At 60.7% G+C, this 56,866-nt stretch carries 55 protein-coding genes (1 of these 55 cut by a window edge); 26 read left to right on the plus strand and 29 right to left on the minus strand.

Annotated features, from left to right (window positions below):
- The 6 genes from pqqF to pqqE form a co-directional block, all read left to right on the plus strand.
- A protein-coding gene (gene pqqF, locus JFT63_RS12590; RefSeq protein ID WP_198844078.1) for a pyrroloquinoline quinone biosynthesis protein PqqF crosses the window boundary here: on the plus strand, positions 1-279 show its final stretch. Its footprint begins 2,097 nt before the window's first position; the window shows 279 of its 2,376 coding nt (coding positions 2,098-2,376); its start codon lies off the left edge, out of view; it ends in the stop codon at positions 277-279.
- Between the two features lie 158 nt (positions 280-437).
- On the plus strand, positions 438-512 hold the full coding sequence (gene pqqA, locus JFT63_RS12595; protein ID WP_003194766.1) for a pyrroloquinoline quinone precursor peptide PqqA: 75 nt from the start codon (positions 438-440) through the stop codon (positions 510-512).
- A 71-nt stretch (positions 513-583) separates the two neighbouring features.
- Positions 584-1,495 (plus strand): pyrroloquinoline quinone biosynthesis protein PqqB, encoded by a 912-nt coding sequence (gene pqqB / locus JFT63_RS12600; RefSeq protein WP_198844079.1) that lies wholly within the window; start codon positions 584-586, stop codon positions 1,493-1,495.
- Between the two features lie 11 nt (positions 1,496-1,506).
- Positions 1,507-2,259 carry a pyrroloquinoline-quinone synthase PqqC gene (pqqC, locus tag JFT63_RS12605; RefSeq protein ID WP_017138042.1) on the plus strand — a complete coding sequence of 251 codons (753 nt, stop codon included), beginning with the start codon at positions 1,507-1,509 and terminating at the stop codon, positions 2,257-2,259.
- Positions 2,256-2,531, plus strand: coding sequence for a pyrroloquinoline quinone biosynthesis peptide chaperone PqqD (pqqD, locus tag JFT63_RS12610; RefSeq protein WP_057702242.1), 276 nt, complete (start codon positions 2,256-2,258; stop codon positions 2,529-2,531). The genes pqqC and pqqD overlap by 4 nt, the downstream gene beginning before the upstream one ends.
- Positions 2,524-3,654, plus strand: a complete 1,131-nt coding sequence (gene pqqE, locus JFT63_RS12615) for a pyrroloquinoline quinone biosynthesis protein PqqE (protein WP_189663632.1) — start codon at positions 2,524-2,526, stop codon at positions 3,652-3,654. Before pqqD ends, pqqE begins: the two co-directional genes overlap by 8 nt.
- A gap of 5 nt (positions 3,655-3,659) precedes the next feature.
- On the opposite strand, the gene JFT63_RS12620 is transcribed toward pqqE, so the two are convergent.
- From JFT63_RS12620 to JFT63_RS12635, 4 genes are all read right to left on the minus strand, one after another.
- Positions 3,660-3,818, minus strand: a complete 159-nt coding sequence (locus tag JFT63_RS12620; protein WP_003194776.1) for a YqaE/Pmp3 family membrane protein — start codon at positions 3,816-3,818, stop codon at positions 3,660-3,662.
- Between the two features lie 93 nt (positions 3,819-3,911).
- The gene (locus JFT63_RS12625) at positions 3,912-4,229 is read right to left on the minus strand and encodes a helix-turn-helix domain-containing protein (protein ID WP_198708085.1); all 318 of its coding nucleotides are present in this window, start codon (positions 4,227-4,229) and stop codon (positions 3,912-3,914) included.
- On the minus strand, positions 4,213-4,578 hold the full coding sequence (locus JFT63_RS12630) for a type II toxin-antitoxin system RelE/ParE family toxin (RefSeq protein ID WP_198844080.1): 366 nt from the start codon (positions 4,576-4,578) through the stop codon (positions 4,213-4,215). The genes JFT63_RS12625 and JFT63_RS12630 overlap by 17 nt, the downstream gene beginning before the upstream one ends.
- A gap of 225 nt (positions 4,579-4,803) precedes the next feature.
- On the minus strand, positions 4,804-6,066 hold the full coding sequence (locus JFT63_RS12635) for an aspartate aminotransferase family protein (RefSeq protein ID WP_198844081.1): 1,263 nt from the start codon (positions 6,064-6,066) through the stop codon (positions 4,804-4,806).
- 209 nt (positions 6,067-6,275) lie between these two features.
- Between JFT63_RS12635 and JFT63_RS12640 the strand changes: the two genes are divergently transcribed.
- Positions 6,276-7,175: a LysR family transcriptional regulator gene (locus JFT63_RS12640; protein ID WP_198844082.1), complete on the plus strand. Its 900-nt coding sequence runs from the start codon at positions 6,276-6,278 to the stop codon at positions 7,173-7,175.
- A 226-nt stretch (positions 7,176-7,401) separates the two neighbouring features.
- Here JFT63_RS12640 and JFT63_RS12645 read toward each other — a convergent pair whose 3' ends face one another.
- The 4 genes from JFT63_RS12645 to JFT63_RS12660 form a co-directional block, all read right to left on the minus strand.
- On the minus strand, positions 7,402-9,180 hold the full coding sequence (locus tag JFT63_RS12645; RefSeq protein ID WP_198844083.1) for an acyl-CoA dehydrogenase C-terminal domain-containing protein: 1,779 nt from the start codon (positions 9,178-9,180) through the stop codon (positions 7,402-7,404).
- Between the two features lie 230 nt (positions 9,181-9,410).
- Positions 9,411-11,180 (minus strand): acyl-CoA dehydrogenase C-terminal domain-containing protein, encoded by a 1,770-nt coding sequence (locus JFT63_RS12650; protein ID WP_198844084.1) that lies wholly within the window; start codon positions 11,178-11,180, stop codon positions 9,411-9,413.
- A 90-nt stretch (positions 11,181-11,270) separates the two neighbouring features.
- Positions 11,271-12,560 (minus strand): GGDEF domain-containing protein, encoded by a 1,290-nt coding sequence (locus tag JFT63_RS12655; protein WP_198708091.1) that lies wholly within the window; start codon positions 12,558-12,560, stop codon positions 11,271-11,273.
- A gap of 315 nt (positions 12,561-12,875) precedes the next feature.
- Positions 12,876-14,681, minus strand: coding sequence for a phenylacyl-CoA dehydrogenase (locus JFT63_RS12660; RefSeq protein WP_057702235.1), 1,806 nt, complete (start codon positions 14,679-14,681; stop codon positions 12,876-12,878).
- 52 nt (positions 14,682-14,733) lie between these two features.
- Here JFT63_RS12660 and JFT63_RS12665 point away from each other — a divergent pair, with 52 nt between their 5' ends.
- Positions 14,734-15,009 (plus strand): hypothetical protein, encoded by a 276-nt coding sequence (locus tag JFT63_RS12665; RefSeq protein WP_186560328.1) that lies wholly within the window; start codon positions 14,734-14,736, stop codon positions 15,007-15,009.
- Here the strand turns inward: JFT63_RS12665 and JFT63_RS12670 are convergent.
- The 6 genes from JFT63_RS12670 to bioB all read right to left on the minus strand — a co-directional run bounded on the left by JFT63_RS12670 (position 15,000) and on the right by bioB (position 19,842).
- A complete protein-coding gene (locus JFT63_RS12670) occupies positions 15,000-15,281 on the minus strand; it encodes a hypothetical protein (RefSeq protein ID WP_057702233.1) in 282 nt (93 codons plus the stop codon). The two genes, JFT63_RS12665 and JFT63_RS12670, sit on opposite strands and share 10 nt — an antisense overlap.
- A gap of 106 nt (positions 15,282-15,387) precedes the next feature.
- Complete coding sequence (gene bioD / locus JFT63_RS12675; RefSeq protein ID WP_057702232.1) at positions 15,388-16,068, minus strand: dethiobiotin synthase; 681 nt, start codon at positions 16,066-16,068, stop codon at positions 15,388-15,390.
- Positions 16,065-16,877 carry a malonyl-ACP O-methyltransferase BioC gene (gene bioC, locus JFT63_RS12680; protein ID WP_198844085.1) on the minus strand — a complete coding sequence of 271 codons (813 nt, stop codon included), beginning with the start codon at positions 16,875-16,877 and terminating at the stop codon, positions 16,065-16,067. The genes bioD and bioC overlap by 4 nt, the downstream gene beginning before the upstream one ends.
- Positions 16,870-17,601, minus strand: a complete 732-nt coding sequence (locus JFT63_RS12685; protein WP_057702230.1) for an alpha/beta fold hydrolase — start codon at positions 17,599-17,601, stop codon at positions 16,870-16,872. Before JFT63_RS12685 ends, bioC begins: the two co-directional genes overlap by 8 nt.
- Complete coding sequence (bioF, locus tag JFT63_RS12690; protein ID WP_198844086.1) at positions 17,594-18,775, minus strand: 8-amino-7-oxononanoate synthase; 1,182 nt, start codon at positions 18,773-18,775, stop codon at positions 17,594-17,596. Before bioF ends, JFT63_RS12685 begins: the two co-directional genes overlap by 8 nt.
- Positions 18,776-18,786: 11 nt before the next feature.
- Positions 18,787-19,842 (minus strand): biotin synthase BioB, encoded by a 1,056-nt coding sequence (gene bioB, locus JFT63_RS12695; protein WP_005792092.1) that lies wholly within the window; start codon positions 19,840-19,842, stop codon positions 18,787-18,789.
- Positions 19,843-19,933: 91 nt separating this feature from the next.
- Between bioB and JFT63_RS12700 the strand changes: the two genes are divergently transcribed.
- The 5 genes from JFT63_RS12700 to rarD all read left to right on the plus strand — a co-directional run bounded on the left by JFT63_RS12700 (position 19,934) and on the right by rarD (position 25,664).
- A complete protein-coding gene (locus JFT63_RS12700; protein ID WP_198844087.1) occupies positions 19,934-20,671 on the plus strand; it encodes a ComF family protein in 738 nt (245 codons plus the stop codon).
- 57 nt (positions 20,672-20,728) lie between these two features.
- Positions 20,729-21,493 carry a TOBE domain-containing protein gene (locus JFT63_RS12705; protein WP_198844088.1) on the plus strand — a complete coding sequence of 255 codons (765 nt, stop codon included), beginning with the start codon at positions 20,729-20,731 and terminating at the stop codon, positions 21,491-21,493.
- Positions 21,494-21,563: 70 nt separating this feature from the next.
- Positions 21,564-23,462, plus strand: a complete 1,899-nt coding sequence (locus tag JFT63_RS12710; RefSeq protein ID WP_198844089.1) for a PhoX family protein — start codon at positions 21,564-21,566, stop codon at positions 23,460-23,462.
- A gap of 161 nt (positions 23,463-23,623) precedes the next feature.
- Entirely contained in the window at positions 23,624-24,598 is a 975-nt protein-coding gene (locus JFT63_RS12715; RefSeq protein WP_057702225.1) for a serine/threonine protein kinase, read from the plus strand.
- Between the two features lie 181 nt (positions 24,599-24,779).
- Positions 24,780-25,664 (plus strand): EamA family transporter RarD, encoded by an 885-nt coding sequence (rarD, locus tag JFT63_RS12720; RefSeq protein WP_198844090.1) that lies wholly within the window; start codon positions 24,780-24,782, stop codon positions 25,662-25,664.
- Positions 25,665-25,886: 222 nt separating this feature from the next.
- Here the strand turns inward: rarD and JFT63_RS12725 are convergent, their stop codons facing one another.
- Positions 25,887-26,399 carry a glycine cleavage system protein R gene (locus JFT63_RS12725; RefSeq protein ID WP_198844091.1) on the minus strand — a complete coding sequence of 171 codons (513 nt, stop codon included), beginning with the start codon at positions 26,397-26,399 and terminating at the stop codon, positions 25,887-25,889.
- 362 nt (positions 26,400-26,761) lie between these two features.
- Here JFT63_RS12725 and JFT63_RS12730 point away from each other — a divergent pair, with 362 nt between their 5' ends.
- Positions 26,762-28,939 (plus strand): malate synthase G, encoded by a 2,178-nt coding sequence (locus tag JFT63_RS12730; protein WP_057702223.1) that lies wholly within the window; start codon positions 26,762-26,764, stop codon positions 28,937-28,939.
- A gap of 185 nt (positions 28,940-29,124) precedes the next feature.
- On the opposite strand, the gene JFT63_RS12735 is transcribed toward JFT63_RS12730, so the two are convergent.
- Positions 29,125-29,571 carry a response regulator gene (locus tag JFT63_RS12735; RefSeq protein WP_057702222.1) on the minus strand — a complete coding sequence of 149 codons (447 nt, stop codon included), beginning with the start codon at positions 29,569-29,571 and terminating at the stop codon, positions 29,125-29,127.
- A gap of 245 nt (positions 29,572-29,816) precedes the next feature.
- Here JFT63_RS12735 and JFT63_RS12740 point away from each other — a divergent pair, with 245 nt between their 5' ends.
- The 8 genes from JFT63_RS12740 (at position 29,817) to JFT63_RS12775 (ending at position 38,808) form a co-directional block, all read left to right on the plus strand.
- Positions 29,817-31,739 (plus strand): putative nucleotidyltransferase substrate binding domain-containing protein, encoded by a 1,923-nt coding sequence (locus JFT63_RS12740; protein WP_198844164.1) that lies wholly within the window; start codon positions 29,817-29,819, stop codon positions 31,737-31,739.
- On the plus strand, positions 31,736-32,443 hold the full coding sequence (locus JFT63_RS12745; RefSeq protein ID WP_057702220.1) for a 3'-5' exonuclease: 708 nt from the start codon (positions 31,736-31,738) through the stop codon (positions 32,441-32,443). Before JFT63_RS12740 ends, JFT63_RS12745 begins: the two co-directional genes overlap by 4 nt.
- Positions 32,444-32,543: 100 nt before the next feature.
- Positions 32,544-33,062 (plus strand): RNA polymerase sigma factor, encoded by a 519-nt coding sequence (locus JFT63_RS12750; RefSeq protein WP_005792103.1) that lies wholly within the window; start codon positions 32,544-32,546, stop codon positions 33,060-33,062.
- The gene (locus JFT63_RS12755) at positions 33,059-34,027 is read left to right on the plus strand and encodes a FecR domain-containing protein (RefSeq protein WP_057702219.1); all 969 of its coding nucleotides are present in this window, start codon (positions 33,059-33,061) and stop codon (positions 34,025-34,027) included. Before JFT63_RS12750 ends, JFT63_RS12755 begins: the two co-directional genes overlap by 4 nt.
- Positions 34,028-34,232: 205 nt before the next feature.
- A complete protein-coding gene (locus JFT63_RS12760) occupies positions 34,233-36,671 on the plus strand; it encodes a TonB-dependent siderophore receptor (protein WP_198844092.1) in 2,439 nt (812 codons plus the stop codon).
- A 62-nt stretch (positions 36,672-36,733) separates the two neighbouring features.
- On the plus strand, positions 36,734-37,837 hold the full coding sequence (locus JFT63_RS12765) for a PepSY-associated TM helix domain-containing protein (RefSeq protein ID WP_198844093.1): 1,104 nt from the start codon (positions 36,734-36,736) through the stop codon (positions 37,835-37,837).
- Positions 37,834-38,016 carry a hypothetical protein gene (locus JFT63_RS12770; protein WP_198708098.1) on the plus strand — a complete coding sequence of 61 codons (183 nt, stop codon included), beginning with the start codon at positions 37,834-37,836 and terminating at the stop codon, positions 38,014-38,016. The genes JFT63_RS12765 and JFT63_RS12770 overlap by 4 nt, the downstream gene beginning before the upstream one ends.
- Before the next feature lie 162 nt (positions 38,017-38,178).
- Positions 38,179-38,808, plus strand: a complete 630-nt coding sequence (locus JFT63_RS12775) for a glutathione S-transferase family protein (protein ID WP_186560319.1) — start codon at positions 38,179-38,181, stop codon at positions 38,806-38,808.
- 184 nt (positions 38,809-38,992) lie between these two features.
- Here JFT63_RS12775 and creD read toward each other — a convergent pair whose 3' ends face one another.
- The 4 genes from creD to rloA2 are packed head-to-tail and all read right to left on the minus strand — an operon-like array spanning position 38,993 to position 43,011.
- Positions 38,993-40,342, minus strand: coding sequence for a cell envelope integrity protein CreD (gene creD / locus JFT63_RS12780; protein WP_198844094.1), 1,350 nt, complete (start codon positions 40,340-40,342; stop codon positions 38,993-38,995).
- Between the two features lie 52 nt (positions 40,343-40,394).
- Entirely contained in the window at positions 40,395-41,834 is a 1,440-nt protein-coding gene (gene creC, locus JFT63_RS12785; protein WP_198844095.1) for a two-component system sensor histidine kinase CreC, read from the minus strand.
- Positions 41,834-42,502, minus strand: a complete 669-nt coding sequence (gene creB, locus JFT63_RS12790; protein ID WP_198844096.1) for a two-component system response regulator CreB — start codon at positions 42,500-42,502, stop codon at positions 41,834-41,836. Before creB ends, creC begins: the two co-directional genes overlap by 1 nt.
- 8 nt (positions 42,503-42,510) lie before the next feature.
- Positions 42,511-43,011: a retropepsin-like aspartic peptidase RloA2 gene (gene rloA2, locus JFT63_RS12795; RefSeq protein ID WP_198844097.1), complete on the minus strand. Its 501-nt coding sequence runs from the start codon at positions 43,009-43,011 to the stop codon at positions 42,511-42,513.
- A 171-nt stretch (positions 43,012-43,182) separates the two neighbouring features.
- On the opposite strand from rloA2, the gene JFT63_RS12800 reads away from it, so the two are divergent.
- Positions 43,183-44,067 (plus strand): acyltransferase, encoded by an 885-nt coding sequence (locus JFT63_RS12800; RefSeq protein ID WP_198844098.1) that lies wholly within the window; start codon positions 43,183-43,185, stop codon positions 44,065-44,067.
- Here the strand turns inward: JFT63_RS12800 and JFT63_RS12805 are convergent.
- Complete coding sequence (locus JFT63_RS12805) at positions 44,064-44,636, minus strand: DUF2780 domain-containing protein (RefSeq protein ID WP_198844099.1); 573 nt, start codon at positions 44,634-44,636, stop codon at positions 44,064-44,066. The two genes, JFT63_RS12800 and JFT63_RS12805, sit on opposite strands and share 4 nt — an antisense overlap.
- A 136-nt stretch (positions 44,637-44,772) precedes the next feature.
- Here JFT63_RS12805 and JFT63_RS12810 point away from each other — a divergent pair, with 136 nt between their 5' ends.
- Positions 44,773-45,231 carry an anti-sigma factor domain-containing protein gene (locus JFT63_RS12810; RefSeq protein WP_198844100.1) on the plus strand — a complete coding sequence of 153 codons (459 nt, stop codon included), beginning with the start codon at positions 44,773-44,775 and terminating at the stop codon, positions 45,229-45,231.
- Positions 45,232-45,426: 195 nt separating this feature from the next.
- Here the strand turns inward: JFT63_RS12810 and fdhA are convergent, their stop codons facing one another.
- From fdhA to JFT63_RS12850, 8 genes are all read right to left on the minus strand, one after another.
- Positions 45,427-46,626 (minus strand): formaldehyde dehydrogenase, glutathione-independent, encoded by a 1,200-nt coding sequence (gene fdhA, locus JFT63_RS12815; protein ID WP_014720230.1) that lies wholly within the window; start codon positions 46,624-46,626, stop codon positions 45,427-45,429.
- A 183-nt stretch (positions 46,627-46,809) separates the two neighbouring features.
- The gene (purU, locus tag JFT63_RS12820) at positions 46,810-47,667 is read right to left on the minus strand and encodes a formyltetrahydrofolate deformylase (protein ID WP_057702207.1); all 858 of its coding nucleotides are present in this window, start codon (positions 47,665-47,667) and stop codon (positions 46,810-46,812) included.
- A gap of 89 nt (positions 47,668-47,756) precedes the next feature.
- The gene (locus JFT63_RS12825) at positions 47,757-48,389 is read right to left on the minus strand and encodes a sarcosine oxidase subunit gamma (protein ID WP_198844101.1); all 633 of its coding nucleotides are present in this window, start codon (positions 48,387-48,389) and stop codon (positions 47,757-47,759) included.
- A gap of 122 nt (positions 48,390-48,511) precedes the next feature.
- Positions 48,512-51,529 (minus strand): sarcosine oxidase subunit alpha, encoded by a 3,018-nt coding sequence (locus tag JFT63_RS12830; protein WP_198844102.1) that lies wholly within the window; start codon positions 51,527-51,529, stop codon positions 48,512-48,514.
- The gene (locus tag JFT63_RS12835; RefSeq protein ID WP_003194855.1) at positions 51,526-51,828 is read right to left on the minus strand and encodes a sarcosine oxidase subunit delta; all 303 of its coding nucleotides are present in this window, start codon (positions 51,826-51,828) and stop codon (positions 51,526-51,528) included. The genes JFT63_RS12830 and JFT63_RS12835 overlap by 4 nt, the downstream gene beginning before the upstream one ends.
- Before the next feature lie 15 nt (positions 51,829-51,843).
- Positions 51,844-53,094, minus strand: coding sequence for a sarcosine oxidase subunit beta (locus JFT63_RS12840; RefSeq protein WP_003176546.1), 1,251 nt, complete (start codon positions 53,092-53,094; stop codon positions 51,844-51,846).
- A 22-nt stretch (positions 53,095-53,116) separates the two neighbouring features.
- Positions 53,117-54,370, minus strand: a complete 1,254-nt coding sequence (gene glyA / locus JFT63_RS12845; RefSeq protein WP_057702205.1) for a serine hydroxymethyltransferase — start codon at positions 54,368-54,370, stop codon at positions 53,117-53,119.
- 235 nt (positions 54,371-54,605) lie between these two features.
- Complete coding sequence (locus tag JFT63_RS12850) at positions 54,606-55,334, minus strand: TraX family protein (protein ID WP_198844103.1); 729 nt, start codon at positions 55,332-55,334, stop codon at positions 54,606-54,608.
- A gap of 90 nt (positions 55,335-55,424) precedes the next feature.
- On the opposite strand from JFT63_RS12850, the gene JFT63_RS12855 reads away from it, so the two are divergent.
- Both JFT63_RS12855 and JFT63_RS12860 read left to right on the plus strand, forming a co-directional pair.
- Positions 55,425-56,465: a threonine aldolase family protein gene (locus JFT63_RS12855; RefSeq protein WP_198844104.1), complete on the plus strand. Its 1,041-nt coding sequence runs from the start codon at positions 55,425-55,427 to the stop codon at positions 56,463-56,465.
- A gap of 193 nt (positions 56,466-56,658) precedes the next feature.
- A complete protein-coding gene (locus tag JFT63_RS12860; protein ID WP_057702202.1) occupies positions 56,659-56,859 on the plus strand; it encodes a hypothetical protein in 201 nt (66 codons plus the stop codon).
- Positions 56,860-56,866 lie beyond the last annotated feature (7 nt).

Genomic DNA, 56,866 nt, shown 5'->3' on the forward strand with positions numbered 1-56,866 from the left:
CCGTCTTTGATCGAACGCAGCGCAGACGTGGGCAATCAGCTCCTTGCGCAGCAATTCACGGCCCAGGCACTTCCCGTCAGCCAGGCCGCCGATTTGCTTTGGCACGCGCAGTTGGCGGGGCATTCGTCGAGTTACCTGGATCAACTTCAACACCTGATCCAAAACCGCACACGCGAAGACTTGCAGCACGCAGCCCAACAACTGCTCGGTGCAGCAGGTGGCTGGCGCTGCGTGGCTAACGGCCTGCGTATCAGCGATGACTGGCAAGCAGGACAATGATCGTTGCCGACCCTGCAACAGGCTTTTTCCATCGGGACAGCGCTAACTTGAAAAGAATTGCGTAACATTGCGCAGCAATATCTGAACATCTCCAATGGGAGGTGGACTATATGTATTACTTGGTAGTGAACGTCCCATCCCTTGATAGGAGTAAGAATATGACCTGGTCCAAACCTGCTTACACTGATCTGCGTATCGGTTTCGAAGTCACCATGTACTTCGCCAGCCGTTGATTGGCTGAGTAATACAACGCCTCGGTTCGCCCGGGGCGTTTTTGTTTTGTGCTGTGCTTGATGGAGCGATCATGTTTGTCCAGATTCTAGGTTCCGCCGCCGGCGGTGGCTTCCCGCAGTGGAACTGCAACTGCGTAAACTGCGCAGGCTTTCGCGATGGCAGCCTGCGGGCCCAGGCGCGCACCCAGTCGTCCATCGCGCTCTCCGACGACGGAGTGAATTGGGTCCTGTGCAACGCGTCGCCGGATATCCGCGCGCAACTGCAGGGCTTTGCGCCCATGCAACCCGGGCGCGCCCTGCGCGACACCGGTATCAGCGCAATCATCCTGATGGACAGCCAGATCGACCACACCACCGGCCTGTTGAGCCTGCGCGAGGGCTGCCCACATCAGGTGTGGTGCACTGACATGGTCCATGAAGACCTGAGCACCGGCTTCCCGTTGTTCACCATGCTGACCCACTGGAATGGCGGCCTGGCCTGGAACCGCATCGAACTGGACGCCAGCTTCACCATCCCGGCCTGCCCCAACCTGCGTTTCACCCCGCTGCCGTTGCGCAGCGCAGCGCCGCCCTACTCGCCGCACCGCTTCGACCCGCACCCCGGTGACAACATCGGCCTGATCGTGGAAGACCTGCGCACCGGCGGTAAACTGTTCTACGCCCCGGGCCTGGGCAAGGTCGACGCGCCGCTGCTGGAAATCATGGGCAGCAGCGATTGCCTCTTGGTCGACGGCACGATGTGGGATGACGATGAAATGCAACGCCGCGGCGTCGGCACCCGCACCGGTCGCGAGATGGGCCACCTGGCGCAGAACGGCCCCGGCGGTATGCTTGAAGTGCTGGAGCAGTTGCCCAAGCAACGCAAGGTGCTTATCCACATCAACAACACCAACCCGATCCTCGATGAAGACTCTCCCGAGCGAGCGGAGCTGGTGCGGCGCAATGTCGAAGTGGCTTACGACGGCATGAGCATTGAATTGTAGGAGCGACCGAAATGACTGACACACCGCTGACGACCGCCGAGTTCGAAGCAGCCTTGCGGGCCAAGGGCGCCTTCTACCATATCCATCACCCCTACCATGTGGCGATGTATGAAGGCCGCGCGACCCGCGAGCAAATCCAGGGCTGGGTCGCCAATCGCTTCTATTACCAGGTGAACATTCCCCTGAAAGACGCCGCGATCCTGGCCAACTGCCCGGACCGTGAGATCCGCCGCGAATGGATCCAGCGCTTGCTCGACCACGACGGCGCACCGGGTGAAGACGGCGGTATCGAAGCCTGGCTGCGCCTGGGCCAGGCGGTGGGCCTCGACCCGGACCAACTGCGCTCCCAGGAACTGGTATTGCCCGGTGTACGCTTCGCGGTGGACGCCTATGTCAACTTCGCCCGTCGCGCCAGCTGGCAAGAAGCCGCCAGCAGCTCGCTGACCGAACTGTTCGCACCGCAGATCCACCAGTCGCGCCTCGACAGCTGGCCGCAGCATTACCCGTGGATCGACCCGGCCGGTTACGAATACTTCCGCACCCGCCTGGGCCAGGCCCGTCGCGATGTGGAACACGGCTTGGCGATCACCTTGCAGCACTACACCACCCGCGAGGGTCAGGAGCGCATGCTGGAAATTCTCCAGTTCAAACTGGATATTCTATGGAGCATGCTCGACGCAATGAGCATGGCCTACGAACTCAAACGCCCGCCCTATCACAGCGTGACCGAACAGCGGGTGTGGCATAAAGGGATCACCCTATGAGCTTTGATCGCAGCAAAATACCGACATGGCGCCAGGGCTACCGCTACCAATACGAGCCTGCGCAAAAAGGCCATGTATTGCTCTACCCGGAAGGCATGATCAAGCTCAACGACAGCGCCGCGCTGATTGGCGGCTTGATCGACGGCGAGCGCGATGTGGCAGCCATCATCGCCGAGCTGGACCGGCAATTCCCCGGCGTACCGGAACTCGGTGAAGACATCGAGCAATTCATGGAGGTCGCCCGTGCAGAGCACTGGATCACCCTTGCCTGAAAAACCCGCCATCGGCCTGCCGTTGTGGTTACTGGCCGAGCTGACCTATCGCTGCCCGCTGCAGTGCCCGTACTGCTCCAACCCGCTGGATTTCGCCGAGCAGGGCAAAGAGCTGAGCACCGAGCAATGGATCAAGGTGTTTCGCGAAGCCCGCGAGATGGGCGCCGCGCAGCTGGGGTTTTCCGGGGGTGAGCCGCTGGTGCGACAGGACTTGGCCGAACTGATCGCCGAGGCCCGCCAGCTGGGCTTCTATACCAACCTGATCACCTCGGGTATCGGCCTGACCGAGCAGAAAATCAGCGACTTCAAAAAGGCCGGGCTGGACCATATTCAGATCAGTTTCCAGGCCAGCGACGAGCAGGTGAACAACCTGCTGGCCGGCTCGAAAAAAGCCTTCGCGCAAAAACTGGAAATGGCCCGTGCGGTCAAGGCACACGGCTACCCGATGGTGCTGAACTTCGTCACCCATCGGCACAATATCGATAAGATCGATCGCATCATCGAGCTGTGTATCGCGCTGGAAGCGGATTTTGTCGAACTCGCCACCTGCCAGTTCTACGGCTGGGCGCAGCTCAATCGCGTGGGCTTGTTGCCGACCCGAGATCAGTTGGTGCGCGCCGAACGCGTCACCAACGAATACCGCGCCAAACTGGAAGCTGAAGGCCATCCGTGCAAGCTGATCTTCGTGACACCGGATTATTACGAAGAGCGCCCGAAAGCCTGCATGAACGGCTGGGGCAGCATCTTTCTGACGGTGACACCGGACGGCACCGCCCTGCCCTGTCACGGCGCGAGGCAGATGCCGGTGCAGTTTCCCAATGTGCGCGACCACAGCATGCAGCACATCTGGTACGACTCGTTTGGCTTCAATCGCTTTCGCGGCTATGACTGGATGCCCGAGCCTTGCCGCTCATGCGATGAAAAGGAAAAGGATTTCGGCGGCTGCCGTTGCCAGGCGTTTATGCTCACCGGTGACGCCAGCAATGCCGACCCGGTATGCAGTAAGTCCGAGCAGCACGGCATCATCCTTCAGGCACGGGAAGAAGCCGAACATGCCACCCAGACCATCGAGCAATTGGCCTTTCGCAACGAGCGCAACTCACGGCTCATTGCAAAAGGCTGAGGGCTTCAACGCTTGGCGATAATGTATACCGCGTGGATGATGCCGGGGAAGTAACCGCACAGGGTCAGCAGGATATTCAGCCAGAATGCACCGCCGAAGCCTACTTGCAGGAACACACCCAGTGGCGGCAGCAGAATAGCGATGATGATACGAATAATGTCCATGGGTCAGCTCCAGAAAATCGGCTCGTGTGAGCCGTGTAGCTAATCGACATTGGCGGTTCGTGAGGGTTCAGTGGATTCTGGCATTGGGCCATCTCAGGCCAGAATCTCCAGGCCATGCTTTTGCACGATGCTCAATAACTTGAGCGCCATGCCGCTAGGCCGTTTCTCTCCCGACTCCCATTTTTTGACGGTGGACGCGCTGGTGTTCAGGTAGCGGGCGAACACAGGTTGGCTGACATGGCTGCTTTCACGTAGTTGCTTGATCTGTTCGGCAGGGATTTGGTCTGGCATGGAGAAGCACGCCTCATCATATTCTCGCAGAGTGGTTTTGCTGATGGCGCCGACGGCATGAAGCGCCTTGGCTGACTGGTGAATGGACTCAAACGCCTCGCTTTTATACTTCTTGGTCATGATGTATCTCCACAAACTCCTTGAGATCCAGCATTTGCTGAATCTGCGCTTCGTTTAACCTTTCATAAGTTTTGGCCAGTGATCGAAACCAAACAAGTTCGCTCTGCGTAATGTTGCTTTGATCCTTCTTCGCGAACAGCAACTGATAAACCCAATAGTGCCTACCCTTGGCCAATATGATTGAACGATGTCGATTTTGGTTGAGGCGTTTTTTCCAGACACCACCGCCCAGATTATCTGCCTGCCCCCTCAGCATTTCGCCAAACGCCTCCCTCAACTCCGAATCGCAGATCCAGGCTTTGTTGGCCGCCTCGGCAAATCGCCGTGTTTTGAACAACCTGAGCTTCATGGAGATCCCTTCCCAAAAACATACCACCCAGTGGTATAGATTGAAAGTCGAGCACGTTGTGCCCCATCAGTGGTCCTTGCCGACGCCCGCCAAGAAACCACTGTTCCCAGAAAGGCTCAATAAACGTTTTCACACCAGAAATTACCCAGACAAAAAAACGCCCCCAGCCAAAAGAATCAGGCTGGAGGCGCCGCGTATGCCGCGAGACGGTTCAGGAAACTGGGGTCAAACGGCGATGCCCTTGCGGCATTGCACTTGGGCGGTACGCACCCGAGAAAAGGCGCGGGCAAGCCGCAGCAGCATTTCGTCGATGTGGGTTTTGCTGATGTTCAGCGCTGGGGTAAAGCGCAGGCAGTCAGGTTGCGCGGCGGTGAGAATCAGGCCTTCGTGCAGCGCGGCCTTGACCACTGCTGCGGCGCAATCGTTCGACAATGTCAGCCCCCAAAGCAGCCCGTTGCCGCGCAAGGGCCCATGGCCATAACGGTAGGCCAGGCGGGCAAGGCCTTCTGCCATGTATAGGCCGGATTCACGTAGGTGCTCCAGAAAGCCGTTCGCCAATACAGCGTCAAGTACGGCGATACCCGCAGATGCCATCAAGGCATTGCCATGATGCGTACCGTCCAGCTCGCCCGCTTCGAAGCAGCAGGCCGTGCCACGCGCCAGCAGCGCCGCCAGGGGCACCCCACCGCCCAGGCCTTTGCCCAGAGCAATGATGTCGGCGCGTACGCCGTACTGTTGTTCGGCCAGCAAGCTGCCACAGCGGCCCATGCCGGTTTGCACTTCGTCGAAAATCAGCAGAATCCCCAGCTCACGACACAGGCGTTCGACGCCCTTGAGGTAATGTTCTGTCGCGGGGATGACACTACCGCCGCTTTGTATCGGCTCCAGCATGATGGCGACGGTCTGCGCATCGACCGCTGCGTGCAGGGCCGGCAGATCGTTAAACGGCACCTGGCTGAAACCTGGCAACTGCGGTTCAAAACGGTTTTCGCAAGCCACAGCCGACGCCGACATCGCCCCAAGGCTCCGGCCATGGCAACCATTGCTTACCGTGATGATGTGGTAAGCGCCGCCACGATGCAGCTGGCCCCACTTGCGTGCCAGCTTGATGGCCGCTTCACAGGCTTCGGCACCACTGTTGAGCAAGTAGGCCTGATCGCTGCAGGTGTGATGGCACAGACGGTCGACGAGGTCCAGTTGCGCACGGTTGTGCAAGCCCAGGCCAGGGTTGATCACGGTGTGCATCTGTTCGGCAACAGCGTCGCGAACGCTCGGGGGACAGTGACCCAGGCTATTGGCGCCGCCGCCTTGACTGAAATCCAGATAGGCGCGGTCGTCAGCGTCCGAAAGCCATGAGCCCTGCCCCTGCACAAACACTTGGGGCGGGCGCGCCACAGTGGGCATCAAGCAGTGGCTGGAAACATCTGCACGCGGGGTTTGCACAACCAGGTCATCCAGACTCGGCGCACAGCGACGGAACAAGTTCACACTTCACCCCCGCTGGCAACCTGACCTTGGTCGTTGCGGCCTGCCCATTGCACCTGAAGGTTTTTTGCCTTGCCTATGTAAACGCTATCAACAAAAACGCTATTCATTGCCCGATCCGGCCCTGTAAGCCTTGCGAATAGGCGCTAGACTAGGCCTCTGGGGGGCCAGCGGCCATTTCGATTTTCCAGCTTTTTCGATAAGTAAGCCTTATGGATTTCAAGCAACTGCGTTATTTCGTCGCGGTGTATGAGGAAGGCCACGTAGGACGCGCTGCGGAGCGTCTTTCGATCTCGCAACCGGCCTTGTCGCAACAGATACGCCAACTGGAGCAGAACCTTGATGTAAGTCTGTTCGAACGCAGCAGCAAGCGCCTGCTGCCGACCCTGGCGGCGCACACCTTATACAACCACGCGTTGCCGCTCATTGATGGCATGCAACAAGCCGTCGAAGCGCTACGCAACTTCAAGGGCCAGGCCATGCGGACCCTGGCCATCGGTGTACTGCAAACCGTGCACACCAGCCTGGTGCCGCAGATGCTTGAACGTGTTCGCAAGGCTCAGCCCCATCTGGTGGTGCAGATTTACGAGCTGACGGGGCTGGAGATTGAACGGCGTTTGCTCAACGGCTCGCTCGACATCGGCATCAGCTACCTGCCGCCACGCCAGCCGGGGCTGCACGGCGTGGTGCTGTATGAAGATGAGTTGAAGGTGGTGATTCCCGAAGACCATCCGCTGCGCGAATTCAAGAAAGTCTCGCTCAAACAAGCTGCCGAGTTGCCGATGCTGTTACTGGGGGAAGAGTTTCAAGTCAGGCAGATCTGGCAGGGCCAGTTGGCCAACCTGGGGCGCCGCCCTCAGGTGCAAGCGGAGCTCAACACCATGGTGGGCATACTCGACAGCCTGCCCCACACCAAGCTGGCAACAGTGCTGCCGGGGCGTTCCCAGGACGAACACAACAGCAAGGCGCTGTTATGGAAACCCCTGAGCGAACCGAGGGTGCCGCTGAAGGTGGGGTTGGTGTGCCGCGATGTGCAACGCCAGCAGGCGACGGTCGCGTTGCTGCGCACATTACTGGAGGACGTGATGAACGCCCCGCAGGCCAGCGCCTGACTTTTTCGCAGGCAAAAGAAAACCCCGCCGAAGCGGGGCTTTGCAGACTGTTTCCCTGACATCCATTTCACTCCGCCATCCTGGCAGAATCCTACGTGTCCGTGTTGTTGCTTTGCGCTTCCTGCGCGACGTCCATGTGAAGTAGATTATCCGTGGATCCAATTTGGCGATAGAGGACGATTAGCAGCACGTCATGTAAGAGATTGCTTACACGGCCTCCCAGCCCTTAAAACAGTGCTTCATCCATCAGGAACAGCGATTCGCTACCGGCTTTTACCGACGCACTCAACGAATGAATGCGTGGCAGCAGGCGGGCAAAGTAGAATCGTGCAGTCCCCAGCTTGCTGGCGTAGAAGGCCTCCTCGGACTCCTTGCCCAGCGCGGCCTTGGCCATGCGCGCCCACATGTAGGCGTAGGCCATGTAGCCGAATGCATGCAGGTACTCCACCGACGCTGCGCCGATTTCATTCGGGTTGCTCTTGGCGCGGTCCAATACCCAAGCCGTCAATTCATCCAGGTTATCCACCGCTGCGCTGAGCGGCGTGGTGAACTCGGCCAACTCGGCACCCGATTCGGCGATGAACTGGCGGATCTCATCGGCGAACAGGGTGTAGAACGCACCGCCACTGCCAACGATCTTGCGCCCCATCAAATCCAGTGCCTGAATGCCGTTGGTGCCTTCGTAGATCTGGGTGATGCGCACGTCACGCACCAACTGCTCCTGGCCCCACTCGCGGATGTAGCCGTGGCCACCGAACACTTGCTGGCCGAGCACGGTGGTTTCCAGGCCCAGATCGGTGAGAAACGCCTTGGCCACCGGTGTCAGCAACGCCACCAGGTTATCGGCACGCTCGCGAGCCTGCGCGTCATCGCTGAACTTGGCGATGTCCAACTGCGTCGCCACGTAAGTGGAGAACGCACGGCCACCTTCGTTCGCCGCCTTCATGGTCAGCAGCATACGGCGTACGTCCGGATGCACGATGATCGGGTCTGCCACTTTATCCTTGGCCTGTGCCCCCAGCGGGGAACGGCTCTGCAGGCGGTCGCGGGCGTATTCAATTGCGTTCTGATAGGAACGCTCGCCGGACGCCAGGCCCTGGATACCCACCCCCAGGCGCTCGTAGTTCATCATGGTGAACATCGCCGCCAGGCCACGGTTAGGCTCACCAACCAGGTAACCCACGGCTTCGTCGAAGTTCATCACGCAGGTCGCGGACGCCTGGATCCCCATCTTGTGTTCAATCGAACCGCAGGTCACCGGGTTGCGTGCGCCGAGGCTGCCGTCGGCGTTCACCATGAACTTGGGCACCAGAAACAGGGAGATGCCCTTGGGCCCCGCCGGTGCATCCGGCAGTTTGGCCAGTACCAGGTGGATGATGTTTTCGGTCAGGTCGTGCTCGCCACCGGTGATGAAGATCTTGGTGCCGCTGACCTTGTAGGAACCGTCCGCCTGAGGCTCGGCCTTGGTGCGGATCATGCCCAGGTCGGTACCGGCATGGGCTTCGGTCAAGCACATGGAACCGGCCCACTCACCGGAATACATCTTCGGCAAGTACGCGGCCTTGAGTTCTTCGCTGGCGTGGGTATTGATCGACACACAGGCGCCGGAAGTCAGCATCGGATACAAGCCGAATGCCAGGCTCGACGAGTTGATCATTTCTTCGACCTGCGCCGACACCGCCTTGGGCATCCCCATGCCGCCATAGGTCGGATCGCCGCCCACACCCACCCAGCCGCCTTCGGCGTAGGTCGCATAGGCCTGGGGGAAACCGTCCGGGGTGCTCACCGCACCGTAGGTCCAATGGCAACCTTGCTCATCGCCGCCGCGGCTCAAGGGCGCGATGGATTTGGCGGTGACCTTGCCGGCCTCTTCGAGGATCGCCTCAACGGTTTCGGCGTCAACAGCGTCTGCCAATGCCGGCAATTGGGCCCAAGTCTTGGCGACTTCAAAAACTTCGTTGAGGACGAAGCGCATATCACGCAACGGCGCTTTGTAATCAGCCATGGCAAACCTCGTGAGAACGTAATAAGTAATTCGACAGGAACGGTTTTACAGGCTCCGAGTGTACCCGAACAACTTTTAAGACACATAGGGTCCTTTCGTGACCGCTAAGTACTCACAAGTCACACAAGAAGCTCGCTTGTAGGAGCGAGCTTGCTCGCGAAAAATCCAGGAACGCCCCGCTAAACCAGGCGTGCGCGAATCGTTAAAGTTCTTCGCGAGCAAGCTCGCTCCTACAGGTTGAACGCGTCGGCTGGGAGACTCATCAGGCACTCACTGCCCGCTTCTACCGCCGCACGATGCGTGGCCGTACGCGGCAGCAGGCGCTTGAAATAGAACTCGCAGGTTGCCAGCTTGGCCCGGGCAAACTCGGCATCACCGTGCGCTTGCGCGGCGATCGCCATGCGCAACCACAGGTAGGCGAGGATGATGTAACCGCTGTACATCAGGTAATCCGTGGCCGCCGCGCCCACTTCGTCGGGATTCTTCATTGCTGCCGTCCCCACCTTCAGCGTCAACTCCCCCCATTGCTGGTTCAACTGATTGAGCTGTTCAACATAAGCCTTGAGCTGACCATGCTCGGCATTGGCGGCGCAGAACTTGTGCACGATTTTGGTAAACCCGCGCAGCAACTTGCCCTGGCTGCCCAGCACCTTGCGCCCCAGCAGGTCGAGGGCCTGAATGCCGTTGGTGCCTTCGTAAATCGGCGCGATTCGCGCATCGCGCGCCAATTGCTCCATGCCCCACTCGCGAATATAGCCATGCCCGCCAAACACTTGCATACCGTGGTTGGTCACCTCAAGCCCGGTTTCAGTCATAAAGGCTTTACAGATCGGCGTGAGGAAGGCCAGCAGGTCCTCGGCGTCCTGGCGCTGGTCGGCGTCGCTGCCCAGGTGCGCGGTATCGAGCAGTTGGGCGGTGAAGTAGGTCAGCGCACGATTGCCCTCATTGAAGGCTTTCATGGTCAGCAACATGCGGCGCACATCGGCGTGCACGATGATCGGATCGGCAGCTTTTTCCGGGGCCTTGGCACCGGTCAGCGAGCGCATCTGCAGGCGGTCGTTGGCGTACCTGATCGCACCCTGAAAGCTTGCTTCACCGTTGCACAGGCCCTGCATCCCGGTGCCGAGGCGAGCGTGGTTCATCATGGTGAACATACAGTTCAGGCCTTTGTTCGCCTCGCCGATCAAGAAGCCCTTGGCACCATCGAAGTTCAACACGCAGGTGGCCGAGGCCTTGATGCCCATCTTGTGCTCGATGGAGCCGCAGTGCACCGCATTGCGCTCGCCTGAATCGGCATGGAACTTGGGCACGATAAACAACGATATGCCTTTGGTGCCCGCCGGCGCATCCGGCAGTTTGGCCAGCACCAGGTGGATGATATTGGCGCTCATGTCGTGCTCACCGGCGGAGATGAAGATCTTGCTGCCGGTGACCGCGTAGCTGCCATCCGCCTGAGGCACGGCGCGGGTCTTGATCAAGCCCAGGTCGGTGCCGCAGTGGGCTTCGGTCAAGCACATGGTGCCGGTCCATTCGCCGGCAGTGAGTTTGCTCAGGTACGTGGTTTTTTGCTCCTCGGTGCCGTGGGCGTGGATCGCCGACATGGCACCGTGGGTCAGGCCCGGGTACATGCCCCACGAGGTATTGCTGGAGCCGATCATCTCGCTCAGCACCAGGCCCAGGGAATGCGGCAGGCCTTGGCCACCGTAGGCCGGGTCTGCCGCCACGCCGTGCCAGCCGCCTTCCACGTATTGGGCAAAGGCTTGCTTGAAGCCCTTGGGCGTAGTGACCACGCCATTGTCGAAATGACAGCCTTCTTCATCGCCGCTGCGATTGAGCGGCGCGAGCACGTTTTCGCAGAACCGGGCGCCCTCTTCAAGGATTGCATTGACCATGTCCGGGCTGGCATCCGTTGCGCCCAGAGTGGCGTAGTGGCCGTGAAAATCGAATACGTTATCGATCAGAAAGCGCATGTCGCGCAGAGGAGCTTTGTACTCAGGCATGGCAATGTCTCCGGCAGCAGATGGTTTGACCCTACTGCCGGTACCGCCGACGGACAATCACTGTAGCGCTGCTGAATACAGCACCATTACTCAACCGGCAGCACTTTCCATGCGCACCGCGCCACGGCGGTTCTGCCCGGCCGCGATCACGCAGTTACGCCCGGCCCCCTTGGCCGCGTAAAGCGCCTGGTCGGCGGACTTGAGCACCTCTTCAGGATTACGCTGCTCGGCCTGACGCTCGGCCACGCCAATGCTGACCGTCACCGACACGCTGGAGGCACCACTGCCCGCACGCCGTTGACGGCCTTGATGGTCGTCATGGGGCCGGTCCGGGTTGCGCAGTTTGATGTCGTAGCCGGCAATGATCTCGCGGATCTCCTCCAGATGCGGCATGCATTCATCCAGGGTCTTGCCGGCAAACACCACGGCAAATTCTTCACCGCCATAGCGGTAGGCACGCCCGCCACCATTGACCTTGGACAGCTTGCTCGCCACCAGGCGCAGCACTTGGTCGCCCACATCGTGGCCATGGGTGTCGTTGAAACGTTTGAAGTGATCGACGTCGCTCATCGCCAGCACATAGTTGCGCCCCAGCCGTTGCATGCGTTCGTTGAGGGCGCGGCGTCCCGGCAACCCGGTCAGCTCATCGCGAAACGCCATTTGATAGGCTTCGTGGGCCACACCGGCGGCGATCATCAACATCACTTGGCTGCACATGATATTGAGAGTGAACGGCAGGATGAAAGTCTGCGGCAACATCCAGAACAGGCCCAACACCCCCACCAGCTGGGCGGCGTGCAGCGGGCGTGGCTGATACCAATACTGGGCGGCCAGGGTGAGGAAGCCGATCAGGAACATCGGATAGGACAGCTGAATCAGGCTCATCCAGGCGCCATGCAGCACCGGCCAGCGGATCTCCGCCAACCAGCCCAGCAACGCCTGGGGAAAACTCTGTTCCAGGGCCAGTGCCACACTACCTACCGCAAGCAACACCGCGCAGCGGGCGACGAAATCACGGAACAGATGAGTTTTCTCCTGCCACAGCGCGTAGATGCTGAACAGCAGCGGCAACAGCAGGCAACACAGGTGGAACACCACCGCAGCGTCTTCACGTACGCGGCCATTGTCGCGATAGAAGTCGGTCTGGGTATCCAGCAGGAAATAGGCGACGTACACCGTGATCATCAGGAACAGTTCACGCTGGCGCCGATACACCGCGCAGTACGCACCGCCGAGCAGCAGGACCAGGGTCGGCAACACGTTGAACAGCGAGGTGAAGAAAACGTTGAGGTCCTTGACGTACGCAGCCGAAAGCCCGGCCAGCAACAGCAGCAGCGACGGTAAGAAATGGCTGAAACGTACAGCGGACACGCGTGACAAGGGTAAAACTCCGACCCGCAAACAAATAATGGCACTGTGCCTCTAGCGGTCAGTTAAGCACAATCGACCTGCATGTATCACATTGCCATCACTGTAACGGCAGCGGGTTGCAATCCCTGAGCGCATTACTGCGGTTTTTTATGCACGCCCTCTGTAGGAGCGAGCTTGCTCGCGAAGATCCCACCGGCACCGCGCTTATCCAGAATGCCCGCGTTATCGTTAGCGACCTTCGCGAGCAAGCGCGCTCCTAAAGGAGGGCAAAAAAACCGCCGCGTCCCGAAGGAGGCGGCGGTTTTTAGCAGAACCCGGAAAGGCTTAGTAAGCCAGGCCGAAATCTTCTTCTTTCATGTCCATCAGGTTGCTTGCGCCCGACAGCATGGTCGCCACGTGGGTGCGAGTACGCGGCAGGATGCGCTGGAAGTAGAAGCGCGCGGTCTGCAACTTGGCGGTGTAGAACGCCTCTTCGGTAGTGCCCGCAGCCAGTTTTTCAGCCGCCAGGCGCGCCATGTCGGCCCAGAAGTAAGCCAGGCACGCGTAGCCGGAGTACATCAGGTAATCCACCGAAGCGGCGCCGACTTCTTCACGGTCTTTCATCGCGGCCATGCCGACCTTCATGGTCAACTCGCCCCACTCTTTGTTCAGTGCCGCCAGCGGTGCAACGAACTCTTTGACCGCTTCGTTGCCTTCGTTGGCCTGGCAGAACTTGTGCACGATCTTGGTGAAGCCCTTGAGCGCTTCGCCTTGGGTCATCAGCACTTTACGGCCAAGCAAGTCCAGGGCCTGAATACCGGTGGTGCCTTCGTACAGCATCGAAATACGGCTGTCGCGAACGTTCTGTTCCATGCCCCACTCGGCGATGAAACCGTGACCACCGTAGATCTGTACGCCGTGGTTGGCCGACTCAAAGCCGACTTCGGTCATGAACGCCTTGGCGATCGGGGTCATGAAGGCCAGCAGGGCATCCGCCTGTTTCTTGGCTTCGTCGTCGGTGCCGTACTTGACGATGTCCACTTGCTTGGCGGTGAAGTACACCATCGCACGGTTGCCTTCGGCGAAGGCTTTCATGGTCAACAGCATACGGCGCACGTCAGGGTGCACGATGATCGGGTCCGCGGCTTTGTCCGGCGCTTTCGGGCCCGTCAGGGAACGCATTTGCAGGCGGTCGCGGGCATATTTCAGGCCACCCTGAAAGCCAATCTCGGCGTGGGACAGGCCTTGCAGCGCAGTACCCAGGCGAGCGGTGTTCATAAAGGTGAACATGCAGTTCAAACCTTTGTTCGCCGGGCCGATCAGGAAACCGGTGGCCGCGTCGAAGTTCATCACGCAAGTGGCGTTGCCGTGGATGCCCATCTTGTGTTCCAGGGAACCACAGGTCACCGCGTTGCGCTCGCCAATTGTGCCATCGGCATTGGGGAGGAACTTCGGCACGATAAACAGCGAGATACCCTTGGTGCCGGCCGGTGCATCCGGCAGGCGCGCCAGTACGATGTGGACGATGTTGTCGGCCATGTCGTGTTCACCGGCCGAGATGAAGATCTTGGTACCGGAGACTTTGTAGGAACCATCAGCCTGAGGTTCGGCCTTGGTACGCAGCATACCCAGGTCGGTACCGCAGTGTGGCTCGGTCAGGCACATGGTGCCGGTCCATTCACCCGACACCAGCTTGGTCAGGTAAGCCTCTTGCTGCTCGGGGGTGCCGTGCTCGGAAATGGTGTTCATCGCACCGTGGGACAGGCCCGGGTACATGCCCCACGACCAGTTGGCGGCGCCAACCATTTCGCTGACTGCCAGGCCCAGAGATTCCGGCAGGCCCTGGCCACCGTGCTCAACGTCATGGGCCAGGCTTGGCCAGCCGCCTTCGACGAATTGCTTGTAGGCTTCTTTGAAACCGGTAGGGGTCTTAACGCCTGACTCACTCCAGGTACACCCTTCGATGTCGCCCACGCGGTTCAGCGGTGCCAGAACTTGCTCACAGAACTTGGCGCCTTCTTCGAGGATGGCGTCGACCATGTCCGGGGTAGCGTCCTGGCAAGCCGGCAGGCTCTGATAGTGCGCTTCATAGCCGAGCAGTTCGTCACGAACGAAGCGAATATCACGCAAGGGGGCCTTGTAGTCAGGCATAGCGATAAACCTCTGCTGATGTATCTGGGATGAACAACCGCGTGGATTTGTTATGGCGGTCAAACAGGTGTTTGAAACATACGTTTACGACCCAGGGTTGTCAAGCGTCGGCCAGATGCCGTTTGTCTTGATGCAGGTCATCGCCGGGCACGGCAAGGCCTGCGGCGGGATGCCACACAGAATTTTCAGGAAAGATGAAGTTTTATGTAGGAGCGAGCTTGCTCGCGAAGGACATCAGCACACCGCGCCAGTTCAGGCGGCACGCGTTATCGTTGGCGTTTTTCGCGAGCAAGCTCGCTCCTACAGGGTGGGACGGGATCAGGCGTAGGTATCGATCAACGTACCGAGCATTTCATCCGAAGCCTTGGCGACTTTCGCTCCCAGCTCGACTTGAAACTTGCCTTGGGCCATTTCCACCATATTGCTCGCCGAATTAGACGCTTGGGCGCGGTCATTGGCTTGCAGACGGTCGCTTTGCGCGGCCGATGGCTGGGACGTTGCGGCGCTGGCGATCTTGCCGGCTGCCTGGTCGACACGGTTCTGCCCGGTCTGAATACTGCTCAGGCCCGAATAAAACGCGCTGCTTCCAGAGATTTCCATGGCGTAAGCCTGCCTTTAGAGAATCGTGAAGGTAGATTGAAGCAGACATCCTGGCAAAAGACCCGTCAAAAACACTAATGGCATATTGCCTTGCCGATAGCCAAAATCAGTCAAGCAGGTCCAACTCCAGGTACTCGGCCACGGCGGCGGCGCCCGCATCCTTGAGCTTCGGCACCCGCCCCAGGCAGGGCGCGGGCAAACGCTCGGCCAGGGTGGCGAGGTTTTCTTCCAGACGAGAGGTCTTGGGATCGATGATATTCGCCACCCAGCCAGCCAGCGGCAAGCCGTCCCGTGCGATGGCTTCGGCGGTAAGCAACGCGTGGCTGATGCAGCCCAGTCGCACGCCCACCACCAGGATCACTGGCAATTTGAGCGCCATGGCCAGGTCCGACAGGTTGGCTTGATCGGCCAGGGGCACGCGCCAGCCGCCCGCCCCTTCGATCAAGGTGAAGTCAGCTCCACGGGCCAGGATCTGTTGCATCGGCTTGAGCAACGATTGCACCGTCAGCCCCACGCCTGCCTCGCGCGCAGCCAAATGGGGCGCGATAGCCGGCTCGAATGCAACCGGGTTGACCTCGGCATAACTGAGCGGCAATGAGCACTCAGCCAGCAATGCCAGGGCATCGGCATTGCGCAAACCCTGGGCAGTCAATCGGCAACCCGAGGCCACCGGTTTTCCGGCGGCCGTGCTTTTGCCCGCGAGCCTGGCGGCGTGCAACAGGCCGGCCGCGATGGTGGTCTTGCCCACATCGGTGTCAGTGCCGGTGATGAAGTAAGCGACGCTCATAGCGGTTTCTCCAGTACGGCGTAAACCACCTGGTACGTGGCGGGCAGGCCCTGGGCCTGACGGAACTGCTCGTAAGCCTCTACCAGTGCAACAATCCGCGCGCGCCCCGTCAAGCCGCCGGGGCGGCCGGGGTTGAGGTTATGGGCGCCCAACGCTTTGAGTTCGTGGGTCAGGCTGCGCACATCCGGGTAATGCAGCACATGGGGTTGTCGCGCAAGGCTTACCACCCGCAAGCCGCTGGCCGCACATAGTTGCTGATAAGCCTCGAAAGTGCGAAAGCGATTGACGTGAACCAGGCCATCGACCGCTCGCCAGCTTTCGCGCAACTCATCCAGGGTACCCACGCACAGACTCGCGAACGCCAACACACCGCCAGGTCGCAACACACGCTGAGCTTCGCTGAGCACGGCATCGAAGTTGGCACACCATTGCACCGCCAGGCTGGAGAACAGCAACTCGAAGCTGCCGGCCTTCAGCGGCAGGCGTTCCGCATCACCGGCAATGAAATGTCGCGCACCGCCTAAAGGCCGCGCGTGGTTGAGCATGCCTTCGGCGATATCCAGCGCCACGCCCTCGCTCGCAGGCAAACGCTCACCCAGTACTCGGCTGAAATACCCCGTGCCGCAGCCCATATCCAGCCAGCGTGGTGGCGAAAGGTCAGCTGGCAAACGGCTGAGCAACTCATGCCCTACCGCGCGCTGCAACTCGGCCACGCTGTCGTAGCTGGCCGCTGCACGAGAAAACGAGGCGGCAACCTGGCGCTTGTCCGGCAAGGCGCCCGGCAGGCAAGGGTGGGATAAATCAGTCATCGACACACTCATGCAAAAAAGCCTGGATGGCCCCCGCGACACCGTGGGGGTCTTCCAGAAGAAACGCGTGACCGGCCTGTTCAATCAAGCCGACTTCTACATCGGGTAACAACGTCAGCAGGTCACTGGCGGCTTCGGCAGGCACCAACCCATCCAGGCCGGCAAACAGATGCAACTGCGGCCCGCGAAACGCCTGCAAGGCCGCCCGGGTATCCAGTTGCGCCAGCAGCTCCAGGCCGGGCATCAACACACTGGGGGCGGTATGTGGCGCACCGCTGACCAGCAAACGCGAGAGCCCGCGCGGATCTTGCGCCCCCTTGGCACACAACAGGCCGAAGCGCTTGAGGGTCACCTGGGAGTCGGCGTGGCAACCCGCCAAAAACGCATCGAAGGTCTCGGCGGGCATCCCGTGGGGCCAGCCGTCATGGGCGACGAAACACGGGTTGCTCGCCAGGGTCAGCAAACCGCAGCAACGTTCACCACGGCGCGCCGCCAACTCCGAAGCGAGCATCCCGCCCAGGGACCAGCCCCCGAGCCAGACGTTGTCCGCCAGCGTCGCATCGAGCTCGTCGAGCCACTCACTCAAATCACTGGAATCCAGCGCCGGCAAGGGCTCGATCTGTACCCGCAGGTGCTCGTTGAGGCCCTGCAGCGCCGCGGCCAACGGCTCCAGGGGCGACACACCGAGGCCCCAGCCGGGCAGCAGTATCAGGCGATCACGCATGGTCGGGCTCCGCTGCGTTCAATAACCGGAAACAGTCCTCTAACCCGTTTAACAATAGCTGCACCTGCGCTTCGCTGTGCGCCGCCGTCAATGTCACGCGCAACCTTGCACTACCGGCCGGAACAGTCGGCGGGCGGATTGCAGTCACCATCAGCCCACGCTCGCGCAGCATCTGTGACAGACGCAACGCTCGGGCGCTGTCGCCAATCAGGATCGGCTGGATTGGCGTAAAGCTGTCCATCAATGCCAGGCCCAACTGCTCGGCGCCGCGACGGAACTGACGGATCAACCCGTTGAGGTGCTTGCGCCGCCAGTGCTCGCTGCGCAGTAGCTCCAGGCTTTTGAGGGTGGCGCAGGCCAATGCCGGTGGTTGGCTGGTGGTGTAGATATACGGGCGGGCAAACTGGATCAGGCTTTCGATCAACGCTTCACTGCCTGCCACAAATGCCCCGGCGGTGCCGAAGGCTTTGCCCAGGGTACCCACCAGTACCGGTACATCGTCCTGGCTCAAGCCAAAATGCTCGACGATACCGCCGCCATTGGCGCCCAGCGGGCCAAAGCCATGGGCATCATCCACCATCAGCCAGGCACCTTTGGCCTTGGCTTCACGGGCCAGCGTCGGCAGGTCGGCCAGATCGCCGTCCATGCTGAACACCCCGTCGGTGACCACCAGCGTATTGCCGGTAGCCTTTTCCAAACGCTTGGCCAGGCTGGCGGCATCGTTATGCAGGTAGCGGTTGAACCGCGCCCCAGAGAGCAGACCCGCATCCAGCAATGAGGCGTGGTTGAGGCGGTCTTCCAGCACCGTATCGCCCTGCCCCACCAGCGCCGTGACCGCGCCCAGGTTGGCCATATAGCCGGTGGTAAACAGCAATGCACGCGGGCGCCCAGTCAGGTCAGCCAGGGCCTCTTCCAACTCATGGTGCGGCGTGGCGTGGCCCACTACCAGATGCGAAGCGCCGCCGCCCACGCCCCAACGGGCCGCTCCGGCGCGCCAGGCTTCGATCACCTGCGGGTGATTGGCCAGGCCCAGGTAATCGTTGTTGCAGAACGCCAGCAATGGCTGGCCATCCACCACCACTTCGGGCCCTTGAGGGCTCTGCAGCAACGGGCGTTGACGGTATAGATGTTCAGCACGGCGGGCAGCGAGGCGCGCAGCAAGATCAAAAGACATGCTGGCCTCGATTAAACAGCGGCGTTGTAGAACTGCTCGCTGCTCTTTTGCTCCACCAGCGCCTGCTCGATCGCGGCCTGGTGCACTTCATCGGCATGCTCTTCGCGGGCTTCGGGCAGGATGCCCAGGCGGGCGAACAGCTGCATGTCCTTGTCAGCCTGAGGGTTGGCGGTGGTCAGCAATTTATCGCCGTAGAAGATCGAGTTGGCACCGGCAAAAAACGCCAGGGCCTGCATCTGCTCGTTCATGGCTTCGCGGCCGGCGGACAGGCGCACGTGGGACTGCGGCATCAGGATGCGCGCCACCGCCAGCATACGGATGAAGTCGAAGGGGTCGATGTCCTCGGCATTTTCCAACGGTGTACCGGCCACCTTCACCAGCATGTTGATCGGCACCGACTCTGGATGCTCCGGCAGGTTGGCCAGTTGGATCAGCAGGTTGGCACGGTCGTCGAGGGACTCGCCCATGCCGAGGATACCGCCCGAGCAGATCTTCATCCCCGAATCACGCACATACGCCAGGGTTTGCAGGCGCTCGCTATAGGTGCGTGTGGTGATGATCGAGCCGTAGAACTCAGGCGATGTGTCGAGGTTATGGTTGTAGTAATCCAGGCCGGCCTGGGCCAGGGCTTCGGTCTGGTCCTGGTCGAGACGACCCAGGGTCATGCAGGTTTCCAGGCCCATGGCTTTCACGCCTTTGACCATCTCCAGCACGTAGGGCATGTCTTTGGCCGACGGGTGTTTCCACGCCGCGCCCATGCAGAAGCGTGTCGAGCCGATGGCCTTGGCGCGGGCGGCCTCTTCGAGGACCTTCTGCACCTCCATCAGCTTCTCTTTTTCCAGGCCGGTGTTGTAGTGACCCGACTGCGGACAATATTTGCAATCTTCCGGGCAGGCACCGGTCTTGATCGACAGCAGGGTCGATACCTGTACGCGGTTGGCGTCGAAATGCGCGCGGTGCACGGTCTGCGCCTGGAACAGCAGGTCATTGAACGGCTGCACGAACAGGGCTTTGACTTCGGCCAAAGACCAGTCGTGACGCAGGGTGGCAGAGGTGCTGGCGCTCATGGGCGATTCCTTGATTATGCTTTGGCTAACGCTGCGGGATGGCAATACCCACAGGCACGACACGGATGCTCGGCATATTTAAGGAAGATTCATGCACTGTCAACCTGAGCACAAACACCAAGTTTACATCTGGTTGGAAAACGTACAAACCTGCCTGATCTGCGACGAATGCACAGACTCCGGCGAAAATGTGTGCAACGCCTGCGAAACCGAACTGCCCTGGCTGCTGGAGCACTGTGAACGCTGCGCCCTGCCTTTGCCGATGGACGGGTTGATCTGCGGCCAGTGCCAAAAACACCCACCGGCCTTCAACCAGGTGATCGCACCCTGGACCTACAGCTTCCCCATCGACACCCTGGTCAGCCGCTTCAAGCACCAGGCGCGCTGGCCGCTGGGCCACATGCTGGCACGCCTGCTGGGGCAGCACCTGCAACATCGCTTCGATAATGCCGAACTCAACCGCCCCGACGCTCTGCTGCCGGTCCCCATGGCCCGCAAGCGCCTGCGCCAGCGCGGCTTTAACCAGGCGCTGATGGTGGCTCGCTGGCTCGGTAGCGCGCTTAACATTCCCCTCAATGAACGCGCCCTGCTGCGCCCGCATGAAACCGTGGCGCAGCAAGACCTCGACGCCAAGACCCGCAAACGCAACCTGCTCAACGCCTTTGCCCTGGCCCCCGGCGCTCAAATCGCAGGGCAACACCTGGCGCTGGTGGACGATGTACTCACCACCGGCGCCACCGCCCATAGCCTGGCGCGGTTATTGATGGACGCTGGTGCACGCCAGGTCGATGTCTATTGCCTGGCGCGCACTCCCAAACCCGGCCTCTGACTTGACTCCCCCGCGTCAGGGCGGCAACGTCGGTTTATCTCATCCAAGCGTATGCCCATGTCTCTGCCCAGCCCACTCAGCCAGCACATCATCCGTCGCCCCCAACGCATTGCCTTGTTGGGGCATATCGCCGAGCAAGGCTCTATCACCCGTGCCGCCAAAAGTGCTGGATTGAGTTACAAGGCTGCCTGGGACGCTATCGATGAACTGAACAATCTCGCGCAAAAACCGCTGGTGGAACGCAACGTCGGTGGCAAAGGCGGTGGCGGCGCCAGGCTGACGCAAGAGGGTGAACGGGTGCTGCGCCTTTACCAGCGCCTGCAGGTGCTGCAGGCCGAGCTGCTCGGTTCGGACGAAGCGGCCAGTGACTTCAACCTGCTCGGCCGCTTGATGTTGCGTACCAGCGCGCGCAACCAATTGCACGGCCAGGTCATCGCCATCGACAGCCAGGGCCGCAACGACAGGGTTCGCCTGCGGCTGGCCGGCGATCTGCACCTGGACGCACAGATCACCCATGAAAGCACTCAACGACTGGAGCTGCAGACCGGCGTGGAAGTGGTCGCCCTGATCAAGGCGGGATGGCTGGAATTGCGGGCGATCGGGCATCCGGAAACACCTGGACACAACTGTATGAACGGTGTGATTGAGACGATTCTCGGCGCCGAGGATGGCCCCAGCGAGGTGCGTATCTGCTTGCCCAACGGCCAGGTCTTATGCGCGCTGGCACCGCCCGCTGCACTCCTGGAACTCAACGCTGCCGAGGGCCAGCCGATCCAGGTGCAATTCGCCCCCAGCAATGTGCTGCTCGGGACCCCGGTGTAACGTCTTCAGGCTGCAACAATTTGGTCACAACCGCTCTTTAAGGTATCTGCAAAAATCGCGGGAGCCTGAGATGAGCCTATTAGAAGAAAACCAAGCCACTGACCTTGAACAGATGGTCGGCCTGACCCGCCGTCGCTTTATCGGTGCGGGCGCCCTGTGCGGCGCCGCGATGTTCCTGGGCGGTAACCTGTTGAGCCGCAGCGCCCTGGCGGTGAATGCGGCCTCTGCCAGCCCGCTGCTGGGTTTCGCCAGCATCGCCGCCGCCACCAGCGACACCATCACCCTGCCCCCGGGTTACAGCGCTTCGGTGCTGATCAGCTGGGGCCAGCCACTGCACAAGAACGCCCCGGCTTTCGACCCGTCGGGCAATGGCACGGCCAAGGCCCAGGAGCAGCAATTTGGCGACAACAACGACGGGATGAGCCTGTTTCCGTTCCCGGGCGACAACAACCGCGCCTTGATGGCGATCAACAACGAATACACCAATTACCGCTACCTCTACGCCCACGGCGGCGCGCCGCAATCGGCCGAGGAGGTGCGCAAGGCCCTGGCCAGCGAAGGCGTGTCGGTGATCGAAGTTCGGCGCAAGGGCGATACCTGGCAGTTCGTCCAGGACTCACGCTACAACCGGCGCATCCATGGCAATTCACCGATCCGCTTGAGCGGTCCCGCTGCCGGCCATGACTGGTTGAAAACCGCGACTGACAAAACCGGCAAGAAAGTCCTCGGCACGTTCCAGAATTGCGCCAACGGCATGACCCCGTGGGGCACCTACCTGACCTGCGAAGAGAATTTCACCGATTGCTTCGGCAGCAGCAACCCGCAGCAAACATTCGACGCCGGGCAGAAACGCTATGGCGTGGTAGCCGCCAGCAAAGACATCAACTGGCACCAGCACGACCCGCGCTTCGACCTGGCCAAGAACCCCAACGAACTCAACCGCCATGGCTGGGTGGTGGAGATCGATCCGTTCGACCCGCAATCCACCCCGGTCAAGCGCACGGCCCTGGGCCGCTTCAAACATGAAAATGCGGCCCTGGCCGAAACACGCGACGGCCGCGCCGTGGTGTACATGGGCGATGACGAGCGTGGCGAGTTCATCTACAAGTTCGTCAGCCGCGATCAGATCAACCACAACAACCCGAAAGCCAACAAAGACCTGCTCGACCACGGCACCTTGTACGTGGCCATCTTCGATGCGGGCGACGGCAACACCGACCATCCCAAGGGCAAAGGCCAGTGGGTTGAACTCACCCATGGCAAAAACGGCATCGACGCCAGCAGCGGTTTCGCCAACCAGGCCGAGGTGCTGATTCATGCGCGCCTGGCCGCCAGCGTGGTGAAAGCCACACGCATGGACCGCCCGGAATGGATCGTGGTCAGCCCCTCCGACGGCCAGGTCTATTGCACCCTGACCAACAACGCCAAGCGCGGCGAAGAAGGCCAGCCGGTGGGCGGCCCCAACCCACGGGAGAAAAACGTCTACGGCCAGATCCTGCGCTGGAAAGCCGACGCCGATAACCACGGTGCCACGGACTTTACCTGGGACTTGTTCGTGGTGGCCGGCAACCCGGGCGTGCACGGCGGTACGGCAAAGGGGGGCTCGTCCAATATCAACCCACAGAACATGTTCAACAGCCCCGATGGCCTGGGCTTCGACAAAGCCGGGCGCCTGTGGATCCTCACCGACGGCGACTACAGCAATGCGGGCGACTTTGCCGGCATGGGCAACAACCAGATGCTGTGTGCCGACCCGAGCACCGGGGAAATCCGCCGCTTCATGGTCGGGCCGGTGGCGTGTGAAGTCACCGGGATCAGCTTTGCACCGGATCAGAAAACCCTCTTTGTGGGCATTCAGCATCCGGGTGAAACCGGTGGTTCGACCTGGCCGCAGCATTTGCCGAACGGCAAGCCGCGCTCGTCGGTGATGGCGATTCGGCGGGATGATGGCGGGATCGTAGGCGCCTGATAGGCCGCTATCGCAGGCAAGCCAGCTCCCACATTTCGATGTGTAAATACATGCCAGTGTGGGAGCTGGCTTGCCTGCGAAGGCGTCCGCACAGTCACCGGCTATCTATGCTGTTACCATACCCGGCCGGACGCGGCGCCCTGCTGCGCGCAGGAGTTCGCATGGCCCACCCGTTTGAAACACTCACCCCTGATCTGGTCCTCGATGCCGTCGAAAGCATCGGTTTTCTCAGCGATGCCCGCGTATTGGCGCTCAACAGCTACGAAAACCGCGTGTATCAAGTGGGTATCGAAGACGCCGAACCACTGATCGCCAAGTTCTACCGGCCCCAACGCTGGACCAATGAGGCGATCCTCGAAGAGCACCGTTTTACCTTCGAACTGGCCGAGTGCGACGTACCGGTGGTTGCCCCGCTGATTCACAACGGCGAGAGCCTGTTCGAACACGCAGGTTTTCGCTTTACCCTGTTTCCCCGCCGTGGTGGCCGCGCGCCGGAGCCGGGCAACCTCGATCAGCTTTACCGACTTGGGCAACTGCTCGGGCGTTTGCACGCGGTGGGCTCCACCCGCCCGTTCGAACACCGCGAAGCCCTGGGGGTGAAGAATTTCGGTCACGACTCCCTCACCACCTTGCTTGAAGGCAACTTCATTCCCAAAAGCCTGTTGCCGGCCTACGAGTCCGTGGCCCGCGACCTGCTCAAGCGTGTGGAAGAGGTTTACAAGGCCACGCCGCACAAGAACATCCGTATGCACGGTGACTGCCACCCCGGCAACATGATGTGCCGCGACGAGATGTTCCATATCGTCGACCTGGATGACTGCCGCATGGGCCCGGCGGTGCAAGACCTGTGGATGATGCTCGCCGGCGACCGCCAGGAATGCCTGGGCCAGCTGTCGGAACTGATGGACGGCTACCAGGAGTTCCACGACTTCGACCCTCGCGAACTGGCCCTGATCGAGCCGCTGCGCGCCTTGCGCCTGATGCACTACAGCGCCTGGCTGGCACGGCGCTGGGATGATCCGGCGTTTCCCCACAGCTTCCCGTGGTTTGGCACCGAGCGCTATTGGGGCGACCAGGTGCTGGCATTGCGTGAGCAACTGTCGGCGCTCAATGAAGAACCGCTGAAACTCTTCTGACCAACACCACGCTCTCCTGTAGGAGCGAGCTTGCTCGCGAAAAACCCGAGAGCGCCTTTGGGTATCGCGTTATCGTTAACGATCTTCGCGAGCAAGCTCGCTCCTACAGTAAGCAGATCCCATTGTCTGACAAATATCCTTACAATCGCGCTTTGTTAGCTGCCTAAGCAAGGACTCTGCAATGCAAGCCGCCAACCCTCGCAAGGGGTACATCCTGGGCCTGAGTGCCTACGTTATCTGGGGTCTGTTCCCGCTCTATTTCAAAGCCATCGCCAGCGTGCCCGCCGCCGAGATCATCGTGCACCGTGTGCTCTGGTCAGCGCTGTTCGGTGGTTTGCTGTTGATGGTGTGGAAACACCCTGGCTGGTTTCGCGAACTGCGTGACAACCCCAAGCGCCTGGCGATCCTGGCACTCAGCGGTTCGCTGATCGCGGCCAACTGGCTGACCTATGTGTGGTCGGTGAACAGCGGGCGCATGCTTGAAGCCAGCCTGGGTTACTACATCAACCCGCTGGTGAATGTGCTGCTGGGTATGTTGATCCTCGGTGAACGCCTGCGCCGCCTGCAATGGGTGGCGGTGGGGTTGGCGGCGATCGGTGTGGCGCAACAGGTGTGGCAGGTGGGTAGCTTGCCGTGGGTGTCACTGGCGCTGGCGCTGACGTTCGGTTTTTACGGCTTGATCCGTAAACAGGCCCCGGTCAAGGCGCTGCCGGGGCTGGTGGTGGAAACCTGGATGCTGGTACCGATTGCTGTCGCCTGGTTGCTGTTCAATCCCTCGGCCCACAGTGCCCAATTGGAATTCTGGAGTACATCAGAAGCCTGGTGGTTGGTGGCTGCAGGGCCGGTAACTCTGATTCCATTGGTCTGCTTCAACGCCGCAGCAAGGCATTTGCCTTACACGGCTCTGGGCTTTTTGCAGTATGTGGCGCCGACCCTGGTGCTGCTGGAAGCAGTATTGCTGTTCGGCGAACACCTGGCGCCCGCCACGCTGATTGCCTTCGCCTTCATCTGGGCTGGCCTGGTGATCTACAGCGTGGATGCATGGCTGACGGTGCGCAAACACTGATCAAATAACGTACAAACCTATGCAGGCCACGGCGCGCGTGGCTTGCAGCGTTTCACCCCAAGGTTATCCACAACCTGATCCCCGCCATTTGTGCACAAGCCCTTGAAACTGCTCGTTTTTTGCTCAGCTGACGGAGAGCCCCGGCCCGCGTGGCCTGGCGCCGGGTCTCTACAGGTTATCCACAGGCCCATGCAAGATTTCCATGCATAACCTTGTGGGTGGTTATTCCTCGTTGCGCAGTTCCACCATCAAATCGTCGGCCAAGGTTTCGAGCGACTCCTGCAAACGCTCCAGAGACAGCTTGGACGGCACCTGCAACAAAGCTTCGGCATTGAACAACGGGTCCCCACTCATGGGCGCCGGGCGTACATCGGTACTCAAGCGTTCCACGTTGACCCCCTGCTGGCTCAACAGCGCCGTAATCTCGCGCACAATGCCCGAGCGGTCATTGCCCACCAGCGTCATCACAATCGATTTGGACACGGCCGCCTGCCCTGTGCTGCCCTCACCCACCAGCACGCGTATGCCATGTGTGGATAAGTCTTCCAGCGCGCCCACCAATGCCTGACGTTGCTCCGTCGGCACGCTGACCCGCAGGATCCCGGCGAACTGCCCGGCCATGTGGGCCATGCGGCTTTCCAGCCAGTTACCGCCGTGGGCGGCAATGTTCTGCGCAATGCGTTCAACCAGGCCGGGTTTGTCGGCGGCGATAATTGTGAGTACAAGATGGTCCATGGCGAAATACCTCGGGTGCGTTTCCTGTAGGAGCGAGCTTGCTCGCGAAGGTCGTCAACGATAATGCGAAAAAACTGACACTGCGGTGCTCTCAGGTTTTTCGCGAGCAAGCTCGCTCCTACAAAGTGGACGCGCGGTCGCTTGAAAACAAATCGTGTACCATTTTTATATTTATCTGGAACAATCCAATAGTTTTTTGAGAACATCCGGTTCTCCGCTGTGACCGTACGACCAAAGTGGGTCGCTAAACGACGTATTTAGTCTAATTTTCACAACCGCAAGTCATCATGTAGTATGCCCAACCGTGCACTACATAATGAAAATCTGAAAAAGCGCATAAGCTCCGCAGAGTGAGGCAAGCAATGACTGAACACGTTCAAGTCGGTGGCCTGCAGGTCGCCAAAGTCCTGTTCGACTTCGTGAACAACGAAGCCATTCCCGGTACCGGCATTACTGCCGACCAGTTCTGGGCCGGTGCCGACAAGGTCATCCACGACCTGGCACCGAAGAACAAAGCCCTACTCGCCAAACGCGACGATTTCCAGGTGCGGATCGATACCTGGCACCAGACCCACGCCGGCCAGGCCCACGACCCGGTGGCCTACAAAGCCTTCCTGCAAGACATCGGCTATCTGCTGCCAGAAGCTGCAGACTTTGAGGCCTCGACCCAAAACGTCGACGACGAAATCGCGCGCATGGCCGGCCCACAACTGGTGGTGCCGGTGATGAATGCGCGCTTTGCCCTCAACGCCTCGAATGCGCGCTGGGGCTCGCTGTACGACGCGCTTTACGGCACCGACGCCATCAGCGAAGCCGACGGTGCCGAAAAGGGCAAGGGCTACAACAAGGTGCGTGGCGACAAGGTCATCGCCTTTGCCCGCGCCTTCCTCGACGAAGCCGCACCGCTGAGCGCCGGCAGCCACGTCGATTCCACCGGCTACAAAATCGTTGATGGCAAGCTGATTGTCAGCCTCAAAGGCGGCAGCAACAGCGGCCTGCGAGACGATGCCCAGTTGATCGGTTTCCAGGGCCCCGCGGCCGAGCCGATTGCAATCTTGTTCAAACACAACGGCCTGCACTTCGAGTTGCAGATCGACGCCAGCACCCCGGTCGGCCAGACCGATGCCGCCGGCGTCAAAGACGTGCTGATGGAAGCCGCGCTGACCACCATCATGGACTGCGAAGACTCCGTTGCCGCCGTGGATGCCGATGACAAGGTGGTGATCTACCGCAACTGGCTCGGCCTGATGAAGGGCGACCTGGCCGAAGAAGTGGCCAAGGGCGGCAAGACCTTCACCCGCACCATGAACCCTGATCGCGTGTACACCGGCATCGACGGTAACGACGTGACCCTGCATGGCCGTTCGCTGCTGTTCGTGCGCAACGTTGGCCACCTGATGACCATCGACGCGATCCTCGACAAAAACGGCAACGAAGTGCCCGAAGGCATCCTTGACGGCCTGATTACCAGCCTGGCGGCGATCCACAGCCTCAATGGCAACAACACGCGCAAGAACAGCCGTACCGGTTCGGTGTACATCGTCAAACCGAAGATGCATGGCCCGGAAGAAGCTGCGTTCACCAACGAGCTGTTCGGCCGCATCGAAGAGGTGCTGAACCTGGCGCGCAATACGCTGAAAGTCGGGATCATGGACGAGGAGCGCCGTACCACGGTCAACCTCAAGGCCTGCATCAAGGCCGCCAGCGAGCGCGTGGTGTTTATCAACACCGGTTTCCTCGACCGTACCGGCGACGAAATCCACACCTCCATGGAAGCCGGCGCGATGGTGCGCAAAGCTGCCATGAAGGCGGAAAAATGGATCGGTGCCTACGAAAACTGGAACGTCGATATCGGCTTGAGCACCGGCCTGCAAGGTCGTGCACAAATCGGTAAAGGCATGTGGGCCATGCCCGACCTGATGGCGGCGATGCTTGAGCAGAAAATCGCCCATCCATTGGCCGGTGCCAACACCGCCTGGGTACCGTCGCCGACCGCTGCGGCGCTCCACGCGTTGCATTACCACAAGGTCGACGTATTTGCCCGCCAGGCCGAACTGGCCAAGCGCGAACGCGCCTCGGTGGACGATATCCTCACCATTCCTCTGGCCAGCAACACCGATTGGTCTGACGAAGAGATCCGCAACGAACTGGACAACAACGCCCAGGGCATCCTCGGCTATGTGGTGCGCTGGATCGACCAGGGCGTGGGCTGCTCCAAGGTGCCCGACATCAACGACGTCGGCCTGATGGAAGACCGCGCCACCCTGCGTATCTCCAGCCAGCACATCGCCAACTGGCTGCGCCACGGCATCGTCAACGAAGCTCAAGTGATGGAAAGCCTCAAGCGCATGGCGCCGGTGGTGGACCGTCAGAATGCCGGGGATGCGTTGTATCGCCCACTGGCACCGGATTTCGACAGCAACATCGCGTTCCAGGCAGCGGTGGAGTTGGTGATTGAAGGAACCAGGCAGCCTAACGGTTATACCGAGCCGGTGTTGCACCGCAGGCGTCGGGAGTTCAAGGCCAAGAACGGCCTGTAATGGTAGGAGCGAGCTTGCTCGCACCAACAGATGCAAAAAAGCCCTGATCGAAAGATCGGGGCTTTTTTATCAGTGTCAGTTAGACCGCGTTGCCTGAATCGCAGGCAAGCCAGCTCCCACAGGAGTGCATTTCAAATGTGGGAGCCGGGCTTGCCCGCGAAGAGGCCAGGCCATTCACCCCACACTCAGGGCAGCATCCCCAACTCCCGCTTCACCAACTTCGCCAACTTCACGCTATCAATCGGCTTGAGCAAAAAGTCCACCACACTCAAGTGCATCGCATCGATCACATCCGGCGCTTCCGCGTCCCCCGACATGATGATGATCGGCAGCGCCGCCCGGGTCGACTCACGCACCTGGCGAATCAACTCCAGGCCATTACTCGGTGCCATACGCAGGTCGGTGATCAGCAAGCCGATGGAGCTGCTCGATTTCAACAAATCCCATGCCGCCTCACCACTGTCGGCGGTCAAGCAGCGAATGCCGTCCAGCCCCAGGATTTCCGCCAGCAGTTCACGCGCATCCTTGTCGTCGTCCACGATCAATACGCGTTGGGGCGGTAAATCAGGCTCGAGCATCACGGCGCTCAGCGCCTCGCGCTCGGCATCACTCAAAATATCGTGGTCGGACATACGTTTCTCAGCAGTTCTAAATCAATCTCCCAGCACTCGTCAGACATCTGTGCAAGGTCGAACAATGTGCACTTCGTCGGAAAGTTTGCCTAGTGGGCGTTCTACGGGGTTTGGACGATAGTCATGTAAGGTTTTTCCCTAGTTGTGCAGCGTTTTCACCGACCTAGACTTACGTCCAATGGGCACCCGCGGTGCAGGAGTCGACCATGCAGCACGATAACGACAAAAACACTGCGGTCACTGTTATGAGTAAAGCTGATGCATTCGCACAGGCGGGTAAAACCGCTGTGTTGCAGAACATCCACGGCACCCTGCAATTGCTGCAACGCTTCCCGCCGTTCAACCAGATGGAACAGGCGCACTTGGCCTTCCTGGTGGAGCAGTGCCAACTGCGCTTTTACGGCCAGGGCGACAGCATCCTCAAACCGTCGGGCGGGCCGGTCGAGCATTTCTATATCGTCAAACAGGGCCGGGTGGTCGGCGAGCGGCCAGACTCACCGGATCCCACCTTCGAAATCACCACCGGCGAGTGCTTTCCCCTCGCCGCGTTGTTGGGTGAACGTGCGACCCGCACCGAGCATAAAGCCGCGCAAGACACCTTCTGCCTGCAACTGAACAAGCCGGCGTTTATCAAGCTGTTTGCCCTTTCCAGCCCGTTTCGGGATTTTGCCTTGCGCGGGGTCAGCAGCCTGCTCGACCAGGTCAACCAGCAAGTGCAGCAAAAAGCCGTTGAAACCCTCGGCACCCAATACTCCCTGAATACCCGCCTGGGCGAATTGGCCATGCGCCACCCGGTGACGTGCAGTCCACACACGCCGCTGCGTGAAGCAGTGACGTTGATGCACGAGCAACAGGTCGGCAGCATTGTGATTGTTAACGAGCACAAAGCGCCCCTGGGCATCTTCACCCTGCGCGACCTGCGCCAGGTGGTGGCTGATGGCACCAGCGATTTCAGCCAGGGCATCGAGGGCCATATGACCCAGGCGCCGTTCTTCCTGAGCCCGGACCACAGTGCCTTCGATGCCGCCATCGCCATGACCGAACGGCATATCGCTCATGTGTGCCTGGTCAAAGACCAGCGCCTGTGCGGCGTGGTGTCCGAGCGTGATTTGTTCTCTTTGCAACGCGTGGACCTGGTGCACCTGGCCCGCACCATCCGCAACGCGCCCCGGGTGGATAACCTGGTCGCGATCCGCGGTGAAATCGGCCAGTTGGTAGAACGGATGCTTGCCCATGGCGCGTCGTCCACCCAGATCACCCACATCATTACGCTGCTTAACGACCACACCGTATGCCGGCTGATCGAGTTGACCCTGGCGGAAAAAGGCGACCCCGGCGTGCCATTCAGTTGGCTGTGTTTCGGCAGCGAAGGCCGCCGCGAGCAAACGCTGTACACCGATCAGGACAACGGCATTCTGTTCGAGGCCAGAGACGCCGTCGAAGCGGCCGAGATACGTGAGCGCCTGCTTCCCCTGGCGCAGCACATCAATCAAAGCCTGGCGCTGTGCGGCTTCAGCCTGTGCAAGGGCAATATCATGGCCGGCAACCCCGAGCTGTGCTTGTCTCGGGTGGAGTGGGCGCGGCGCTTCGGCGCGTTTATTCGCGAGGCGACACCGGAGAACTTACTGAGCTCAAGCATCTACTTTGATTTGCGTGCGGTGTGGGGCGACGAGCGTGGTTGCGAGCAACTGCGTCAGGGCATTCTCGATCAGGTCGCGGACAACCCTTTGTTCCAGCGCATGTTGGCCGAAAACGCATTACGCCAGCGCCCGCCCGTAGGACGTTTTCGCGAGTTCGTGCTGACCCGCAAGGGCAGCGAAAAGGCCACCCTGGATCTCAAGGTGCAGGGCCTGACTCCCTTTGTCGATGGCGCACGCCTGCTCGCCCTGGCCAACGGTATCCACGCCAATAACACCCTGGAACGCCTGCGTCAGTTGGTAGACAAGCAAGTGATCGAGCCGCTGGACGGCGCCGCCTACGAAGAGGCCTACCACTTCATTCAGCAAACAAGAATGCAGCAGCATCAATTGCAGACCCGCGAGAACCAGCCCTACTCCAACCGCGTCGACCCCGACAGCCTCAACCACCTCGACCGACGCATCCTGCGTGAATCCCTGCGCCAGGCCCAGCGCCTGCAAAGCAGCCTGACCTTGCGGTATCAACTGTGAGTTGGTTCGGCTGGTTTCATAAGCAAAAACCCGGGCTGGATGCCGCACAACAACAGCGCCTGGAACAACTGCCCACGCCTGGCGCATTGGGCGATGGTTCGTTACGCAGCCAACGCTGGGTAGTGGTGGACCTGGAAACCAGCGGCCTGAACCTTAACCGTGACCAGGTGCTGTCCATCGGCGCCGTGGTGATCGAGGACGGCGCGGTGGATTTTTCGCAACTGTTCGAACGCACCCTGCAACGTACCGACACCAAGCTCAGCCCCAGCGTGCTGATCCACGGCCTCGGCCCCAGTGCGATCGCCGCCGGCAGCGACCCGGCCGAGGCGTTGCTGGATTTTATGGCGTTTGTAGGCGACAGCCCGTTGCTGGCCTTCCATGCACCGTTCGATCAACACATGCTGGGCCGGGCGCTCAAGGACAGCCTGGGTTATCGCCTGGCCCACCCGTTTCTCGACGTGGCCGACCTGGCGCCGCTGTTGTGCCCCGACGCCACGCTGCGCGAGGCCGGGTTGGACGACTGGCTCAACCATTTCCAGCTACAGGTCGGCGAGCGTCATCACGCCAGCGCCGATGCGCTGGTCACGGCGGAGCTGATGCTGATCCTGTTCAGCCGTGCGCGGCAGCAACAGATCGACACGCCCCATGCGCTGCAAGAGCGTTTGGCCCAGTGGAAACGCCGTCAACAAGCGCCATCGTTTTAATGTCACCGCCCGACAGACGCCAATTGCGCCCACCCCACGGCTCTGACACAATCGCGAATAATTCTCGTTAGTTTACACTTCTTGTTTATTCGGTGATGCCTTGTCGTCGGTCCAGACCCCACACAGTGAGCTTGTTGGCGCGTTGTATCGCGACCATCGTGGCTGGCTGTTGGCCTGGCTACGCCGCAATGTAGCCTGCCCGAGCCGCGCCGAAGACCTGAGCCAGGACACCTTCATGCGTCTGCTGGGCCGCGACGGCTTGCGTGAACCCCGCGAACCCAGAGCATTCCTGGTGGCCATCGCCAAGGGCCTGCTGTTCGACTACTTCCGTCGTGCCGCCCTGGAGCAGGCGTATCTCACTGAGTTGATGCTGATCCCCGAAAGCGAACACCCTTCGCCGGAAGCACAGCAACTGATCCTCGAAGACCTCAAGGCCATCGACCGCCTGCTCGGCAAGCTGTCGAGCAAGGCCCGCGCCGCTTTCCTCTATAACCGCCTCGATGGCCTGGGCCACGCTGAAATCGCCCAGCGCCTCGGCGTGTCGGTGCCCCGTGTGCGCCAGTACCTGGCCCAGGGCATACGTCAGTGCTACATCGCGCTGTATGGCGAGCCGTCGTGACAGCCATTGGCTCCAGGCCGGTGTCGGCACGGGTGCTGGATGCCGCGATTGCCTGGCAGTTGTCCCTGGATTCGGGTGACGGCAGTGCGGTGGAACAAGAAGAGTTCGCCAAATGGCTGGCCAGCGATGAGGAACATGCGCGCGCCTGGCGCCAGCTGGGTATGCTCGATCAGCGTTTCAGCGTGGCCGCCGGCCCTGCCCGGGCGGCGTTGCTGCAATCGCGCCACGGCATCCGCCAGCGCGTACGCAAGTTGGGCCGTGGCCTGGCGAGCATCGTACTGGTGTGTGGCCTGGCGTTGTTTGCCGGCGAGCGTTACGTGCCGATCCACTATTGGCTGGCCGACCAGCGCACCGCCACCGGCGAACAACGCACGCTGAAACTGGCGGATGGCACTTCGATCAACCTCAATACCCATAGCGCCATTGATGTGCGCTTCGACGAAAAACGCCGATTGATTGTGTTGCAGGAGGGCGAAATCCTCGTCGAAACCGGCCACAACGATTCACGCCCGTTCTATGTACAAACCCGTGACGGCAGCCTGCGAGCGCTGGGCACCCGGTTTATCGTCAAGCGCGAAGATGACGCCACGCGCCTGAGTGTGTTGCAGTCCGCCGTGGCCGCCCAGCCTGAAGCGCTGCATCAGGAACAGATTTTCAAGGCCGGCCAGCAAGTAGTGATGCGCAGCGACGGCCTTGGCCCGCTGCTGGCCGTGACACCCGCCACCGACGCCTGGACCCGCGGCATGTTGGTGGTCGACAACGCCCGCCTGGGCGATGTGATCGAAGAACTGGGCCGCTACCGCACCGGGCATTTGGGCGTGGATGACAACGTGGCAGACCTGCGCATCACCGGCAGCTTCCCGCTGCACGACACCACGCTGGCGTTGAATGCGCTGTTGCCGACCTTGCCGGTGCAGATCGAGCAGCACACGCCGTGGTGGGTGACCGTCAAGGGTAAGCCTTAGGGTTTTCGGCGTCTGGAGATCGCTATCGGGGGCAAGCCCCCTCCCACACTTGAACCTCGCCGCGGTCAAAAAGGTGGGAGGGGGCTTGCTCCCGATGAGGCCCTCAAAAACACTACAAAAAATATTTTCACCCCGCCCTATCACTTTCCGATTCTCGTTCGGCACCTAGGCAATTGAGAAATATTTCCATTCAGGAGCCGCCTTTATGTCCCGCACGCTAGACACCTTGTTGCGCCCCAGCCTGTTAGCCCTGGCTATCGCCCTCAGCGCTCCGCTGGCGAGCACTTCGCTGATCGCTGCTGAACAAGCCTTGAGCGTGCGCGCCTACAACCTGCCGGCTGCGCCCCTGGCCAGCACCCTGAACCAGATCGCCAGCCAGGCCGGCCTGGCGCTGACCCTCAACCCGACACTCGCCGCCGGCAAAACCTCGACCCCGGTCCAGGGCCAGTTCGATGCACAGGGCGCGCTGCGTGAGGCGTTGCGCGGTACCGGCTTGCAGCTGGAGCAAAGCAGTGCGGGCACTTACACCCTGGTGCCGGTCCCGGAGGGCGTCGTCGCCTTGCCGACCACCAACATTACCGGTCAGGGCAGCTATGAGAGCGCTTGGGGGCCGGTGGAGGGTTATGTCGCTACTCGCACATCAGCAGGCACAAAGACTGATACTCCTATCGCCGAGCTGCCACGTTCCCTCACGGTCATTACTCGCCAGCAAATGGAAGACCGTTCCGTTCTCAACCTCAACGACGCCCTGCGTTACACCGCCGGCGTGCAGAGCAGTGGCTATGGCTCCGACTCGCGTAGCGATTGGTTACTGGTTCGCGGTTTCGTCCCGACCCAATTCCTCGACGGCCTACCACTGCCCAAAGGTAATTACGCAACGCCGAAAATCGACACTTGGAATCTAGAGCGTATCGCCGTGCTGCGAGGTCCGGCTTCGTCGGTCTACGGGCAAACGCCACCCGGCGGTTTGCTGGATATGGTCAGTCGTCGCCCTCAGGCCGAAAACTCACACGAAATTGAAGTACAGGCCGGCAGCAATAACCACAAGCAGATCAACTTCGATAGCACCGGAAAAATCGACGCCGATGGCCAGTTCCTCTACCGAATCAGCGGCGTCGTACGCGACAGCAATACGGCGGTGGACCACATCCCGGACAAGCGATACAACGTTGCGCCCAGCCTCACGTGGAATATCAACGACGACACCAAGCTGACCTTGCTCACCCAATTTACTCGCGACGATACCGGTATTACCGGTCAGTTCCTGCCGCTGCAAGGCACCAAATTGAGCTCGCCAGCTGGCAAGATTTCCCATCATAAGAACCTGGGCGATCCAGACTGGGAGTTCTATGACCGCACTTACTACGCACTGGGCTACGCGTTTGAAACGCGCCTGAACGACACGTGGCAGTTCCGCCAGAACCTGCGCTATACCAAGAACGACTTGTCGTTCCAGGGCCTTACCGCCGGGGGTGCGTTTTTTCCGAATGGCCCGGAAGCTGCTGTTGACGCCGACGGCAACGTGAGTCGCTCCGCCGGCAAAGTCGATGAGGACATCGGCCAGTTCGCGGTCGATAACAATTTCCAAGCTGACTTCCAGACCGGTCCTGTAAGTCATACCCTATTGCTTGGTCTCGACCACCAGCGCTCCGACAGCAATGCACGCTGGCAATGGGGATCTGCCGGTGTACCCACCATTAACTTCAATCGACCGGTGTACGGACAGGACTTTTCTAAGGTCCAGTACTTCACCATGTATGACTACAACCAAAAAACCCAGCAGACCGGTCTGTACGTTCAAGACCAAATGGCCCTCGATAACTGGCGCTTGACCCTCGGCGGACGCGAGGACTGGGTACACACTGGCACTACCTTCCACAACATGAACGATGCCACCAATACTCAACGTGACAAGCATTTCAGCGGTAACGCGGCGCTGAGCTACGTCTTCGATAATGGCATTACTCCGTACCTGTCTTACGCCGAGTCATTTCAGGCAGGTTCAGGCACTCAAGTAGCCAGCACAGGGGCTTTCAAGCCAACTGAGGGCAAGCAATACGAAGCAGGTGTCAAATACCAACCACCCGGCACCAAAGCCTTGTATACCGCAGCGGTGTTCGACCTGACTCAACAAAACACATCGGTTACCGAAGGCAGCATCACGCGCCAAGTTGGCGAGGTTCGGGTTCGCGGCTTGGAACTTGAAGCCAGTGCGGACGTTACTGAAAACCTAAAACTGGTGGGTTCCTACACCTATAACGATAGCGAAATCACCCAAGGCGCAGCCGCTGAAAAAGGAAATCGTCTGAACCAGTTGCCTCGCAATCAAGCCACAGGCTGGGCTGACTACACTTGGCACAGCGGCTCGCTGGACGGTTTCGGTGTGGGGGCTGGCGTACGTTATGTCGGTGATACTTACGGCAACGCTGCCAACACCGAACTCGGCCATGTAGGGTCCTACACCGTCTACGACGCCTCTGTGCATTACGACCTGGGTCGTGTAAGCAATGCCATGAAGGGTGTAACTGTGGCTGTGGACGCCAAGAACATCTTCAACAAGGATTACCTGTCCACTTGCGACGGCTTCTACTGCTACTACGGCGACCAGCGCAACGTGGTTGCCAGCGTGAACTACAAATTCTAAGACGGTGAAAAACCGCTTATGAAGGGCTGCCTGAACTGCGGCCCTTTTGCCTTGGAGCCGTGATGAAAAGCAAAACCATCCGCCGCTGGTCCTTCATCCACACCTGGACCAGCCTGATCTGCACCGTATTCCTGCTGCTGCTCGCCCTCACCGGCTTGCCGTTGGTGTTCCACCACGAGATCGACCACCTGCTGGGCAACGAGCCCGAACTGGCGCAGATGCCTGCCGATACGCCCCGGCTTAACCTTGAGCAGCTTGTGGCCAAAGCCCAGGCCCACCGCCCCGGCGAGGCCATGCAGTACCTTGCGTGGGACGAAGACGACAAGAACGGTGTGATCGCGATCATGGCCGCCACAGCCGGTACCGAGCCGAATTCGTCGCACACCTTCATGCTCGACGCCCGCACTGGCCAAGCAGTGGAAACCCCCGCAGCCAATGGCGGGCTGACCCTGTTCCTGCTGCGTCTGCACGTGGACATGTTTGCCGGGCTGCCGGGCAAGTTGCTGCTGGCGTTCATGGGCCTTCTGTTTGTGCTGGCGATTGTCTCGGGCGCGGTGTTGTACCTGCCGTTCATGCGCCGCTTGAAGTTCGCCACCGTGCGTCAGGACAAGTCCACCCGCCTGCGCTGGCTCGACCTGCACAACCTGATCGGCGTGGTCACCCTGACCTGGGCGCTGGTGGTGGGCGTAACCGGCGTGATCAGCGCCTGCGCCGACCTGATCATCGCCGCCTGGCGCCAGGACAGCCTCAGCGCCATGATCGAACCCTACAAAAACGCCCCGCCGCTGACCCACCGCGCGCCCGCCACCGAGCTGCTGAGCATTGCCGCCAACGCCGCGCCGGGCATGAAGCCGGACTTTATCGCGTTTCCCGGCACGCGCTTCTCCAGCGAACATCACTATGCGGTGTTCATGAAGGGCAGCACGCACCTGACTTCTCACCTGCTGACACCGGTGCTGATCGACGCCAGCACCCTGGCCGTCACCGCCATCGCCGAGCGCCCCTGGTACATGGACGCCATGGGCATGTCCCAACCGCTGCACTTCGGCGATTACGGCGGTATGCCGATGAAGATCCTGTGGGCGGTGCTGGATGTGCTGACCATCGTCGTGCTGGTCAGCGGTATCTACCTATGGATCGTACGGCGCAAGGCGGCCAAGGTATGAAGCCGCGCCAGTCGAATTTCTGGAAGGTGTTTGGCATACCAATGGGGATTGGCCTGCTCAGTGCCGCCGGGTTGTTTGCGGCGTTGCTGGGGGATGGGTGGTGGGATTCGTTGAGTTGGGTGGGGTTGGGCGTACCTGCTGCCATTGGCGCTTGGGCGCTGGGCAAGCGGCGCGGTTGAGGGCGCTATCGGGGGCAAGCCCCCTCCCACATTTGATTTGTGAACGCCGTCCACTGTGGGAGGGGGCTTGCCCCCGATGAGGCCCTCAGGATCACAAAAATCCCCCTCGCCAGCCACTGCGCAAGCATCTACGCTAGCCCCAGTCCATTTCGAGGAATGCCCATGTCCGCCCCCAGCATGACCTTGTTCCACAACCCCGCTTCGCCGTTCGTACGCAAAGTCCGCGTGCTGCTGAGCGAGACCGGCCAGCAGGACCGCGTGGTCCTCCACGCTTGCCTGCCGACACCGGTCAACCCGGATGCCGAAGTGCTGCAAGGCAACCCCGTGGGCAAGATTCCGGCCCTGCGCCTGGCCGACGGTTCGGTCCTGCACGACAGCCGGGTGATCCTCGATTACTTCGACCACCAGCACGTCGGCAACCCGCTGATCCCTCGCGATGGCTCGGCGCGCTGGCGGCGCCTGACCCTGGCTTCGATGGCCGACGGCATCATGGATGCCGCCGTGCTGGTACGTTACGAGACCGCCATGCGTCCGGTGGAAAAACACTGGGACCAGTGGCTGGACGAGCAGCGCAACAAGATCCGTCGCGCCCTCGCCGAACTGGAGCAGGACGCCATCGCCGAACTGGCCAGCCACTTCGATATTGCGTCGATCAGCGTCGCCTGTGCCCTGGGCTACCTCGACTTCCGCCACCCGGATCTGCAATGGCGCTCGGACACCCCCAAGCTCGCCGCCTGGTACGCCGAGGTCAGCCAGCGGCCTTCGATGCAGCAGACCCAGCCGCCCGCCTGACATGCATACCTACCCCCTGTGTGCGGGCTTGCCCGCGATTGCGGCGTGTCATTCAGTAAATCTGCTTCTGAACCACCTCTATCGCGGGCAAGCCCGCTCCCACAGGGGACGGTGGTGGCATTGAGGAAGGTGGCGATCCTTAAGGCCAACTGCGCCCCCGCTTGCTGATCCTCGCGCAACCCAATCATTGCACTTGCTCCACCTTGCGCTTACCCACCCCATACCAATCCAGCTTGCGCGTCAGCACCATCACTGTACCCAGCAGGCCAAACAGCAACAGCGAGCCCATCAACAGTGCGTAATCCTCGGCACTGAGCAATCCGTACAGCAAGCCATACAACGCCGCCAACCCTGCCGAAAACCCCAGGCCGTGGGCGATGCTGCGCAGCACATGGCACACGTAGAAACCGATCAACAACACACAGGCACTGGCAGATATCAGGTACGCCAGGGCAAAGCCCAGATGCTCGGACAACGACAACAACAGCAGGTAGAAAAACGCCAGAGCCACGCCCACCAATGCGTACTGAATCGGGTGCACCGCCAGGCTCTTGAGCACTTCGAACAGGAAGAAACCAGCGAAGGTCAGCGCGATAAACAACAGCGCGTATTTGATCGCACGGTCGCTCTTGAGGTACTGGTCCACCGGGTCGATGAAGTTCACGCCAAAGCTGCGGTTGTTGAAGTCTTCGCACCCCTGGCGGTCCAGGCAGCTTTGCAGCGCTTGTTCAAGGTTGGTGGAGAAGAATGAGGTCTGCCAGTTGGCACTGAAACCCTGGTCATTGACTTCACGTTGAGCCGGCAGGAAGTTGCCGATAAAACTCGGGTGCGGCCAGTTGGACGCCAGCGACACCTGGCTGGTCTTGCCCACCGGCACCACTTGCAGTTGTTCGGTGCCTTGCAGGCGCAGATCGAAGGCAAAGTCCAGCACGGCAGCTTTCTTGCCGTCTTGCGCAGGCAACGTCACATGCACGCCCTCACCCAGCCAGTCCACTTGCGAACCCGGCGAGAACTCCAGGCGCTGATCGCCCAGCTCCAGCTTCAACGCGTTTTCAATACCGCGAATATCGCTGATGCCCACCGCCAGAAACGCCGGTTCAAAGCGGTAGTCGGCAAAGTCCTCGGTGATCCCCAACTGCGCCGGCAACTCGAAACGCCCGCTGATACGGTTGTCGGCATGGAACAGCCGCGCCTGGTAAATGCCCCGCGCACGCAGTTCGGTTTGCACCTTGCCGTCGAGCTCGAAACGCTCCGGCAGGAAATACAGACGGCCACGCTCTTCACGGGTTTCTTCGTAGCGCTTGTTGAGTTTTTCATTGAGCTTCCACTCGCGCACCGTCTTGCGAAACGGCACCACCATCACCGGCCCGGTGAGGCGCTGGGCGAAGCTTGAGCTGCGGGCGATGTCCATCAATACGCCGTCGCGCAGTTGCTGGCGGTCGCTGATGATGCCGTTGATCATCAGCAACGGAATCAGCAACAGCAGGATCAGCAGCGCAATCGCGCCAAGTTTGAAAAGCAGGCTGCGGTTCATGGGTCTCTCCCTGTTTGAATGCCAGAGAGTTTGCCCAGCCGGTATGGGGGATTTATGTGGGCAATGTGGAGACTGTGTGGAGATGCAGCACCGCCTGCACGCCGCCTGGCACATTGCCGATCTGCAACGAGCCGCCGTGCAGCTTCATCACCTCCTCGACAAAGTTGAGCCCCAGCCCCGTGCTTTTGCGCCCGCTGGCCGGACGTGGCAGCGAGTAGAACCGCTCGCTCAGGCGCGGCAAGGCGTAATCGGGAATCGCCGTGGCCTGGTTAAACAAGCTGACCTGCACATCGTGATGCCGCACCTGGGCGCTAAACCGCAGCGTGCCGCCGGGCGGGGTGAAATCCAGTGCGTTGTCCAGCAGATTGCCCAGGGCCTGGCGCAACAGGAAGGGCTCACCAAACACCTTCACATCGCCAGCAATGGCCTGCTCCACCTGCAAGCCGGCGCCTTCGATTCGTGCACATTGAGCCTTCAGCACATCTTCAACCAGCGTTGCCAAAGGAATGCTCGACTGCTCTTCCAGCCCCTGGCGTTGCTCAACCTGGGCCAGGTTCAACAGGCGTTCGATCAACTGTTGCAGGCGCGCACTTTCGCTGTCGATATTGCCGACAAACCGCTGCTGCTGCTCACGGCTCATGTCGCCCTGCAACAGCTCCGCCGCCCCCCGAATCGCCGCCAGCGGGCTCTTCAATTCATGGGTCAGCGTATGCACGTAGCGCTCCACGTAAGCCTTGCCCTCCAGCTGCGTGCGCATGTGCTCCACTGCAGTGGATAACTGCTTGAGTTCGCCGCCGCGATAATGCGGCAACTCGGCGCGGCGGCCCTCGCTCACGGCTTCGGCATAGGCGGTAAGGCGTCTGAGGGCCGCCGTCAGCCACCACGACAATAGCGCGCCCAGCAGCAGCCCCAGGGTGACCAGCCCGGCGCCGTACCACAGCAGGCGCCGCTCGGTGCGATCCACGTAGGGCTGCAACGAGCTATTGGGCTTGGCCACGGTGACCACGCCGATGATCTGGCCGTTGTCGCGAATTGGCGCCCCCACGTGCATCACCGATGAGGTGGGGTCGTCTGCATCGCTGCGGGTGGAGCGCGCACCGTATTCGCCGCGCAGGGTCAGGTACACGTCGTTCCATTTCGAATAGTCCTGGCCCACCGCTTCACCGCTGGAATCGAGCAATACCCGGCCTGTGGCGTCGGTCACGTAGATGCGATGGTTGACCTGGTTTTTCGGCAAGCCCCAGATCACCGCACCCGGCTGACGGTTGCCGTAAGCCTTGAGCAGCGCCGGCCAATGGCTCTGGCTGAGGGTGCCGTTTTTAACGTCTGCGCGCAGGATTTCAGCCAGCAGGTTGGCGGTGTCCACCAGGGTTTCTTCGGTGGACTGGCGCACGCCGGGGCGGATTTCCTTCATCACCGTGTTGAGCACGAAGTAGCCGGTCAGGCCGATAAACAGCGCATACACCAGAAAAATTCGCAGCCCCAGGCGCATCAGCTGTGGCTCGGGCTGTAGCTGTAGCCCAGGCCGCGATGGGTCTGGATCGGCTCGGCCTGCGCCGCCACGCTACGCAGTTTGCTGCGCAGGCTTTTGATGTGGCTGTCGATATTGCGCTCATAACCGGCATCGGCGGGCACACCGACCGCGTCCAGCAATTGCTCGCGGCTGAACACGCGCTCGGGTTGTTCCAACAGGCTTTGCAGCAGGCGGAACTCATGGCGCGTGAGGCTCAAGGGCTGCCCGCGATAGGTGATCTGCATACGCTCCAGATCGACCTGAAACAACGTCGGCGCCACACCCGGGCCAACACGCTTGAGTATCGCCCGCACCCGCGCCGCCACTTCCCGCGGGCTGAAAGGCTTGACCACATAATCGTCGGCACCGATCTCCAGCCCCACCACCCGGTCGATCTCCGCATCCCGTGCGCTGAGGAAGATCACCGGCACTTCGCTGAAGCGGCGCAACTGCTTGCAGGTTTCAAAGCCGGTGATGTCCGGCAGGCCGATGTCGAGGATGATCAGGTCGGCCGGGGCCTGGCGCTGATGGTCCAGCGCCGCCTGGCCGAGGGTCAGCCAGGTGGTGGTGAAGCCCTCGCCTTGCAGGGCAAAGATCAGCGTGTCGGCTATCGCCGCTTCGTCTTCGACAATCAGGATGTGCGGCATGGGTTCAATCAGCAGTCCGGTTTGTCGGCAGTGTAGCGACGTGCCGGGTTTACCGCAGCGCCAAATTCACGCAGGGCCTTGGCGCCGATCAGCAGCGGGTAGTTGAAGCTGCTGCGGTCGGTGAGGTTGACCTCGACGGTGCGTTTGACGTCGCCCAGGCACATCTCCAGATCGATCACCGGGCGCTTGGCCACCGCAGGTTCGTCCTTGTCATCGTCCTCATCGGCGCGGCTCTTGATCTTGCTGATGCGCGATACCTTGTGCTCGTAGACCTTGTTGCCGGCATCCTTGCCGCCGAGGCGGAAGCGCACCCAATCGTCGCCATCACGGCTGAAGGTTTCGATGTCGCGGGCCGACAGCGAGGCGGTCAGCGCGCCGGTATCCATCTTGGCCTTGAAGGTTTCGCCGATCTCCGGCAGCTGAATGTATTCGTAGCGACCGTAGAGCGTGGGCTCGGCCGCCATGACAGGGACGGCAACCAGAGCGAACGCAGCAAGGAGTAATTTCACGGCACAATTTCCTCGAAAGATGTGGGCGGAGTCTAGACCGCAAACACGGCACTTAGTTGGATGACCGAGCATATCGCGCACATTGTGAAACATTCGTGGGGCATTTTGCGATTTGGCCTCTAGACTCTCCTTGCTTATGATGGCCCGCCCACAAAATTCCAAGAGTTGCTTATGCGCCGCCTGCTCACCGGCTGTTTGGTTACACTGCTGCTGTTACTCAACACGCTGATCCTGATCGGCCCCTTGATGGTCTTCGCCCTGATCAAGCTGGTGGCACCGGGCCGCTCGCGTGACTATGCGTCCTGGGCGGTAATGTGGATCGCCGAGACCTGGGCCGAGATCGATAAGCTGATTTTCTCGCTGTGCATTCCAACCCAATGGGATATTCGCAGCGGTGAGGACCTGCGCAGTGACACCTCCTACCTCGTCATCAGTAACCATCAATCCTGGGTGGATATCCCGGCGCTGATCCAGGCGCTGAACCGGCGCACGCCGTTCTTCAAATTCTTCCTGAAAAAAGAGCTGATCTGGGTGCCTTTCCTCGGCCTGGCCTGGTGGGCGTTGGATTATCCCTTCATGAAGCGCTACACCAAGGCATTCCTGGCCAAACATCCGGAACTGGCTGGGCAAGACCTGAGAATCACCAAAGAGGCCTGCGAGCTGTTCAAGCGCCAGCCGGTGACGGTGGTCAATTACCTGGAAGGCACCCGGTTCAGTGAGGCCAAGCGCAAGCAACAGGCTTCACCGTTTACCCGATTGCTCAAGCCCAAGGCGGGCGGCGTGGCATTTGTGCTGGCTGCGATGGGCGAACAACTGGACGCGATCCTCGACGTGACCGTGGTGTATCCGCAGCAAAAGATTCCGGGGTTCTGGGACTTGATCAGTGGAGCGGTGCCGAAGGTGATCGTGGATATCCGTACCCGCGAACTGGACCCGGCATTGTGGCAAGGGGATTACGAGAACGATCCTGCATTTCGCCAGACCGTCCAGAACTGGGTCAACCAGCTCTGGATGGAAAAGGATGCGCGCATCGAACAACTGCGCCGAGAACCTTAGCTGCCGGTGCCCCAGGCCTGAGCCAATTTGCCCAGCACGGAACTGCTGGCGCCCTCGCCGCCGAGGTATTTCAGGATCACCGGCGCAAACTGGCCGACCATACCGCTGTCCATGCCCAAGGCGCTGAAGGCGGTGTTCAAGTCATTGGTGCTTTTCACGTTGCCCAACAGGCCGTCCAGGCCGCTGGTCTTGCTGCCGCCGGCTTGGCCGAGCATACCGCTCAAGGCACCAAGGCTGCCCAATGCGTTATTACCCGCCAGCTTGTCGAGGCCCGGCACACTGTTACTCAGCTGCGAGAAGTCATTGCCGCTCAATTTGTTCTTGGCCAGGCCCAGCATCGCGCCCGTGCCGCCCACCGCTTGCTCGGGGGTGATGTTCAGTTGCGAGGTCAGGGCCGTCAGCAGGTCAGCCGTTTCCGACGTAGGCGCGGCGGCAGCGGCCTTGTTGTTGCCGCCCTGCATACCGGAAATGGCGTTGGCTGCATCGCCAAGGCTGAAACCTGCGGCGAACACCGGGCCGGCGGCCACGGACAGCAGGCAGGAAAGGGCCAAACCGCGTGAAATCTTCATCAGTACAACCTCAAGAGATAGATGCAATAGCAGGCGTTGGACTAGGTAACCCGTCGGTTGTTCCAGGCCTTGCCCGGAACCCAATCGGGATAATCGGGTCCATGCACTGACTACAAAATTTGTCAGGAAGAGACTGATGACTGCGATCCAACCCCAAGTGATTGAGCAAAAGCCTCCATTCTGGAGCCGCCCACGCCTGTTCATCGGCGCCTGTGTGGTGGTGGTCGTCGGTATCGGCGGCGCCCTCTACACCCAGGACAGCGTCAAATCCGCGGCAACGTTGGTGACCACGACCCAGCAGCCGGCCGCACAGATCATGGCCCACAAGGATTACCTGGAAGTAGAACCGATTGCCTCCACGGCCCCGGCACCGGACCAAAGCCTTGAACTCTGGGCGATTCCCAAAGGCGGCGCACCGGTGTCCCTTGGCCTGTTGCCCGAGGATGGCAAAGGCATCATTGGCCTGAATCCCCGCCAGCAGGAAACCATCAAACAGCCCGTGGAGTTGATGGTAAGTTCTGAAACCAAAGGTGGTTCGGTGAGCAAGCAGCCAACAGGCCCGACCGTCTACCAAGGTGCATTGGCCACTCGCTGACCCGGCCGCACACTCGATTCAAACTGTGGGAGCGGGCTTGCCCGCGATGGCGGTGGGTCAGCGACATAGATGTCGACTGATTAGCCGCTATCGCGGACAAGCCCGCTCCCACATTGGCTCATCAGTGCGTTGAAAATTGGCTCCAGGCGACGAATAAGGGCGACCCGTGGGTCGCCCTTTTCATTTGGCCAATGCTTATGCGGCGCTGAACAACTTGTGCGGATCAATCACAAACTTCTTCGGCACACCCGCATCGAACTCGCCATACCCACGTGGCGCATCATCCAGGCTGATCACCTGCACGCCAACGATCTCGGCGATGTTGATACGGTCCCACATGATCGCCTGCATCAGTTGGCGGTTGTACTTCATCACCGGCGTCTGCCCGGTATGGAAGCTGTGGGATTTTGCCCAGCCCAGACCAAAGCGAATGCTCAGGCTGCCCATTTTCGCGGCGGCATCGACAGCACCTGGATCTTCGGTCACATACAGACCTGGGATACCGATCTTGCCCGCGACGCGCACCACGCCCATCAGCGAGTTGAGCACGGTGGCCGGGGCTTCGGCCTTGACGCCGTCATGGCCGTGGCCGCGGGCTTCAAAGCCCACGCAGTCAACGGCGCAGTCCACCTCCGGCTCGCCGAGCAACGCGGCAATCTGTTCGTGCAGAGGGGTATCTGTGGACAGGTCGACCACTTCAAAACCCTGGGCCTTGGCGTGGGCCAGGCGGATTGAGTTGACGTCACCGATGATCACCACCGCTGCACCCAGCAGGCGTGCCGATGCCGCCGCCGCCAGACCGACCGGGCCGGCGCCGGCGATGTACACGGTGCTGCCTGGGCCAACACCGGCCGTGACGGCGCCGTGATAGCCGGTGGGCAGGATGTCGGATAGGCAGGTCAGGTCACGGATTTTCTCCATGGCCTTGTCGCGATCCGGCAGTTTGAGCAGGTTGAAGTCGGCGTACGGCACCAGCACGTACTCGGCCTGGCCACCGGTCCAGTCGCCCATGTCGACGTAGCCGTAGGCACCACCGGCACGGGCCGGGTTGACGGTCAGGCACACGCCGGTGTGTTGTTCCTTGCACGAGCGGCAGCGCCCGCAAGCAACGTTGAACGGCACGGAGACCAGATCGCCGATTTTCAGGTTCTCGACGTCGCTGCCCTTCTCGATCACTTCACCGGTGATTTCATGCCCCAGCACCAGGCCGGTCTGGGCCGTGGTGCGGCCGCGCACCATGTGTTGGTCGGAGCCGCAGATGTTGGTGGAGACCACGCGCAGGATGACGCCGTGCTCAATCTTCCTGCCGCGCGGGTCCTGCATTTTGGGATAGTCGATTTTCTGTACTTCGACCTTGCCGTTGCCGAGATACACGACACCACGATTACCAGACATGCTTTCACCTCGCTGTTGTTTTTATGGAACTGCGTTGCCCTTGGGGCAGCGCGTTAAGTGCTCGGGTACAGATGCTGTTTCTTGTGTTGCTTGTAAGGGCCTCATCGCAGGCAAGCCAGCTCCCACCGTGGATCGGGTTCACACATCCAGGAATGTGGGAGCTGGCTTGCCTGCGATAGCGATCTAGAGAACGACGGTGCGATTGGCATTCAAAAACACCCGCCGCTCGATGTGATAACCCACCGCCCGCGCCAATGTGAGCCCTTCGATATCCCGCCCCTTGGCAATCAAATCCTCGGGATAGTGGCTGTGATCCACCACCTCCACGCCCTGGGCGATGATCGGCCCTTCATCCAAATCGTTGTTGATGTAATGCGCCGTCGCGCCGACCAGTTTCACGCCTTTGTTGTAGGCCTGGTGGTAGGGCTTGGCGCCCTTGAAGCCCGGCAACAACGAGTGATGAATATTGATGGCCTTGCCATCCAGCTTGCGGCACAGCTCCGGTGACAGCACCTGCATGTAGCGCGCGAGAATCACCAGTTCGGCGCCGGTGTCTTCCACCACTTGCCACACCTGACGCTCCTGGGACGGTTTGTCGTTGGGGTCGAGCGGGAAATGGTAGTAGGGAATCTGGTGCCAGTCGGCCAAGGGTTTCAGATCAGGGTGGTTGGACACCACCGCAACCACGTCCATCGACAACTGGCCGATGCGCTGGCGGTACAGCAGGTCATTGAGGCAGTGATCGGCCTTGGAGACCATGATCACCACTTTGGGCCTGTAGTTCGGCGCGGTCAGTTCGAAGATCATGCCGAAGGCTTCACCACGGCTGGCCAGGCCATCGCGAAACGCCTGCTCGTCAAAGCCATCGGGCTGACGAAACTCCACACGAATGAAAAACCGGCCCGAGAGACGATCATCAAACGAATGGTGCTCGGTGACGTAGCAGCCTTGTTCAAACAGGTAGCGGGTGACCGCGTCCACCGTGCCGAGCACGCTGGGGCAGTCGGCGGTCAAAATCCATGTATCAGGGGCGCGGCTCATTACGAATAACTCCTCAAACAACGCTATCTACTGTAGGAGCGAGCAAGCTCGCTCCTACAGTGAAGGGGTGAGACAGCGCGAGCGCCATGTCAGGCTTGGACGCTCAGGCCGAATTCGGCCGAGGCATCCTGCAACCACAACCACCAGTAATCCGAGAAGCTGCGGCGGATCAGCAGTTCCCAGGTGTCTTCAGCCGTGTGACGGATCACCAGTTGCGACTTGGCGAACACCGTACCCACCGCCTTGCCCACCGGGAAATTATTGGGGTGTACGTCGTAGCTGGTGGACTTCATCAGCACATCGCGCACATTCGGGCCGCTGAGTTCGAGAATCTGTTGGCCGCCGCTGACGTTGACGATCTGGATGTGCAGGTCGCCCAGGGCAGCGCGCAGGTTTTGCTCGGTGGCAAACTCTTCACCGCTCGGCACAATCAACAGCCACTCATCCGGGCCGAGCCACTGAAGGCTGGTTTCACCTTTGAAGACCACGCTCAGCGGGCCGGGCAGTTCAATGCCGACGGCCTTGTGTACGCCAGCGGCGAAGGCCGCGTCATGGCCATCGCCGCGGATAGTCAGGTGGCCGAGGAGTTTCTTTTCACGCACGGTCACGCCGGCATTCTTGCGGCCCTTGCCGACCAGGCTGGCGAGGTCGGCATGATGCAGCGACGACTCGGCCTTGGCGCCGGTGGTGGGGCGTTGTTGGTAAACATTGGCTGCTGTCATAAAGCACCTGTCTGAATTCTGTGGTGACTGTTCTGGCCTCATCGCGGGCAAGCCCCCTCCCACACTTGGAATGCATTCCCCTGTGGGAGCTGGCTTGCCTGCGATGCAGACGACTCGGTCCATCAGATATTTTGGCGATCACCTTTCGGGTCAAAGAACACCGATGAAACAATCTCAGCCTCGATCACGCTGCCATCCGCTTGCGGCGAGAACACCCGCTCACCGATGCGCTTCAAGCCGCCCTTGACCACACCCATGGCAAACGAATAACCCAGGGAGTTATGCGCATAACTTGAGGTAACGTGCCCCACCATCTTCATCGGAATGGTCTGCTTCGGATCGAACACCAACTGCGCGCCTTCTGGCAGCCACACATTCGGATCAATCGGTTTGAGCCCGACCAACTGCTTACGCTCTTCACGCACACAGTCTTCACGGTTCATCCCACGCCAGCCGATCCACGAGAACGGTTTGGTACGGCCAACGCACCAGCCCATGTTCAGGTCGTCCGGGGTCATCGAGCCGTCGGTGTCTTGCCCGACGATGATGAAGCCCTTCTCGGCGCGCAGGACGTGCATGGTCTCGGTGCCGTACGGGGTCAGGTTGTACTTTTTGCCGGCCTCGACGATCTTTTCCAACACGCCCATAGCGTAGTCGGCCTGCACGTTGACTTCATACGACAGCTCACCGGTAAACGAGATACGGAACACCCGCGCCGGAACACCGCCGACCAGACCTTCCTTCCAGGTCATGAACGGGAAGCCGTCCTTGTCCAGGTCGATATCAGTCACTTCACTGAGCAGCTTGCGGCTGTTGGGGCCGGATAGGGTCATGGTCGCCCAATGGTCGGTCACCGAGGTGAAATACACCTTGAGGTCCGGCCATTCGGTCTGCTGGTAGATTTCCAGCCACTGCAACACGCGCGCCGCGCCGCCAGTGGTGGTGGTCATCAGGAAGTGGTTGTCGGCCAGACAGGCAGTGACGCCGTCGTCGAACACCATGCCGTCTTCCTTGCACATCAGGCCGTAGCGTGCCTTGCCCACATCGAGCTTGGTCCAGGCGTTGCTGTAGATGCGGTTGAGGAACTCACGGGCGTCCGGACCTTGAATGTCGATCTTGCCGAGGGTGGAGGCATCCAGCAGGCCGACGCTGTCACGCACCGCCAGGCATTCGCGCTTCACGGCGGCGTGCAGGTCTTCACCGTTACGCGGGAAATACCAGGGGCGTTTCCACTGGCCGACGTCCTCAAACTCGGCGCCGTTCTTAACGTGCCAGGCTTGCAGCGCGGTGTAGCGCACCGGCTCGAAAATATGCCCACAGTGACGGCCCGCTACGGCGCCGAAAGTGACCGGCGTGTAGTTGGGACGGAACATGGTGGTGCCCATCTGCGGGATGGTCACGTTCAGCGAACGGGCGGCGATGGCCAGCCCGTTAACGTTACCCAGCTTGCCCTGGTCAGTACCGAAGCCCAGCGCGGTGTAGCGTTTGACGTGCTCCACCGACTCGAAACCTTCGCGGGTGGCCAGTTCGATGGCGGCCGCGGTGACGTCGTTTTGCAGGTCGACAAATTGCTTTGGCGCCCGTGCAGTGGCTTTTTCGTGGGGCACCTGGAACAGCGCCAGGGTTGGTTCTTCAAGACGGCTCAAGGCTTTTGGCAGCGTGCCTTCAACCGGGGAAAAACCGGCTTCGCTGGCCGCACGCACGCCACCTTCAAAGCCATCGGCGAGGGAATCGCCAAGGCCGTAGACACCGTTGATACCGCCAACGCATACGCGTTTTTGCGGTGCTTCGCCCGGTACAAACCCGAGGATATCTTCACGCCAGGTCGGCTTGCCGCCCAGGTGCGAGGCCAAGTGGACCACCGGGCTGTAGCCGCCGGAACTGGCGACCAGGTCGCAGTCCAGCCATTCGCCGGGGCTGGTGACTTTGTGCGCTTTGACATCAATCGCGGCCACGCGAGCGCCGGTCACATGCTTGCTGCCACGGGCTTCGATCACGGCGCTGCCGGTGAGGATACGAATGCCTTTGGCACGGGCTTCTTCCACCAGCGCCCCACGTGGGTTGTGGCGCGCATCGGCCACCGCGACAACGGTGAGGCCGGCATCGAACCAGTCCAGCGCGACGCGATAGGCATGGTCGTTGTTGGTCGACAACAGCAGTTTTTTACCCGGTGCCACACCGTAGCGACGCACGTAGGTAGACACCGCACCCGCGAGCATATTGCCCGGCACATCGTTGTTGCCGTACACCAGCGGACGCTCGCACGCACCGGTGGCCAGCACCACACGCTTGGCGCGCACACGGTGGATACGCTGGCGCACCACGCCAATCGGCGCACGGTCACCCAGGTGGTCGGTCAGGCGTTCGTGAATGGTCAGGAAGTTATGGTCGTGGTAGCCGTTGACGGTGGCGCGGGGCAGCAGCACCACGTCCGGCAGGGCTTTCAGTTCGGCAATGACGCCGGCAACCCATTCAGTGGCCGGTTTGCCGTCGAGGCTTTCACGGGAATCGAGCAACGAGCCACCGAACTCTTCCTGCTCGTCGGCGATGATCACCCGCGCACCGCTGCGCGCAGCGGCCAATGCCGCGGCGAGGCCGGCAGGGCCTGCGCCCACCACCAGCACGTCGCAGTGACGGTTGAAGTTGTCATAGGTGTCCGGATCGTTCTCGGTCGGCGAGCGACCAAGGCCCGCCGCCTTGCGGATGTACTTCTCGTAGGTCATCCAGAACGATTGCGGGTACATGAAGGTTTTGTAGTAGAAACCCGGCGGCATCAGCTTGCCGCCGACCTTGCCGAGAATGCCCATCATGTCGTTGTTCACGCTCGGCCAGCCGTTGGTGCTGGTAGCAACCAAGCCTTGGTACAGCGCCTGTTGGGTGGCGCGCACGTTGGGGATCTGCGTGGCTTCGGTGGCGCCGATTTGCAGCACTGCGTTCGGCTCTTCGGCGCCGGCGGCAAAGATGCCCCGTGGGCGCGAATACTTGAAACTGCGACCGATGATGTCGACACCGTTGGCCAGCAGGGCGGCAGCCAGAGTGTCACCTTCAAAGCCCTTGTAGCTCTGACCGTTGAACGTAAACGTCAGGACTTTATTACGGTCGATGCGGCCACCGTTGGACAGGCGATTGATCTGGCTCATACCTTCTCTCCAGAGGCCTTGGCGGTGAACTGAGGCTTCTCACCGATCTTGTAGGTTTCAAGAATTTCGTAGGTCACAGTGTCGCGGGTGGCGTTGAAATACTGGCGGCAACCGGCGGCATGAATCCACAGTTCGTGGTGCAGCCCACGTGGGTTATCGCGGAAGAACATGTAGTCGCCCCACTGCTCGTCGGTGCAGGCATTCGGGTCCAGCGGGCGCGGGATGTGCGCTTGGCCGGACGCGTGGAATTCCTCTTCGGAGCGCAGTTCGCCACAGTGAGGACAGAAGATATGCAACATAGGGAATTTCTCCTGTTAGTGGGCGACGGCCGCAGCGCCGTGTTCGTCGATCAGCGCACCGTTGTGGAAACGGTCGATGGAAAAAGGTGCGGCCAGCGGGTGCATTTCACCCTTGGCCAGGCTGGCGGCAAACACGTTGCCTGAGCCCGGGGTGGCCTTGAAGCCACCGGTGCCCCAACCGCAGTTGAAGAACATGTTCGGTACCGGCGTCTTGGAGATGATCGGGCAGGCGTCCGGCGTGGTGTCGACGATGCCGCCCCACTGGCGGTTCATGCGCACCCGCGACAGCACCGGAAACATCTCGACGATGGCCTGGATGGTGTGCTCGATCACCGGGTACGAGCCGCGCTGGCCGTAGCCGTTGTAGCCGTCGATACCGGCGCCGATCACCAGGTCGCCCTTGTCGGATTGGCTGATGTAGCCGTGCACCGCGTTGGACATGATCACGCTGTCGATAATCGGCTTGATCGGCTCCGACACCAGGGCTTGCAGCGGGTGGGATTCGATCGGCAGGCGGAAACCGGCCAGCGAAGCCATGTGGCCGGAGTTACCGGCGGTGACCACACCGACGCGCTTGGCGCCGATAAAGCCCTTGTTGGTTTCCACACCGATGCACACGCCGTTTTCCTTGCGGAACCCGATCACTTCGGTCTGCTGGATCAGGTCCACGCCCAAGGCGTCGGCAGCGCGAGCAAAGCCCCAGGCCACGGCATCGTGACGGGCCACGCCGCCGCGCCGTTGCACGGTGGCGCCCAGCACGGGGTAGCGGGTGTTTTTCGAGCAGTCCAGGTAGGGAATCTCGTCAGCCACCTGTTGGGCGTTAAGCAATTCGCCGTCCACGCCGTTTAGGCGGTTGGCGCTCACGCGGCGTTCGGAGTCACGGATGTCCTGCAGGGTGTGGCAGAGGTTGTACACGCCGCGCTGGGAGAACATCACGTTGTAGTTCAGGTCCTGGGACAAACCTTCCCAGAGTTTCATGGCGTGTTCGTACAGGTGCGCCGACTCGTCCCACAGGTAGTTGGAACGCACGATGGTGGTGTTGCGCGCGGTATTACCGCCGCCCAGCCAGCCTTTCTCGACCACGGCCACGTTGGTGATGCCGTGTTCCTTGGCCAGGTAGTAAGCGGTCGCCAGACCATGCCCGCCGCCGCCGACGATGACCACGTCGTAGACCTTTTTCGGGGTCGGCGTGCGCCACATCTTTTGCCAGTTTTCGTGATGGCTGAGGGAGTGCTTGAAGAGGCCGAAGCCTGAGTAGCGTTGCATAATCATTACTCCAAAACCGCGCTCAGCGATAAACCGGGAAATCAGCGCACAGGGCAGACACGTGCTTGGCCACATTGGCCTCGACATCGGCGTCGCCGAGGTTGTCGAGGATGTCGCAGATCCAGCCGGCCAGCTCGATGCATTGCGGCACCTTGAAACCACGGGTGGTCACCGCCGGGGTGCCGATGCGCAGGCCCGAGGTCACGAACGGCGACTGCGGGTCATTCGGCACGGCGTTCTTGTTGACGGTGATGTGGGCGCGACCGAGGGCGGCGTCCGCATCTTTGCCGGTGAGGCCCTGGCGAATCAGGCTGACCAGGAACAAGTGGTTATCGGTGCCGCCGGAAACCACGTCGTAGCCACGCTTGATGAACACCTCGGCCATTGCCTGGGCGTTATCGATCACTTGCTGCTGGTAAGCCTTGAAGCCGGGCTCCAGCGCTTCCTTGAAGCACACCGCCTTGCCGGCGATCACATGCATCAGCGGGCCGCCCTGGGCACCGGGGAACACCGCAGCATTGAGTTTCTTTTCAATCGCTTCGTTGGCCTTGGCCAGGATCAGGCCGCCCCGTGGACCGCGCAGGGTTTTGTGGGTGGTGGTAGTGACCACGTCGGCGTAAGGCAGCGGGTTCGGGTACAGGCCAGCGGCGACCAGGCCGGCGACGTGGGCCATGTCGACGAACAGCAGCGCGCCTACCTTGTCGGCGATCTGGCGGAAGCGCGGGAAATCCAGGGTCTTGGAGTAGGCGGAGAAACCGGCCACCACCATCTTCGGCTTGTGCTCAACCGCCAGGCGCTCGACTTCGTCATAGTCGATCAGGCCGGTGTCGGTGTTGATGCCGTATTGCACAGCGTTATACAGCTTGCCCGAGGACGACACTTTGGCGCCGTGGGTCAGGTGACCGCCGTGGGCCAGGCTCATGCCCAGAATGGTGTCGCCGGCATTGATCAGCGCCAGGTACACAGCACTGTTGGCCGAGGAACCGGAGTGCGGTTGCACGTTGGCGTAATCGGCGCCGAACAGTTGCTTGGCGCGTTCGATGGCCAGGGCCTCGACCTTGTCCACATGCTCGCAGCCACCGTAGTAGCGCTTGCCCGGGTAGCCTTCGGCGTATTTGTTGGTGAGGCCGCTGCCTTGCGCTTGCATCACGCGTTTGCTGGTGTAGTTCTCCGACGCGATCAGCTCGATATGATCTTCCTGACGCTGCTCCTCGGCATTCATGGCCGCCAGCAGTGCGTCGTCATATCCCTGGATCTGGTCTTGTTTGCTGAACATCGCGTCTCTCCCAGCCTTTCGTATTGTTGAGGCCCTCGCAGGGCCCTTTGATGCGATGGTAGGGCTGGCGCGTGCGGGCCAAATGCCTGCGCACGCCACGCAAAGGTGCGTTTACGACATGGACTGAAGAATGTGCAAAGCTTGTGTGGGAGCTGGCTTGCCTGCGATGGCATCGCTGCGGTGCAACTGGCAGACCGAGGTGTCTGCATCGCAGGCAAGCCAGCTCCCACAGGGGTCAGGCGATGAGCTTGCGAACGAGTAGCAACAGAAGAAAATGCATGGGATACAGGGCATAGGCCCAGCGCCGCATGGCGGGTGGCTTGGCGTTTTTGCCATGTCGCAATAAGACCAATCCTGCCAGCGGCGCAATCAGACATGCAGCCAACCCCAACACCGCCACAAGCGTGCCGCTATTAAGCAGAACCTGCCATTGATTGGCGGCGACGCAGACCAAACCCGGCAGGGCACTCAAATACCAGGGCCGGCGAAACACCAGCAGCATCGCCAGTGGCAGCAATACACCAAAGAAACCGAACATCAACTGGGTTGAAAATACCGCTGCTATTGTGACGGCGATCAGCGCCAATCCTCGATCAACCCACGCCTTCTGCTGCCAACCTCGCGCAACCAGCAGGCCCAGCGCCAGGGTCGGCAACACGTTCAAGGTATCGGCATCTTCGATGAACATCCGATAAGGCACTTCGCTGATCAGGCTGAACAGCAGCAACCACCCCAGGTAGCGCCAGTGGCCGATCACCGCAGCGTTCCGGGCCCTATGCAAATTGGCCGCAATCGCCAGGCAAAACCACGGCAACGCCAGGCGCCCAGGCACATACAGTCCATCCAGACTCAGCCCCACATAGCGCAGGTGATCGAGCACCATGCTCAGCAGCGCCAGCCACTTGAGTAAGTCCAAAGCGCCATCTCGGACGCGTCCGACAGGCAAGGTGTGAGTACCGTGCATAATTCCCCAACGACTTTGCATTTACAGAGCGTGCGCGCCCCTGACAATCTTGGTTAAAGTGCGCACCAACATCGACCACAGGAATGGGCCATGACTGACAAGAGCCAACAATTCGCCAGCGATAACTATTCCGGCATCTGCCCGGAAGCCTGGGCCGCCATGGAGCAAGCCAACCATGGCCATCAGCGCGCCTACGGCGATGATGAATGGACCCACCGCGCCGCCGACGGTTTCCGCAACCTGTTCGAAACCGATTGCGAAGTGTTTTTCGCCTTCAACGGCACCGCCGCCAACTCCCTGGCGCTGTCCTCGCTGTGCCAGAGCTACCATAGCGTGATTTGCTCGGAAACCGCCCACGTTGAAACCGACGAATGCGGCGCACCGGAGTTTTTCTCCAACGGCTCCAAGCTGCTGACTGCACGCACCGAGAACGGCAAGCTGACCCCGGAATCGATCCGCGAGATCGCCCTCAAGCGCCAGGACATCCACTACCCCAAACCGCGGGTGGTCACCCTGACCCAGGCCACCGAAGTCGGCAGCGTGTACACCCCGCAAGAAATTCGCGCCATCAGCGCCACATGCAAAGAGCTGGGCCTGAACCTGCATATGGACGGTGCGCGCTTTTCCAACGCCTGCGCGTTCCTCGGCTGCTCACCGGCCGACCTGACCTGGAAGGCCGGCGTCGACGTACTGTGCTTTGGCGGCACCAAGAACGGCATGGCAGTGGGTGAAGCCATCCTGTTCTTCAACCACAAGCTGGCCGAAGATTTCGATTACCGCTGCAAACAGGCTGGCCAGTTGGCATCCAAAATGCGCTTCCTGTCCGCCCCATGGGTAGGCTTGCTGGAAAACGACGCCTGGCTCAAGCACGCACGTCATGCCAACCACTGCGCGCAACTGCTCAGCAGCCTCGTCGCAGACATCCCCGGCGTGGAATTGATGTTCCCGGTGCAGGCCAACGGCGTCTTCCTGCAACTCTCGGAGCCAGCCATTGCCGGGCTTACAGCCAAGGGTTGGCGCTTCTATACCTTTATCGGTAAAGGTGGGGCGCGATTCATGTGCGCGTGGGATACAGAAGAAGAGCGTGTACGAGAATTAGCCGCCGATATAAGGGAAGTCATGCAGGCTTAATGTGGGAATCCGGCCAGCGAGTACTGGCCGATTGCCGAGTCTGTTTTTTGATATTTCTGACAGCTGCGCGCTGGATATTCGTTGACTAGCCTCTTGGAACCCGGAAGGAAAACGCAGTGATGGCTGCCACCTTCCAGGTTCGCTACCCGCCGAATAATCGGCTGGAAACGTCAATCCAATGGAGAGCTTAATCATGGAATATCAAAGCAATATCAACGCGCTGAAAAGCAGCGACACTGTCACCACCACCGTGATCGACTGGGATGAGTTCAGGAAATACGCAAAGATCGGCGATACGATTCGCGAGCCTTCAAGGACGCTGAGGATCTACGACAAGGCCTATGAACTGACAGCCTCCGGTCAGCACTTTGTGGTGCATCTCTACGCGCAGTAACCTTAAC

Origin of the sequence: Pseudomonas sp. MF7453, assembly GCF_016405455.1 — a bacterium.
In the GTDB taxonomy this organism is placed as follows: Bacteria; Pseudomonadota; Gammaproteobacteria; order Pseudomonadales; family Pseudomonadaceae; genus Aquipseudomonas; species Aquipseudomonas paralactis.

Bases quoted from the DNA above. Each gene is read 5' to 3' on its own strand.
- pqqB (WP_198844079.1), top strand. From the start codon at position 584: ATGTTTGTCCAGATTCTAGGTTCCGCCGCCGGCGGTGGCTTCCCGCAG.
- pqqC (WP_017138042.1), top strand. From the start codon at position 1,507: ATGACTGACACACCGCTGACGACCGCCGAGTTCGAAGCAGCCTTGCGG.
- pqqD (WP_057702242.1), top strand. From the start codon at position 2,256: ATGAGCTTTGATCGCAGCAAAATACCGACATGGCGCCAGGGCTACCGC.
- JFT63_RS12620 (WP_003194776.1), bottom strand. From the start codon at position 3,818: ATGGACATTATTCGTATCATCATCGCTATTCTGCTGCCGCCACTGGGT.
- JFT63_RS12625 (WP_198708085.1), bottom strand. From the start codon at position 4,229: ATGACCAAGAAGTATAAAAGCGAGGCGTTTGAGTCCATTCACCAGTCA.
- JFT63_RS12630 (WP_198844080.1), bottom strand. From the start codon at position 4,578: ATGAAGCTCAGGTTGTTCAAAACACGGCGATTTGCCGAGGCGGCCAAC.
- JFT63_RS12640 (WP_198844082.1), top strand. From the start codon at position 6,276: ATGGATTTCAAGCAACTGCGTTATTTCGTCGCGGTGTATGAGGAAGGC.
- JFT63_RS12645 (WP_198844083.1), bottom strand. From the start codon at position 9,180: ATGGCTGATTACAAAGCGCCGTTGCGTGATATGCGCTTCGTCCTCAAC.
- JFT63_RS12650 (WP_198844084.1), bottom strand. From the start codon at position 11,180: ATGCCTGAGTACAAAGCTCCTCTGCGCGACATGCGCTTTCTGATCGAT.
- JFT63_RS12660 (WP_057702235.1), bottom strand. From the start codon at position 14,681: ATGCCTGACTACAAGGCCCCCTTGCGTGATATTCGCTTCGTTCGTGAC.
- JFT63_RS12665 (WP_186560328.1), top strand. From the start codon at position 14,734: ATGGCGGTCAAACAGGTGTTTGAAACATACGTTTACGACCCAGGGTTG.
- JFT63_RS12670 (WP_057702233.1), bottom strand. From the start codon at position 15,281: ATGGAAATCTCTGGAAGCAGCGCGTTTTATTCGGGCCTGAGCAGTATT.
- bioD (WP_057702232.1), bottom strand. From the start codon at position 16,068: ATGAGCGTCGCTTACTTCATCACCGGCACTGACACCGATGTGGGCAAG.
- bioC (WP_198844085.1), bottom strand. From the start codon at position 16,877: ATGACTGATTTATCCCACCCTTGCCTGCCGGGCGCCTTGCCGGACAAG.
- JFT63_RS12685 (WP_057702230.1), bottom strand. From the start codon at position 17,601: ATGCGTGATCGCCTGATACTGCTGCCCGGCTGGGGCCTCGGTGTGTCG.
- bioF (WP_198844086.1), bottom strand. From the start codon at position 18,775: ATGTCTTTTGATCTTGCTGCGCGCCTCGCTGCCCGCCGTGCTGAACAT.
- bioB (WP_005792092.1), bottom strand. From the start codon at position 19,842: ATGAGCGCCAGCACCTCTGCCACCCTGCGTCACGACTGGTCTTTGGCC.
- JFT63_RS12700 (WP_198844087.1), top strand. From the start codon at position 19,934: ATGCACTGTCAACCTGAGCACAAACACCAAGTTTACATCTGGTTGGAA.
- JFT63_RS12705 (WP_198844088.1), top strand. From the start codon at position 20,729: ATGTCTCTGCCCAGCCCACTCAGCCAGCACATCATCCGTCGCCCCCAA.
- JFT63_RS12710 (WP_198844089.1), top strand. From the start codon at position 21,564: ATGAGCCTATTAGAAGAAAACCAAGCCACTGACCTTGAACAGATGGTC.
- JFT63_RS12715 (WP_057702225.1), top strand. From the start codon at position 23,624: ATGGCCCACCCGTTTGAAACACTCACCCCTGATCTGGTCCTCGATGCC.
- rarD (WP_198844090.1), top strand. From the start codon at position 24,780: ATGCAAGCCGCCAACCCTCGCAAGGGGTACATCCTGGGCCTGAGTGCC.
- JFT63_RS12725 (WP_198844091.1), bottom strand. From the start codon at position 26,399: ATGGACCATCTTGTACTCACAATTATCGCCGCCGACAAACCCGGCCTG.
- JFT63_RS12730 (WP_057702223.1), top strand. From the start codon at position 26,762: ATGACTGAACACGTTCAAGTCGGTGGCCTGCAGGTCGCCAAAGTCCTG.
- JFT63_RS12735 (WP_057702222.1), bottom strand. From the start codon at position 29,571: ATGTCCGACCACGATATTTTGAGTGATGCCGAGCGCGAGGCGCTGAGC.
- JFT63_RS12740 (WP_198844164.1), top strand. From the start codon at position 29,817: ATGAGTAAAGCTGATGCATTCGCACAGGCGGGTAAAACCGCTGTGTTG.
- JFT63_RS12760 (WP_198844092.1), top strand. From the start codon at position 34,233: ATGTCCCGCACGCTAGACACCTTGTTGCGCCCCAGCCTGTTAGCCCTG.
- JFT63_RS12765 (WP_198844093.1), top strand. From the start codon at position 36,734: ATGAAAAGCAAAACCATCCGCCGCTGGTCCTTCATCCACACCTGGACC.
- JFT63_RS12770 (WP_198708098.1), top strand. From the start codon at position 37,834: ATGAAGCCGCGCCAGTCGAATTTCTGGAAGGTGTTTGGCATACCAATG.
- JFT63_RS12775 (WP_186560319.1), top strand. From the start codon at position 38,179: ATGTCCGCCCCCAGCATGACCTTGTTCCACAACCCCGCTTCGCCGTTC.
- creD (WP_198844094.1), bottom strand. From the start codon at position 40,342: ATGAACCGCAGCCTGCTTTTCAAACTTGGCGCGATTGCGCTGCTGATC.
- creC (WP_198844095.1), bottom strand. From the start codon at position 41,834: ATGCGCCTGGGGCTGCGAATTTTTCTGGTGTATGCGCTGTTTATCGGC.
- creB (WP_198844096.1), bottom strand. From the start codon at position 42,502: ATGCCGCACATCCTGATTGTCGAAGACGAAGCGGCGATAGCCGACACG.
- JFT63_RS12800 (WP_198844098.1), top strand. From the start codon at position 43,183: ATGCGCCGCCTGCTCACCGGCTGTTTGGTTACACTGCTGCTGTTACTC.
- JFT63_RS12805 (WP_198844099.1), bottom strand. From the start codon at position 44,636: ATGAAGATTTCACGCGGTTTGGCCCTTTCCTGCCTGCTGTCCGTGGCC.
- JFT63_RS12810 (WP_198844100.1), top strand. From the start codon at position 44,773: ATGACTGCGATCCAACCCCAAGTGATTGAGCAAAAGCCTCCATTCTGG.
- fdhA (WP_014720230.1), bottom strand. From the start codon at position 46,626: ATGTCTGGTAATCGTGGTGTCGTGTATCTCGGCAACGGCAAGGTCGAA.
- purU (WP_057702207.1), bottom strand. From the start codon at position 47,667: ATGAGCCGCGCCCCTGATACATGGATTTTGACCGCCGACTGCCCCAGC.
- JFT63_RS12825 (WP_198844101.1), bottom strand. From the start codon at position 48,389: ATGACAGCAGCCAATGTTTACCAACAACGCCCCACCACCGGCGCCAAG.
- JFT63_RS12830 (WP_198844102.1), bottom strand. From the start codon at position 51,529: ATGAGCCAGATCAATCGCCTGTCCAACGGTGGCCGCATCGACCGTAAT.
- JFT63_RS12835 (WP_003194855.1), bottom strand. From the start codon at position 51,828: ATGTTGCATATCTTCTGTCCTCACTGTGGCGAACTGCGCTCCGAAGAG.
- JFT63_RS12840 (WP_003176546.1), bottom strand. From the start codon at position 53,094: ATGCAACGCTACTCAGGCTTCGGCCTCTTCAAGCACTCCCTCAGCCAT.
- glyA (WP_057702205.1), bottom strand. From the start codon at position 54,370: ATGTTCAGCAAACAAGACCAGATCCAGGGATATGACGACGCACTGCTG.
- JFT63_RS12850 (WP_198844103.1), bottom strand. From the start codon at position 55,334: ATGCACGGTACTCACACCTTGCCTGTCGGACGCGTCCGAGATGGCGCT.
- JFT63_RS12855 (WP_198844104.1), top strand. From the start codon at position 55,425: ATGACTGACAAGAGCCAACAATTCGCCAGCGATAACTATTCCGGCATC.
- JFT63_RS12860 (WP_057702202.1), top strand. From the start codon at position 56,659: ATGGAATATCAAAGCAATATCAACGCGCTGAAAAGCAGCGACACTGTC.